General features: G+C 69.5%; 54 protein-coding genes and 1 tRNA gene (2 of these 55 cut by a window edge). 30 read left to right on the forward strand and 25 right to left on the reverse strand.

Annotated elements, in window-relative coordinates; all coding sequences use genetic code 11:
* From ACZ6YG_RS35500 to rpsF, 6 genes are all read right to left on the reverse strand, one after another.
* Positions 1-325, reverse strand: the start of a protein-coding gene (locus tag ACZ6YG_RS35500; protein WP_466020400.1) for an amino acid ABC transporter permease. 524 nt of this gene lie to the left of the window's left edge; 325 of the gene's 849 nt are visible here — the first part of the coding sequence; it begins with the start codon at positions 323-325; the stop codon falls past the left edge of the window.
* A complete protein-coding gene (locus ACZ6YG_RS35505; RefSeq protein ID WP_397196486.1) occupies positions 322-1,188 on the reverse strand; it encodes an ABC transporter substrate-binding protein in 867 nt (288 codons plus the stop codon). The genes ACZ6YG_RS35500 and ACZ6YG_RS35505 overlap by 4 nt, the downstream gene beginning before the upstream one ends.
* Positions 1,189-1,375: 187 nt before the next feature.
* On the reverse strand, positions 1,376-1,822 hold the full coding sequence (gene rplI / locus ACZ6YG_RS35510; RefSeq protein WP_148035962.1) for a 50S ribosomal protein L9: 447 nt from the start codon (positions 1,820-1,822) through the stop codon (positions 1,376-1,378).
* A gap of 14 nt (positions 1,823-1,836) precedes the next feature.
* The gene (gene rpsR, locus ACZ6YG_RS35515) at positions 1,837-2,073 is read right to left on the reverse strand and encodes a 30S ribosomal protein S18 (protein ID WP_020543048.1); all 237 of its coding nucleotides are present in this window, start codon (positions 2,071-2,073) and stop codon (positions 1,837-1,839) included.
* A gap of 66 nt (positions 2,074-2,139) precedes the next feature.
* Positions 2,140-2,700, reverse strand: a complete 561-nt coding sequence (locus ACZ6YG_RS35520; RefSeq protein WP_148035961.1) for a single-stranded DNA-binding protein — start codon at positions 2,698-2,700, stop codon at positions 2,140-2,142.
* Between the two features lie 93 nt (positions 2,701-2,793).
* Positions 2,794-3,084, reverse strand: a complete 291-nt coding sequence (rpsF, locus tag ACZ6YG_RS35525; protein ID WP_148035960.1) for a 30S ribosomal protein S6 — start codon at positions 3,082-3,084, stop codon at positions 2,794-2,796.
* A gap of 191 nt (positions 3,085-3,275) precedes the next feature.
* Here rpsF and ACZ6YG_RS35530 point away from each other — a divergent pair, with 191 nt between their 5' ends.
* Positions 3,276-3,587: a hypothetical protein gene (locus tag ACZ6YG_RS35530; protein WP_271279306.1), complete on the forward strand. Its 312-nt coding sequence runs from the start codon at positions 3,276-3,278 to the stop codon at positions 3,585-3,587.
* A gap of 44 nt (positions 3,588-3,631) precedes the next feature.
* Here the strand turns inward: ACZ6YG_RS35530 and ACZ6YG_RS35535 are convergent, their stop codons facing one another.
* A complete protein-coding gene (locus tag ACZ6YG_RS35535; RefSeq protein WP_148035958.1) occupies positions 3,632-3,811 on the reverse strand; it encodes a hypothetical protein in 180 nt (59 codons plus the stop codon).
* 72 nt (positions 3,812-3,883) lie between these two features.
* On the opposite strand from ACZ6YG_RS35535, the gene ACZ6YG_RS35540 reads away from it, so the two are divergent.
* Positions 3,884-4,627: a deoxyribonuclease IV gene (locus tag ACZ6YG_RS35540; RefSeq protein WP_219549791.1), complete on the forward strand. Its 744-nt coding sequence runs from the start codon at positions 3,884-3,886 to the stop codon at positions 4,625-4,627.
* A gap of 63 nt (positions 4,628-4,690) precedes the next feature.
* Here ACZ6YG_RS35540 and ACZ6YG_RS35545 read toward each other — a convergent pair whose 3' ends face one another.
* The 4 genes from ACZ6YG_RS35545 to ACZ6YG_RS35560 all read right to left on the reverse strand — a co-directional run bounded on the left by ACZ6YG_RS35545 (position 4,691) and on the right by ACZ6YG_RS35560 (position 10,277).
* On the reverse strand, positions 4,691-5,755 hold the full coding sequence (locus ACZ6YG_RS35545; protein WP_466020401.1) for a mannosyltransferase family protein: 1,065 nt from the start codon (positions 5,753-5,755) through the stop codon (positions 4,691-4,693).
* Positions 5,752-7,077, reverse strand: coding sequence for a glycosyltransferase family 87 protein (locus ACZ6YG_RS35550; protein ID WP_466020402.1), 1,326 nt, complete (start codon positions 7,075-7,077; stop codon positions 5,752-5,754). Before ACZ6YG_RS35550 ends, ACZ6YG_RS35545 begins: the two co-directional genes overlap by 4 nt.
* On the reverse strand, positions 7,074-9,737 hold the full coding sequence (locus ACZ6YG_RS35555) for a transglycosylase domain-containing protein (protein WP_466020403.1): 2,664 nt from the start codon (positions 9,735-9,737) through the stop codon (positions 7,074-7,076). Before ACZ6YG_RS35555 ends, ACZ6YG_RS35550 begins: the two co-directional genes overlap by 4 nt.
* Before the next feature lie 153 nt (positions 9,738-9,890).
* Complete coding sequence (locus ACZ6YG_RS35560) at positions 9,891-10,277, reverse strand: DUF5318 family protein (RefSeq protein WP_466020404.1); 387 nt, start codon at positions 10,275-10,277, stop codon at positions 9,891-9,893.
* Positions 10,278-10,410: 133 nt separating this feature from the next.
* Between ACZ6YG_RS35560 and ACZ6YG_RS35565 the strand changes: the two genes are divergently transcribed.
* Together ACZ6YG_RS35565 and ACZ6YG_RS35570 are read left to right on the forward strand one after the other, a co-directional pair.
* Positions 10,411-10,998 (forward strand): PadR family transcriptional regulator, encoded by a 588-nt coding sequence (locus tag ACZ6YG_RS35565; protein WP_148035953.1) that lies wholly within the window; start codon positions 10,411-10,413, stop codon positions 10,996-10,998.
* A 13-nt stretch (positions 10,999-11,011) separates the two neighbouring features.
* On the forward strand, positions 11,012-12,091 hold the full coding sequence (locus ACZ6YG_RS35570; protein WP_148035952.1) for an inositol-3-phosphate synthase: 1,080 nt from the start codon (positions 11,012-11,014) through the stop codon (positions 12,089-12,091).
* A 49-nt stretch (positions 12,092-12,140) separates the two neighbouring features.
* Here the strand turns inward: ACZ6YG_RS35570 and idi are convergent, their stop codons facing one another.
* Positions 12,141-12,737 (reverse strand): isopentenyl-diphosphate Delta-isomerase, encoded by a 597-nt coding sequence (gene idi, locus ACZ6YG_RS35575; RefSeq protein WP_148035951.1) that lies wholly within the window; start codon positions 12,735-12,737, stop codon positions 12,141-12,143.
* Between the two features lie 107 nt (positions 12,738-12,844).
* On the opposite strand from idi, the gene ACZ6YG_RS35580 reads away from it, so the two are divergent.
* Positions 12,845-14,131 (forward strand): MFS transporter, encoded by a 1,287-nt coding sequence (locus ACZ6YG_RS35580; protein WP_466020405.1) that lies wholly within the window; start codon positions 12,845-12,847, stop codon positions 14,129-14,131.
* Here ACZ6YG_RS35580 and ACZ6YG_RS35585 read toward each other — a convergent pair.
* Complete coding sequence (locus ACZ6YG_RS35585) at positions 14,121-15,524, reverse strand: CCA tRNA nucleotidyltransferase (protein WP_466020406.1); 1,404 nt, start codon at positions 15,522-15,524, stop codon at positions 14,121-14,123. The two genes, ACZ6YG_RS35580 and ACZ6YG_RS35585, sit on opposite strands and share 11 nt — an antisense overlap.
* A 146-nt stretch (positions 15,525-15,670) precedes the next feature.
* Here ACZ6YG_RS35585 and ACZ6YG_RS35590 point away from each other — a divergent pair, with 146 nt between their 5' ends.
* From ACZ6YG_RS35590 to trxA, 8 genes are all read left to right on the forward strand, one after another.
* Entirely contained in the window at positions 15,671-16,195 is a 525-nt protein-coding gene (locus ACZ6YG_RS35590; protein ID WP_148035948.1) for an aminoacyl-tRNA deacylase, read from the forward strand.
* Between the two features lie 47 nt (positions 16,196-16,242).
* Positions 16,243-18,390 (forward strand): DUF6049 family protein, encoded by a 2,148-nt coding sequence (locus ACZ6YG_RS35595; RefSeq protein WP_466020407.1) that lies wholly within the window; start codon positions 16,243-16,245, stop codon positions 18,388-18,390.
* On the forward strand, positions 18,387-19,994 hold the full coding sequence (gene murJ / locus ACZ6YG_RS35600; RefSeq protein WP_466020408.1) for a murein biosynthesis integral membrane protein MurJ: 1,608 nt from the start codon (positions 18,387-18,389) through the stop codon (positions 19,992-19,994). Before ACZ6YG_RS35595 ends, murJ begins: the two co-directional genes overlap by 4 nt.
* A gap of 167 nt (positions 19,995-20,161) precedes the next feature.
* Positions 20,162-21,676 carry a protein kinase family protein gene (locus ACZ6YG_RS35605; RefSeq protein WP_397196480.1) on the forward strand — a complete coding sequence of 505 codons (1,515 nt, stop codon included), beginning with the start codon at positions 20,162-20,164 and terminating at the stop codon, positions 21,674-21,676.
* A gap of 15 nt (positions 21,677-21,691) precedes the next feature.
* Positions 21,692-22,321, forward strand: a complete 630-nt coding sequence (gene sigM, locus ACZ6YG_RS35610) for an RNA polymerase sigma factor SigM (RefSeq protein WP_148035945.1) — start codon at positions 21,692-21,694, stop codon at positions 22,319-22,321.
* A complete protein-coding gene (locus tag ACZ6YG_RS35615) occupies positions 22,318-23,178 on the forward strand; it encodes an anti-sigma factor family protein (RefSeq protein ID WP_397196479.1) in 861 nt (286 codons plus the stop codon). The genes sigM and ACZ6YG_RS35615 overlap by 4 nt, the downstream gene beginning before the upstream one ends.
* 125 nt (positions 23,179-23,303) lie before the next feature.
* The gene (gene trxB, locus ACZ6YG_RS35620) at positions 23,304-24,236 is read left to right on the forward strand and encodes a thioredoxin-disulfide reductase (protein ID WP_148035943.1); all 933 of its coding nucleotides are present in this window, start codon (positions 23,304-23,306) and stop codon (positions 24,234-24,236) included.
* A 12-nt stretch (positions 24,237-24,248) separates the two neighbouring features.
* The gene (trxA, locus tag ACZ6YG_RS35625; protein WP_148035942.1) at positions 24,249-24,563 is read left to right on the forward strand and encodes a thioredoxin; all 315 of its coding nucleotides are present in this window, start codon (positions 24,249-24,251) and stop codon (positions 24,561-24,563) included.
* Positions 24,564-24,611: 48 nt separating this feature from the next.
* Here the strand turns inward: trxA and ACZ6YG_RS35630 are convergent, their stop codons facing one another.
* On the reverse strand, positions 24,612-24,899 hold the full coding sequence (locus ACZ6YG_RS35630; protein WP_148035941.1) for a DUF6300 family protein: 288 nt from the start codon (positions 24,897-24,899) through the stop codon (positions 24,612-24,614).
* Positions 24,896-28,420, reverse strand: a complete 3,525-nt coding sequence (dnaE, locus tag ACZ6YG_RS35635; protein WP_466020409.1) for a DNA polymerase III subunit alpha — start codon at positions 28,418-28,420, stop codon at positions 24,896-24,898. The genes ACZ6YG_RS35630 and dnaE overlap by 4 nt, the downstream gene beginning before the upstream one ends.
* A gap of 100 nt (positions 28,421-28,520) precedes the next feature.
* On the opposite strand from dnaE, the gene ACZ6YG_RS35640 reads away from it, so the two are divergent.
* A complete protein-coding gene (locus ACZ6YG_RS35640; RefSeq protein ID WP_466020410.1) occupies positions 28,521-29,471 on the forward strand; it encodes a LysR family transcriptional regulator in 951 nt (316 codons plus the stop codon).
* Between the two features lie 36 nt (positions 29,472-29,507).
* On the opposite strand, the gene ACZ6YG_RS35645 is transcribed toward ACZ6YG_RS35640, so the two are convergent.
* Entirely contained in the window at positions 29,508-30,125 is a 618-nt protein-coding gene (locus ACZ6YG_RS35645; protein WP_148035938.1) for a GNAT family N-acetyltransferase, read from the reverse strand.
* A 267-nt stretch (positions 30,126-30,392) separates the two neighbouring features.
* Here ACZ6YG_RS35645 and ACZ6YG_RS35650 point away from each other — a divergent pair, with 267 nt between their 5' ends.
* The 3 genes from ACZ6YG_RS35650 to ACZ6YG_RS35660 all read left to right on the forward strand — a co-directional run bounded on the left by ACZ6YG_RS35650 (position 30,393) and on the right by ACZ6YG_RS35660 (position 35,098).
* On the forward strand, positions 30,393-31,625 hold the full coding sequence (locus tag ACZ6YG_RS35650; RefSeq protein WP_246640482.1) for an aminotransferase-like domain-containing protein: 1,233 nt from the start codon (positions 30,393-30,395) through the stop codon (positions 31,623-31,625).
* Positions 31,626-31,765: 140 nt separating this feature from the next.
* Complete coding sequence (locus ACZ6YG_RS35655; RefSeq protein WP_148035936.1) at positions 31,766-32,737, forward strand: D-alanine--D-alanine ligase family protein; 972 nt, start codon at positions 31,766-31,768, stop codon at positions 32,735-32,737.
* Between the two features lie 1,317 nt (positions 32,738-34,054).
* The gene (locus tag ACZ6YG_RS35660; protein WP_466020411.1) at positions 34,055-35,098 is read left to right on the forward strand and encodes a threonine aldolase family protein; all 1,044 of its coding nucleotides are present in this window, start codon (positions 34,055-34,057) and stop codon (positions 35,096-35,098) included.
* A 324-nt stretch (positions 35,099-35,422) separates the two neighbouring features.
* Here ACZ6YG_RS35660 and ACZ6YG_RS35665 read toward each other — a convergent pair whose 3' ends face one another.
* From ACZ6YG_RS35665 to rpmH, 8 genes are all read right to left on the reverse strand, one after another.
* The gene (locus ACZ6YG_RS35665) at positions 35,423-36,388 is read right to left on the reverse strand and encodes a ParB/RepB/Spo0J family partition protein (protein ID WP_271276845.1); all 966 of its coding nucleotides are present in this window, start codon (positions 36,386-36,388) and stop codon (positions 35,423-35,425) included.
* Between the two features lie 291 nt (positions 36,389-36,679).
* Complete coding sequence (locus ACZ6YG_RS35670) at positions 36,680-37,612, reverse strand: ParA family protein (protein ID WP_271276846.1); 933 nt, start codon at positions 37,610-37,612, stop codon at positions 36,680-36,682.
* 136 nt (positions 37,613-37,748) lie between these two features.
* Positions 37,749-38,441, reverse strand: a complete 693-nt coding sequence (gene rsmG / locus ACZ6YG_RS35675) for a 16S rRNA (guanine(527)-N(7))-methyltransferase RsmG (RefSeq protein ID WP_397196473.1) — start codon at positions 38,439-38,441, stop codon at positions 37,749-37,751.
* A 250-nt stretch (positions 38,442-38,691) separates the two neighbouring features.
* Positions 38,692-39,180 carry a Jag family protein gene (locus tag ACZ6YG_RS35680; RefSeq protein ID WP_148035932.1) on the reverse strand — a complete coding sequence of 163 codons (489 nt, stop codon included), beginning with the start codon at positions 39,178-39,180 and terminating at the stop codon, positions 38,692-38,694.
* A 20-nt stretch (positions 39,181-39,200) separates the two neighbouring features.
* Positions 39,201-40,151 carry a membrane protein insertase YidC gene (yidC, locus tag ACZ6YG_RS35685; RefSeq protein WP_397196472.1) on the reverse strand — a complete coding sequence of 317 codons (951 nt, stop codon included), beginning with the start codon at positions 40,149-40,151 and terminating at the stop codon, positions 39,201-39,203.
* A 4-nt stretch (positions 40,152-40,155) separates the two neighbouring features.
* A complete protein-coding gene (yidD, locus tag ACZ6YG_RS35690) occupies positions 40,156-40,434 on the reverse strand; it encodes a membrane protein insertion efficiency factor YidD (protein WP_148035930.1) in 279 nt (92 codons plus the stop codon).
* Positions 40,431-40,796 carry a ribonuclease P protein component gene (gene rnpA / locus ACZ6YG_RS35695; RefSeq protein ID WP_148035929.1) on the reverse strand — a complete coding sequence of 122 codons (366 nt, stop codon included), beginning with the start codon at positions 40,794-40,796 and terminating at the stop codon, positions 40,431-40,433. Before rnpA ends, yidD begins: the two co-directional genes overlap by 4 nt.
* Positions 40,797-40,859: 63 nt before the next feature.
* Entirely contained in the window at positions 40,860-40,997 is a 138-nt protein-coding gene (gene rpmH / locus ACZ6YG_RS35700; protein WP_020547366.1) for a 50S ribosomal protein L34, read from the reverse strand.
* 448 nt (positions 40,998-41,445) lie between these two features.
* Between rpmH and dnaA the strand changes: the two genes are divergently transcribed.
* From dnaA to ACZ6YG_RS35745, 9 genes are all read left to right on the forward strand, one after another.
* Positions 41,446-43,041 (forward strand): chromosomal replication initiator protein DnaA, encoded by a 1,596-nt coding sequence (dnaA, locus tag ACZ6YG_RS35705; RefSeq protein ID WP_397196471.1) that lies wholly within the window; start codon positions 41,446-41,448, stop codon positions 43,039-43,041.
* Positions 43,042-43,563: 522 nt separating this feature from the next.
* A complete protein-coding gene (gene dnaN / locus ACZ6YG_RS35710) occupies positions 43,564-44,703 on the forward strand; it encodes a DNA polymerase III subunit beta (protein ID WP_148035927.1) in 1,140 nt (379 codons plus the stop codon).
* A gap of 49 nt (positions 44,704-44,752) precedes the next feature.
* Positions 44,753-45,703 carry a phosphogluconate dehydrogenase (NAD(+)-dependent, decarboxylating) gene (gene gnd / locus ACZ6YG_RS35715; protein ID WP_148035926.1) on the forward strand — a complete coding sequence of 317 codons (951 nt, stop codon included), beginning with the start codon at positions 44,753-44,755 and terminating at the stop codon, positions 45,701-45,703.
* Positions 45,704-45,765: 62 nt separating this feature from the next.
* On the forward strand, positions 45,766-46,998 hold the full coding sequence (recF, locus tag ACZ6YG_RS35720) for a DNA replication/repair protein RecF (protein WP_148035925.1): 1,233 nt from the start codon (positions 45,766-45,768) through the stop codon (positions 46,996-46,998).
* On the forward strand, positions 46,988-47,488 hold the full coding sequence (locus ACZ6YG_RS35725) for a DciA family protein (protein WP_261808987.1): 501 nt from the start codon (positions 46,988-46,990) through the stop codon (positions 47,486-47,488). The genes recF and ACZ6YG_RS35725 overlap by 11 nt, the downstream gene beginning before the upstream one ends.
* A 411-nt stretch (positions 47,489-47,899) precedes the next feature.
* The gene (gene gyrB, locus ACZ6YG_RS35730) at positions 47,900-49,822 is read left to right on the forward strand and encodes a DNA topoisomerase (ATP-hydrolyzing) subunit B (protein ID WP_396991010.1); all 1,923 of its coding nucleotides are present in this window, start codon (positions 47,900-47,902) and stop codon (positions 49,820-49,822) included.
* 36 nt (positions 49,823-49,858) lie between these two features.
* The gene (gene gyrA / locus ACZ6YG_RS35735; RefSeq protein ID WP_148035923.1) at positions 49,859-52,360 is read left to right on the forward strand and encodes a DNA gyrase subunit A; all 2,502 of its coding nucleotides are present in this window, start codon (positions 49,859-49,861) and stop codon (positions 52,358-52,360) included.
* Between the two features lie 3 nt (positions 52,361-52,363).
* A complete protein-coding gene (locus tag ACZ6YG_RS35740) occupies positions 52,364-53,068 on the forward strand; it encodes a DUF3566 domain-containing protein (RefSeq protein WP_148035922.1) in 705 nt (234 codons plus the stop codon).
* A 126-nt stretch (positions 53,069-53,194) separates the two neighbouring features.
* Positions 53,195-53,268 (forward strand) — tRNA-Ile (locus tag ACZ6YG_RS35745).
* 206 nt (positions 53,269-53,474) lie between these two features.
* Here ACZ6YG_RS35745 and ACZ6YG_RS35750 read toward each other — a convergent pair.
* Complete coding sequence (locus ACZ6YG_RS35750) at positions 53,475-53,870, reverse strand: RidA family protein (RefSeq protein ID WP_148037189.1); 396 nt, start codon at positions 53,868-53,870, stop codon at positions 53,475-53,477.
* A gap of 111 nt (positions 53,871-53,981) precedes the next feature.
* Here ACZ6YG_RS35750 and ACZ6YG_RS35755 point away from each other — a divergent pair, with 111 nt between their 5' ends.
* The 4 genes from ACZ6YG_RS35755 to ACZ6YG_RS35770 form a co-directional block, all read left to right on the forward strand.
* On the forward strand, positions 53,982-54,956 hold the full coding sequence (locus ACZ6YG_RS35755) for a helix-turn-helix transcriptional regulator (protein ID WP_466020412.1): 975 nt from the start codon (positions 53,982-53,984) through the stop codon (positions 54,954-54,956).
* A 185-nt stretch (positions 54,957-55,141) separates the two neighbouring features.
* Entirely contained in the window at positions 55,142-55,960 is an 819-nt protein-coding gene (locus ACZ6YG_RS35760; protein ID WP_466020413.1) for an ABC transporter ATP-binding protein, read from the forward strand.
* A complete protein-coding gene (locus ACZ6YG_RS35765; RefSeq protein ID WP_466020414.1) occupies positions 55,957-56,943 on the forward strand; it encodes an aliphatic sulfonate ABC transporter substrate-binding protein in 987 nt (328 codons plus the stop codon). The genes ACZ6YG_RS35760 and ACZ6YG_RS35765 overlap by 4 nt, the downstream gene beginning before the upstream one ends.
* Positions 56,940-57,042, forward strand: partial view of an ABC transporter permease gene (locus ACZ6YG_RS35770; protein ID WP_148035917.1) — the 5' end (the start) only. It continues 668 nt past the right edge of the window; 103 of the gene's 771 nt are visible here — the first part of the coding sequence; it begins with the start codon at positions 56,940-56,942; its stop codon lies off the right edge, out of view. The genes ACZ6YG_RS35765 and ACZ6YG_RS35770 overlap by 4 nt, the downstream gene beginning before the upstream one ends.

Consider the following 57,042-nt stretch of genomic DNA (forward strand, 5'->3'; position numbering starts at 1 on the left):
AGAGCGCGGGGTTCTTGGTGCCGCGGACCAGCGCCACGAGCAGGCCCACGACCAGGATCAACGGCTCGGCGATCAGGAAGATCTTGATGTTGATCAGGAAGCCCTCGGCCACCGCCGGCGCCGACCTGAGGAACATCTCCGGGTCGAAGAACGTCTCCTGCACCCGGGGCCACCCCGGCGAGTTGACGACCACCACGACGACCAGGGCGACGAACAGGATCGTGGAGATCGTCGCGACCGAGGCCGTGCAGCGGCCCTGTGACGCGAGAACCCGCTCGCGTTCGCGCTGGCGTTCGCTCTTGACCCAGACCGGGTCGGCGGTCACTTCAGCTCCGGCGCGCCCGCGGCCTCGCTCAGCCACTGCTGCTCGATCTTGTCCAGGTCACCGTTGGACTTGAGCTTGTCGACGGCCTTGTCGACGCAGGACTTGAGCCCGCTGCCCTTCTCCATGACCAGCCCGAACTCCTCCGGGGTCTCGCCGGTCGAGCCGAACTGGCCGACGATCTTGGAGCCCTCGACCTGCGCCGCCGTCACGTAGAAGGCCGTCGGCAGGTCGAGCACCAGAGCGTCGATCTGCCCGTTCTTCAGCGCGTTGATGGAGTCGATCTGCTCGTTGTAGACGTTCGGCTCCGCGGTGGGCTGGATCACGCTCTTGACCGCGTCCAGCGCGGTGGTGCCGACCTGCACGCCGATCTTGGCGTCCTTGAGCTCTGCCAGCGAGGCGGCGCCGGCGAACTTGCCGTCGCCCAGCGTCACCACGGACTGCTTGACCGTGTAGTAGCCGTTGCTGAAGTCGACGGCCTTGGCCCGGTCGGGCGTGATCGAGACCTGGTTGATGTCGAAGTCGAACCGCTTCTCGCCCGGGGCGAACGCGGTGTCGAACTTGACCGTCTCCCACTGCACCTCGTCGCGGTCGAAGCCCAGCTCCCCCGCGACCGCGTACGCGACGGCGCTCTCGAACCCCTGGCCGTTGGCCGGGTCGTCGTCCTTGAACCACGGCTCGAAGGCGGGCTTGTCGGTGCCGATGGTCAGCTTGCCCTGGTTGACGAGCGTGAGCTGGTCCTTGGTGCACGCCGTGGACGAGGTGGGAGAGGCCGCCGCCGTCGTCGCCGTTTCGTCGACGGGCGCGCAGGCGACGGTCGCGGCCGCCAGCGCACCGAGCGCGATCAGCATCGAAGGACGGGCCATGGGGAGCCTCCAGGGGGAACGCGAGAGGAAGAACGTGAGAATTCTACGCGGCCACGGCGGGGATCAGGTCCCCCACCTGCGCGTACGGGCCGCCAAGCGGCGCCCCGTGAGCACCGGCCCTGGCCGCGGCAAAAGGCAGGCCCCCTTCCCGCGGACGGGAAGGGGGCCGTGAGGCCGGGGCCTGGTGTCAGCCCGCGACGACCTCGACGTCGACGGACGCCGAGACCTCGGGGTGCAGCTTGACGGTGACCTTGTGGGCGCCGGTGCTCTTGATCGGGTTGACGATCTCGATGCGACGGCGGTCGAGGATCGGGCCGCCGGCGGCCTTCACGGCGTCGGCGATGTCGCCCGTGGTGACCGAGCCGAACAGCCGGCCGGACTCGCCGGCGCGGGTGGCCAGGCGCACGCGCAGGGCGCCGAGCTGGCCGGCGACCTCCTTGGCGGTGCCGAGGTCGCGGATCTCGCGGGCGTCGCGCGCCTTCCTGATGGACTCGATCTGGCGCTCGGCGCCACGGGTCCAGCGCATGGCGTAGCCGCGCGGGATGAGGTAGTTACGGCCGTAGCCGTCCTTGACCTCGACGATGTCACCGGGGGTGCCGAGGCCGGAGACCTCGTGGGTGAGGATGAGCTTCATGTCGACAGACCTCCTTAGCGCGCGGTGCTCGTGTAGGGCAGCAGAGCCACCTCACGGGCGTTCTTGATCGCGGTCGCCACGTCGCGCTGGTGCTGGGTGCAGTTGCCCGTCACCCGGCGCGCACGGATCTTGCCGCGGTCGGAGATGAACTTCCGCAGCAGCGCCGTGTCCTTGTAGTCGACGTAGGAGATCTTGTCGTGGCAGAACAGGCAAACCTTCTTCTTGGGCTTGCGCAGTGCCGGCTTGGCCATCGTGGTGCTCCTCTCAGAGCCCCGCTGTCAGAAGCGGGAATGGACTCGGACTGGATTTCTGGTGGGTTAGAAAGGCGGTTCGTCGCTGAAGTCGCCACCGCCGCCGAAGCCGCCGGAGGAGGACCCGCCGCCCTGCTGCTGGCCGCCGCCCTGGTAGCCGCCGCCACCGCCGAAGCCGCCGCCCTGGGGCGGGGCGGGCGTGGCGGACGCCCAGGGGTCGTCGGCCGGGCCGCCGCCGAAGCCGCCGCCGCCACCCTGCCGGGAGGTGCGGTTGACCTTGGCGGTGGCGTTGCGCAGGGACGGGCCGACCTCGTCGACCTCGACCTCGTAGACGGTGCGCTTCTCGCCTTCCTTGGTCTCGTAGGAGCGCTGCTTGAGCCGCCCCTGGACGATGACCCGCATCCCGCGCTGGAGGCTCTCGGCGGCGTTCTCCGCCGCCTGGCGCCACACGTTGCAGGTGAGGAAGAGGCTCTCGCCGTCCTTCCACTCGTTGGTCTGGCGGTCCATAAAGCGCGGAGTGGACGCGATGCGGAACCGGGCCACCGCTTGCCCCGTCGGGGTGAAGCGCAGCTCGGGGTCGTCGACGAGGTTGCCGACGAGGGTGATTACGGTGTCGCCTGCTGCCATGGCTTGCGCTCGCCTTCCTGCACGTCTTCGCTTGGGATTACGGCTCAGACTACGGTCGCGGCCCGACAAAAAGCCGGGCTACGAGCGGCTCCTTCAGTGGTTGTCCGGACGCAGGACCTTGGTGCGCAGAATGCCCTCGTTGAGGTTCATCTGCCGGTCGAGCTCCTTGACCGTGGCCGGCTCGGCGGACAGGTCGATGACGGCGTAGATGCCTTCGGACTTCTTGTCGATGTCGTAGGCGAGACGGCGACGGCCCCAGACGTCGACCTTCTCCACGGTGCCGCCGTCGTTGCGGACCACGGTGAGGAACTGGTCGAGGGACGGTGCCACGGTGCGCTCATCGAGCGAAGGGTCCAGAATGACCATTACTTCGTAACGACGCATGCGGGACTCCTACCTCCTCTGGACTGTTGCGGTCACGACGCTCTGCCGTGACAGGAGGACGCTGACGTCTGACCCGGACGCCCCCTTCGGCGCTCCGGGGTGACGGGTCTCCCATCACAACGCAGCCTGACCAGGTTACCAGCAGCCCGCTGATGGGAAAGCCTGTCAGAAAGCCAAGGAGGTGCTCCGCAGTGCCACACTTCCTCCAGCCCGCCCAGACCGAGCGGTTCCGGCTCACGCTCAACACCGACGGCCGCCGGCATCCGGTGGAGAACACCCTCGCCGTGGCCGCGGTGGTGTGCGGGCTCGTCGCCTTCGTATCCCTGTTCTTCCCTGGCGGGCACGTCGTCGCTTCCTGGGCGGGCACGCTCGGCCTCGGCATCGGCTTCTACTCGCAGTACGTCTCGGTGACCACGCCGCAGCGTTCGCTCAACATCGTCGGCATGGTGTCCGCGTTCGTCGGCGTCGCGCTCGGCATCGCGGGCGGCGGCTACCTTCCGTAAAGCGAACGGCCCGGGCCGGAGCCGGGGCCGTTCGGTGATATCGGTCATCCTCCGATGTGCAGGTCCACGCCGAGCAGGACCAGGAACCAGAGGAAGATGGCGAGCAGCGCCTCGGCGACGTCCCTCAGGACGGCCGGGGTGATGTAGTCGTACACCCACGCCACGTAGATGCCGATGATCACGTAGACGAGCAGGATCAACGACCGCCAGCGCCAGCGGGTCATATCGTCTCCTCGGGTAGGGGGTGCAAGCCGACTGCCCCGCCGCAGGTCAGTCAAACGGATAGGCTCCATGACATGGTGCGCATCGGAGCTCACGTCCACCAGGACGACATCACGGCCCACGCCGAGGCCGTCGGCGCCGAGGTCGTGCAGTTCTTCCTCGGCAACCCCCAGGGCTACAAGAAGCCCGTGCTGCCCGCCCAGCCGGTCGAGGGCGTCGACATCTACATCCACGCCCCCTATCTGGTCAACGTCGCCACGACCAACAACCGGATCAGGATCCCCAGCCGCAAGCTCCTCGCCCAGCACCTGGAGGCGGCGGCGAGCATCGGCGCCAAGGGCCTGATCGTGCACGGCGGCCACCTCGGCAAGGACGAGGACCCGCAGGTCGGCTTCGACAACTGGCGCAAGGTGTTCGAGCGCATGGAGTGCCCGATCCCGGTGCTGATCGAGAACACCGCGGGCGGCGACAACGCGATGGCCCGCAGGCTGGAGAGCATCGCCCGGCTGTGGGACGCGCTCGACGGCTTCGACGTCGGGTTCTGCCTCGACACGTGCCACGCGCACGCGGGCGGCGAGGAGCTGCTCGGGCTGGTCGACCGGGTCAAGGCGATCACCGGCCGGATCGACCTGGTCCACTGCAACGACTCGCGCGACGACTTCGGCTCGGGCGCCGACCGTCACGCCAACATCGGCAACGGGCGGATCGACCCGGAGCTGATCCTGGAGGTGTGCCGGATGGCCGGGGCCCCGGTCGTGGTGGAGACTCCGGCGGAGGGCCAGGCGGACGACATCGCGTTCCTGAGGAAGAATCTGTAGACGATGTACACAACCTGTGGATAACTTCCCTGGATTACCGATGCCGTCTAACGGGTATAGAGATCAGCCCGCCCAGGCGCCTTCCAGGAACCGGGCCGTGTTCAGCACCATCAGCGGCCCCGAGACCAGCGCGTACGCCACGATCACCCACCGTCTCCTGGTGGCGAGCAGGGCCAGCGCCACCCAGAGCGGAAACCACAGCAGCAGCGAGCGCGGCACCGACAGGTAGTACGCCGAGGTCATGAGCGCGGCCGCCTGCAGCCCCGTGTAGACGGCCTCGCTCCACCTGCGCAGCACCAGCAACCAGATCAGCCCGATCACCGCCACCACGGCGCCGGCGATCTCCATCCGGAAGGCCGGCGCCATGTCGCCGCCGCCCATCGCGTTGTTCCAGGTGACCGCCCAGGCGTCCCAGGGCCACACCATCTCGCGCCCCCAGCCGGCCTCCTGCGCGTGCTTCCACGCCAGCCAGTCGCCGGTACGGGTGTAGTGGTAGAAGGAGTAGCCGGCCAGCGGCAGGAACGGCACGGCCAGCCAGGGCGCGCGGCGCAGCGGGGCCCTGCTCAGGGCGAACTCCGCGATCAGCGCCGCGGCCAGGAACAGCCCGGTGATGCGTACGCACGAGGCGCCGGCGGCGAGGGCCGCGGCCGCCGGCCAGCGGCCCTGCCTGGCGGCCAGCCAGGCGGGGATCGCGAAGGCCAGGAACAACGACTCGCTGTAGCCGGCGCTCAGGAACACGGCGGCGGGGAAGAGCACCAGCCCCAGCACCGCCATCCAGCCCTGCGCGCCCTCGTGCTCGGCCAGCCTGGCCAGCGCCACCATGGCCACCGCCCCGGCGAAGAGCGAGACGATCAGCCCGGCCGCCGACCAGTCGGGCACCACCAGGTGCACCAGGCGCAGCGCCGCCGGCAGGCCGGGGAAGAAGGCGGGCAGCCCGCCGTCGGCCGGCCGGGCCGGGTCACCGTCGTAGCCGAAGCGCGCGATGGTGACGAACAGGTGCGCGTCCCACCGCTCCCACCGGCCGAGATACTCGTGCAGCGACACGCCCAGCAGCGTCGTCACGAGCAGGCCGATCCGCGAGCCGAACCAGATCAGCAGCGCGTCCCCGCCGGCCGAGCGGGTGATCATCGGAAGGCGAGGCTCCGCAGCGTGAACCGGTCAGGCGCCTCGTCGAACACCCCGCCGATCTGGTCGTCCACACCTCCCTGGCGCACCAGGTCCTTGTCCGGGCGCAGGATGTCGCGTACCACGAACGCCATCATGATCCCGATGGTGATGGCCCGTCCCCACACGGCGGTGAAGTACGTGTCGTCCCCGATGCCCAGGTCGGTCCGGGAGAGCGGCGCCTGGTTGAGCAGGTAGAGCCAGATCGCGAAGAAGTACCAGACCTCGGCCACCTGCCACAGCGCCAGCGGCTTCCAGTTCGGCCTGGCGAGCACCGCGAGCGGCACCAGCCACAGCACGAACTGCGGCGACCATACCTTGTTCGTCATCATGAACGCGGCCAGCGCCAGGAAGCAGATCTGCGCCAGCCGGGGCCGGCGCGGCGAGGTCAGCGTGAGCACCGCGATGCCCAGGCAGAGCAGCGCCAGCGACACCATGCCGAGCGTGCTGACGTCGGTCTCGCCAAGGATCGGCCAGCCCTTGTTGTGGAAGAACAGCCACGGCGATCCCCAGTCGACGCCACGCTCCTGGGAGAAGACGTAGAACCGGCGCCAGCCGTCCCAGGCGAAGACCATGAAGGGCAGGTTGACCGCGAGCCACACGCCGGCGGCGTAGCCCATGGTGACCAGGAACGGCCGCCATCGCCCCGTACGCCAGGTGAGCAGGAACAACGCCCCCACGAACATCAGCGGGTAGAACTTCGTGGCGATGGCCAGCCCCAGCAGCACGCCGGCCAGCACCTGCCGCTTGCGCGCCCAGGCCAGGAGCATGCCCATGGACAGCGCGCCGGCGACGAGGTCCCAGTTGATGTAGGCGGCCAGCACGACCGCGGGCGCGAGCGCGTACCAGACGGCGTCCCAGCGGCGGGTCGGCCCGGCGGCGGCGGCCATCAGCAGCACGCCGGCCACCAGGCAGAGGCCCATCAGCACGACCGTGATGTCGTAGAAGCGCACCGCCTGCGCCACGACGTCCTGCTCCAGCCACCGCACGATCCAGGCGATGACCTGCATCACCTCGCCGAGCACCACGGGGTACTCGACGTGCTTGTCGAACGGGACGTCGGCGAAGTAGGGGTTCTGGGTCGCGAGCTGCCGGTCGAAGTAGAGCGGGTAGATGTCGGTGTAGCAGAAGTTGGTGTACGTGGCGGTCTGGTCGTTCCAGCCGCCGTTGCGGCACGGCAGCCGCATCACGTACGCGAGCGTCGCCCCCAGGACCGCGAACAGCCCCAGGGGGAGATACGGCACGACCCGCGCCATGGACGGGCCGCGCCTCAGTATCGCCGTCACCGTTCTTCGCGCCTGCCCGGCGGGGAGTCCGGTGCGTTCCTGCTCCCGCCCATGAAGCCGTCGTCCACCGGGATCTCGTCGTCCTGGTTGGGGTCGACCGACACGTTGCCGTCGTCGTCGGAGCACGGCCCGATGACGCAGTCCTGCTCGGTGCCCTGCTGGTCGTTGTCGAACGGGTCGCCGGTGTCGAGCTCCAGCGAGTCCTCCGTGGGCGTCGGGGTCGGGGTCGGCTTGGGCACGAGGTCCTCGGTGACACCGGTGTCGGCCCGCTCGGGGAACGGCACGACCTTCTGGCCCTTGGTGGCCTCGGTCATGAACGTCTTCCAGATCGACGCGGGGTAGGTGGCGCCCTGGAACCCGGAGCCCAGCGGGATCTCGTACGGCCTGGAGTACGGGTTCTCCATGGTGTACTTCTTGCTCTTGCCGCGGGCCCAGGGGCAGTTGTCGTTCACCGGCTTGACGACCTTGCCGCTGTCGGTACGGCACTGCTGCCTGAACATGCCGACCGCGGTCGACACCTGCGGCGTGAACCCGACGAACCAGGCTTCCTTGTTCTCGTTGTTGGTGCCGGTCTTGCCGGCCACCGGGCGGTCGTAGAGCGCGGCGTTGCGGCCGGTGCCCTGCTTGACCACGGCCTCCAGCGCGATGACGGCGTCGGCGGCGGCCTCCGGCGAGATGACCTGGGCGTAGCTCTTCTTCTCGGTGAGCACGGTGTCGCCGTGCTTGTCCTTCACCTCGATGACGACGTGGTTGTCGTAGTGCCTGCCCTGGTTGGCGAAGATCGAGTAGCCGCCCGCCTGCTCCACCGCCGACACCGTGCCGCTGCCGATGGTGATCAGGTAGTGGTGCTGCTCCATGGCGGCCTCGAGCCGCTTCTTGCTGAGGCCCGACTTGCTCGCGATGTCGATGACCTTGTCAAGGCCGACCTTCTCCCCCATCTTGGCGTAGGCGGTGTTGACGGAGCTGGCCGTGGCGCTCACCACGTCGACGCCCGGGGCCTTGAACGCGTGGTCGTTGTCGATCGGGGTGGTGCCGGGCAGCTTGACCGGGCCCTTGGTGGGCACGTAGCTGCGCAGGCTGTAGCCGGCGTCCAGCCAGGCGGCCAGCACGTACGGCTTGAACGCCGACGCGGCCTGCTTCTGCGACTGGAAGGCGTCGATCCACTGGTCCTTGGCGTAGTCGGCGCCGCCGTAGAAGGCGAGGACCTGCCCGTTGCGCGGGTCGACGGCCGCCAGGGTGGTGTTGATCTCCGGGTCGAGGCTGCCGGTGTGCTTGTCCACCGCGGCCTTGGCGGCGCGCATGAGCTTGAGGTCGAGCGACGACTTGATCCTGTAGCCGCCCTTCTCGACGTCCTCCCTGGGGATGTCCAGCGACTCCAGCTCGTCCAGGACCACCTGGACCATGTAGCCCTTGATGCCGTTGAACGGGTTCTTCGGCTTGTACTTGGTCCGCTTGGGAGCCGTGGGCGACTTGGCCGGGAGTGCGCCGTACGCCTGCGGGTCGAGCTTGGCCATCTGCCCGAGCGCGTAGTCGTAGCGCTCCTCGGTCGGGGCGAGGTTGCCCGCCTTCTCCTCGCGGTCGAAGCGGTCCGGGTTCTGGATGCGGCCGGCGAGGTAGGCGCCCTGCTCGGGTGTGAGCTTCTCCACCTTCTTGCCGAAGAACGCCTCGGCTGCCGCGCCGATGCCGTGGGCGCCGCGGCCGAAGTAGATGGTGTTGAGGTACTGCTCCAGGATCTGCTCCTTGGAGATCTTGTCGCTCAGCTTGACCGCGACGAAGATCTCCTTGACCTTCCGCTGGATGGTGCGCTCCTGGGAGAGGCCGTCGTAGTAGGCGCGGGCCATCTGCTGGGTGATGGTGGACGCGCCCTGCACCTGCTGGCCGCTGACCGTGCTGTAAAGGGAGCGGACCATGCCGCTGAAGGAGATGCCGGAGTCATCCCGGAAGGTGTCGTTCTCGGCGGCGATGACCGCGTCCTGCACCGCGCGCGGCACCTGGTCGTAGGTGACCGGGATGCGCTTGGTGCCGAGCCTGGCCAGCTCCGTGCCGTGCCGGTCGACGATGATGCTCTCCTGGTCCTCCACACCGTCCTGGACCTGGTCCTGGGTGGGGACGGGAGTGTTGGCGTACGCGACCGCGATCATGCCGAAGACGCCCGCGGACAGCACCACGAAGCTGGCCACGACGAGCTTCCAGCTCGGCAGGAACTTGCGCCACTTGGGGCGGTCGCCGCCGCCCTTCGGCGGGCCGTCCGGCGGCTCCGACGGGCCGCCGGGCCCGCCGCCGCTCCTGCGCGCGCGCCTGGGCGCGTCGCTGACCATCGTCTCCTGGTTGCTGCGGGCCCGGGTCTCCTGCTCGGGAGCCCGGCGGCGGGAACCGGCCGCGCGCCTGCGACCGGGCTGGCCGGGAGCCCCCGGCTGCTGACCGGGCTGACCCGGCTGAGGGCCGGGCTGAGGGCTCGGCTGGCGGCTGGGCTGCTGACCGGGGACGCCGGGCACGCCCGGCTGGGCGGGCGGCGCCGAGCGCGGGTTGGCGCGGGTGGGCGGGTCGTTGTACGGCTGCGCGGCCATCGCGCCGGTCTGCTCGTACGCGGCCTCGGGACGACGGGCGGGCGGCCCGCCCCAGCTGGACTCGCCGGTTTGCGGCGGCGGCTCCTGGGGCACGGAACGAGTTGAGCCGGAGCGGCGGCGCCTCCCCGGGCGGGCCGTCCCTTCGTTGCTGCTGTAACTCACGCGTCCTCGCATCGTCGTCGGATAGCACGGCGGATTGGGGCGTGACTCCTCGCCGTCCTCGGTTCTGTCGTGCGGCCGTTTGCCCTAGCTCCGGCCGACGAGGCCCGGCGGCCCGTTCCCGAGGACGAACGAGACCGTCAGGTGATTCCAGGAACAACCTTGGCAGACCTCGACCACGTACACCCGGAACTCGTCGTAATCATGAGCCATCTCGGTCAGGTCTGAGGTCACCTTTGCCTGACCGGCATGGCGTCCGAGCGAGTCCCCGTACACATAGGTCACGTTGGTGACGTTCTCCCGCTCGCACATCGGGCAGAGGCGATCGGTCGGCTCGCCGAAGTGGCGGGCCGCCCGGAGGAGGTACGGCTGTGCGTCGCAGACGTCGCCGGGCGAAGTCCGCCCCGCGCGCACGGCGTGGACGACCGCCCGCTTGGCGAGCCCGTAGTCCACCACCCTTCGCTGTGACCACATGGGCGCCAGACTACGGCTTTTTTCCGATTGATCCCAACGACTTGGGGAAGTCGTCAATTGCTCGATATAGCGGCGCGACGTATCCTCTGGATGTATCGGCTCGATACATCGACGCGAGAGGAGGGCGGTTCCCATGGCCGGCGGGCAACGCAGGGTGCTGGAACTGGCCGTGCTCGGGTCGCTGCACGAGACGCCGCTTCACGGCTACGAGCTGCGCAAACGGCTCAACACGCTACTCGGCATGTTCCGCGCGTTCTCCTACGGGTCGCTGTATCCCTGCCTGCGCTCTCTGCTGGAGCAGGGGCTCATCGCGGAGGAGCAACCGGCCCAGGCCACGATCGTGGGCGGCCGATCGAAGATCGTCTACAAGCTCACGGCGGAGGGCAAGGAGCGACTGCAGGAGCTGCTCACCCAGGCCGGCCCGTCGGCCTGGGAGGACGAGAGCTTCGGCGTCCACTTCGCGTTCTTCCGCCACACCGAGGCCGAAGTCCGCCTGCGCATCCTCGAAGGCCGGCGCAGCCGGCTGGAGGAGCGCCTCGACAGCGTGCGCACCGCCCTGGCCCGCACCAGGGAGCGGCTCGACAGCTACACCCTCGAACTCCAGCGTCACGGGCTCGAGTCCGTCGAGCGCGAGGTGCGCTGGCTCAACGAGCTGATCGCCACGGAAAGACGGGCCTCAGAGCGGGGCCCGGCAACAGACACCACATCAAGTGATGAGTAAGGGAGCGAGTGCGATGGGTTCGGTTCGCGTGGCCATTGTCGGTGTCGGCAACTGCGCGGCGTCACTGGTCCAGGGCGTTCACTACTACAGGGACGCCGACCCGGCCGCGCGCGTGCCGGGCTTGATGCACGTGAAGTTCGGCGACTACCACGTGGGCGACGTCGAGTTCGTCGCGGCCTTCGACGTGGACGCCAAGAAGGTCGGTCGCGACCTGTCGGAGGCGATCGTCGCCAGCGAGAACAACACGATCAAGATCACTGATGTGCCTCCGACGGGGGTGATCGTCCAGCGCGGCCACACCTACGACGGCCTGGGCGAGTTCTACAGCGAGATCATCGAGGAGTCCGACGAGACTCCCGCCGACGTGGTCCAGGTGCTCCGCGACAACCGGGTCGACGTGCTCGTCTCCTATCTGCCCGTGGGCTCCGAGGACGCCGCCCGGTTCTACGCGCAGTGCGCCATCGAGGCGGGGGTGGGCTTCGTCAACGCGCTGCCCGTCTTCATCGCCTCCGACCCCGAGTGGGCGGAGAAGTTCACCGAGGCGGGCGTGCCGATCGTCGGCGACGACATCAAGTCGCAGGTCGGCGCCACCATCACGCACCGCGTCATGGCCAAGCTGTTCGAGGACCGCGGGGTCGAGCTGCTGCGCACCTACCAGCTCAACTTCGGCGGCAACATGGACTTCATGAACATGCTGGAGCGCAAGCGCCTCCAGTCGAAGAAGATCTCCAAGACGCAGTCGGTGACCTCGCAGATCCCGCACGAGATGGCCAAGGCCGACGTGCACATCGGGCCGTCCGACCACGTGCCGTGGCTCGACGACCGCAAGTGGGCCTACGTGCGACTCGAAGGCCGCTCGTTCGGCGACACGCCGCTCAACCTGGAGTACAAGCTCGAGGTCTGGGACTCTCCCAACTCGGCCGGCATCATCATCGACGCCGTGCGCGCGGCCAAGATCGCCCTCGACCGCGGCATCGGGGGCCCGATCCTGAGCGCTTCTTCGTACTTCATGAAGTCGCCGCCCGTGCAGTACTCCGACGACGAGGCCCGCGAGCAGGTGGAGAAGTTCATCCGCGGCGAGGTCGAGCGCTGACCCCGGTCTTCGCGGCGCCGCACGGCACGTGCGGCGCCGCGGCGCGTTTCTAGGGGGCGTACGGCTGGCGCGCGGCGGGCGGCAGCTCGTCCTCCGAGGCCGTCGGCCACTGGAGCGGGTCGGGGCCGAGCGCCGACAGCAGCGGCATCTGCTCGCGGCACCACGGCGAGATGGAGATCAGCTCGCTGAGCACGCCCTCGGCGAACTCGGGCCACGGCATCCACCTCGTCTCCCCCACCTCGTCGGGGTTGGGGCTGGCGGAGCCGTCGACCAGCACGCGGTAGACGGGGCACAGCTCGTGCTCGACGATGCCGTTGCCCATGACCGCGCGGTAGGAGAAGCCGGGCAGCACCAGGTCGGCCCGCTCGACGGACAGGCCCAGCTCGAAGGAGAGCCGGCGCAGGACCGCCTGGTCGAGCCGCTCGCCCGGCAGCGGGTGGCCGCAGCAGCTGTTGGTCCACACCCCCGGCCAGGTGAGCTTGTGGCCGGCGCGCCTGGTCAGCAGCACGCGGCCGTCGCGGTCGAAGGCGTAGCTGGAGAAGGCCAGGTGCAGCGGAGTCTCCCGGCCGTGCACGGACAGCTTGGGCGCGGTGCCGAGCGCGTGGCCGGAGCCGTCAACGAGTACCACGTGTTCCACAGTCGTCACGCTATGAAGCGTATGTGATCACGTGCTTCCCCTGAACCCGTTCGCCCACCTGATGCGCCAACCTCTTGTGTCCCCGCGCATCACAGGCTCAGGGCTAGGCTGACGGGGTGTCATTCGTCGCCGATCTGCGCGTGGTCCTCCGAGGCCGGGATTTCCGGCGGCTTTTCGGCACGAGACTGGTCTCCCAGTTCTCCGACGGGATCTTCCAGTTCGGCGTACTCGGGTTCGCCTTCTTCAACCCGGAGAGCCAGACCACCGCCCTGGGCGTCGCGGCCGGTCTGGCGGTGCTGCTGTTGCCTTACAGCGTGCTCGGGCCGTTCGTCGGGGTGTTCATCGACCGCTGGTCGCGGCGGCAGATCCTGATGATCGCGCCGATCGTGCGCGGCGCGCTGCTGCTCGGGGCGGCCGCCCTGGTGGCGGCCGACGTGCCCGACCCGGTCTTCTACATGGCGGCGCTCGCCGTGCTGGGCGTCAACCGGTTCTTCCTGGCGGCGCTGGGGGCCTCGCTGCCGCACGTGGTGCCGAGAGACCAGCTGATGGCCGCCAACGCGGTCACCCCGACCTCCGGGACCGTCGTCACCTTCGTCGGCGTGGGTGCCGGGTTCCTGCTGCGCGAGCTGTTCGGCATGGGCGACACGGGGGTGGCGTGGCTGCTGGCGACCTCCGGCGTGGTGTTCGGGCTCAGCGCGCTGATCGCGCGCACGATGGAGCGCTCGCTGCTCGGCCCCTCCCACGACCCGGACCGGCCGCAGACGCGCGAGGCGCTGCGCAACGTGGTGGCCGGGCTCGCCGACGGCGCCCGCCACCTGGTCGGACACCGGGTCGCCGCCGCCACGATGGGCGCGATGGCCGCGCACCGGTTCTTCTACGGCATGGCGACCGCGCTGGGGATCATCCTCTACCGCTACTACTTCACCGACGGCGATCCGGAGGCGGCGCTGAACGGGGTCAGCCTCGTGGTGGCCACCTCCGGCGTCGGCTACTTCCTCGCCGTGATCATCACCCCGTACGCGACCGAGTGGTTCACCATCACCCGGTGGGTGCCGATCGCGCTGACGTCCGCGGGGGTGCTCGCTGGCGTGCTCGTGGTGCCTTTCCAGGAGTGGGGGCTCCCGGTGGCCGGGTTCGTGCTCGGCCTGGCCGGGCAGAGCGTCAAGATCTGCGCCGACACGACCGTGCAGCGCGACCTCGACGACGTCTATCTCGGTCGCGCGTTCTCCGTCTACGACATGCTCTTCAACGGCATGTACGTGCTCGCGGCGGCCCTGTCGGCGGCCATCCTGCCGCCCGACGGCAAGTCGTACGCCGCCGTGGTGATCATCACGGCCGGCTACCTGGCGAGCGCGCTGGCCTACCGGATGATCACCCGGACGCGCGAGACGGTCAGCCCGTGACGACGTCGTTGGCCTCGGCCCAGTCGCGCAGCGCGGCCGTGGCCTCCTCCTTGCCCAGCACGCCTTTGTCGAGCCGCAGGTCGAGCAGGAACTTGTAGGCCTTGCCCACCACCGGCCCCGGGCCGACGCCGAGCACCCGCTGGATCTCGTTGCCGTCGAGCTCGGGGCGGATCTTGGCCAGCTCCTCCTCCTCGGCCAGCCGGGAGATGCGCTCCTCCAGCTGGTCGTAGGTGCGCGACAGGGCGGCCGCCTTGCGCTTGTTGCGCGTGGTGCAGTCGGCCCTGGTCAGCTTGTGGAGGCGGGTCAGCAGGTGGCCGGCGTCGCGCACGTAGCGGCGCACCGCGCTGTCGGTCCACTCGCCGGTGCCGTAGCCGTGGAAGCGCAGGTGGAGCTCCACCAGCCGCGACACGTCGGCGACGACGTCCTTGGGGAAGCGCAGCTCGGTCATCCGCTTCTTCGTCATCTGCGCGCCCACGACCTCGTGGTGGTGGAACGACACCCGGCCGCCGGGCTCGTGACGCCTGGTCTTGGGCTTGCCGATGTCGTGCAGGAGCGCGGCCCAGCGCAGGATGCGGTCGGGCTGGCCGTCGTCCTCCTGGGCGATCGCCTGGTCGAGCACGGTCAGGCTGTGCTCGTAGACGTCCTTGTGGCGGTGGTGCTCGTCGATCTCCAGGCGCAGCTTGGGCAGCTCGGGCAGCACGTGGGCGGCCAGGCCGGTGTCGACGAGCAGGCGCAGGCCGTCGCGCGGGTGGACGCCGCAGACCAGCTTGTCGAGCTCGTCGCGGATCCGCTCGGCCGAGACGATCTCGATGCGCCCGGCCATCTCCGTCATCGCGGTCACCGCCGCCTGGTCGACGGTGAAGCCGAGCTGCGAGGCGAACCTGGCGGCGCGGAGCATGCGCAGCGGGTCGTCGCCGAAGGAGCGCTCCGGCGGGCCGGGGGTGCGCAGCCGTTTGGCGGCCAGGTCGGGCAGGCCGCCGTAGGGGTCGACGAACTCGTTGGAGGGCAGCCGTATCGCCATCGCGTTGACGGCGAAGTCGCGGCGCTCCAGGTCGGCGTCCAGGGTGTCGCCGTACATGACCTCGGGTTTGCGCGACTTGGGGTCGTAGCTCTCGCTGCGGTAGGTCGTGATCTCGATCAGCCAGCCGCCTTTGCGCAACCCGACCGTGCCGAAGTCGATGCCGATCGTCCAGACGGAGTCGGCCCAGTCGCGCACGATGTCGAGCACCCGTTCGGGCCGCGCGTCGGTGGTCAGGTCGAGGTCCTTGCCGACACGGCCGAGCAAGAGGTCGCGCACGGGGCCGCCGACCAGGGCCAGCTCGTGGCCGTGCTCGGCGAACACGCGGCCGAGCTCGTCGGCCACGGGGGCGATCTTGCGGAACAGGTCACGCATGGCCCGCTGCTGCGTTTCGGTCAGATTTGAGTCGGACAAGCTGGGTAGGTCCTTCGATTCCGGAACATATCCCCCGAGCCACACCGGGTCCGGGTTACCTTCGGTCAGGGGACCGACGGCGCGATGGAACGAGGCAAGGAGGTCTCATGAAGGACGCCCTCGCGATCCACCGCTGGCTCCTCGCACACCAGGTCCACCATGAGATCGTACGCCTTCCGCGCCCCATCACTTGCGCGGACGAGCTTCCCGGGACGATCTCCGCCGCGCCCGAGAGGTGCGTGACGGTCACGGTGTTCGAGGTCGCTCCGAGGATAGGGCGCGAGTTCGTCGTCGCCGTCGTCCACCCTCTCGCCACTCCCCCGGGACCGGCCGCCGTCGGCGGCCTGCTCGGTGTCCGTACGGTACGCCTCGCGCGCGCGCACGTCGTCAACAGGGCCACGGACTACGCGGCCGGGCTGGTCGGCCCGCTGCTGCTGCCCGAAGAGCTGCCGCTGTTCATCGACGACCGCCTGAGCGCCGACACCGAGCCGGTCTTCTCCGCCACCGGCGAACGCCACGCGGTCCTCAGCATGCGCGCCCTCGACCTGCTCACACTCGTGTCGGGGAAGACCGTCGACCTCCGGGTGCCGCAGCCCCGGGGAAGCCTGGAGGCGGTCGCGCCGGGGCACTGAGCCCGTACCATTGCGGGCGTGTGTCGTAATCCAGCCAGGGCGCAGGCGTGATCCGGAAGGCCACGCTGCTCGCCGTGCTCTCGGCCGCGCTGCTCGTCCCCTCCACGGTGGCGGCGGCGCCGGGCGCGGCTGCCGCGAGCGCCGCCGCGCGGCAGGGCATCGACCTGACCCTCACCTCCGTCACGCCCGATTACGCCACCGAGCGGGCGACCGAGATCAAGATCACCGGCACGGTGCGCAACAGCGGCTCCGTCGCCACGCCGGGCCTGCGGGTCAGGGTGCGCTACTCCTCCCAGCGCTTCGCCGACCGGGCCGCGATGGCCGCCTACGCCGACGACACCACGACGGCCACCCAGCCGCCCAACGTCTCGACCCAGTCGAGCATGGTCATCTCCGAGCTGGCCGCCAGCGCCTCCCAGGACTTCGAGCTGACCATGACGCCCGCGCAGTTCGGGCTGACCTCGTTCGGCGCCTACCCGCTCGCCGTCGAGGTGGTGCAGTGGGACGCCGTGCAGCTCGCCTCCCAGCGCACCTTCCTCACGTACGCGCCCGCGACCGGCCAGCAGCAGCCGGTGCGCAACCGGCTGGCGCTCGTGCTGCCCGTGATCGACCAGCCGCGCCGGTCCGACGACGGCACGTTCGTCGACGACGAGCTGGGCGCCGAGCTCACCGGCAAGGGCCGGCTGGCCGACCTGGCGCGCATCGCCGAGATCGCGCCCTCCAGCGTGACCTGGGTCGTCGACCCGGCGCTCTTCGACGACGTCCAGGCCATGACCAAGCCGTTCCGGGTCAAGACCGGCGACGGCAAGCCCGAGGAGCGGCCCGCCGACGCCGCGGCCTCCCAGTGGCTCGTCGGGATGCGCGCGGCGCTGGCCGACAATCCCGTCATCGCCACCCCGTACGCCGACCCCGACGTGACCGCGCTGGCCCACCGGGGCCTCGACCGGCAGCCGGGGCGCGCGCTGGAGCTGGCCGCGAAGAAGGCCGCGCTCATCAAGAGCGACGTGTCGACCTCGACCTACTGGCCGGTCGGCGGCATGCTCGACGCCGACGCGCTCGACCTGCTCGCCGTCGGCGCGCCCGGCGCCACCCGGGTCGGCAAGGTCCTGCTCGACCCGGCCAGCCTGCCGACCCAGCAGGCCGCCTCCGCGGCGACCGTGCTCCCCGCCGTCACCCCCGACGCCGCCACCACGCTCGACACCGTCATGGGCCCCGTCACCGCGCTGGTGGCCGACGCCGAGCTGAGCCACGTGCTCGAACCCACCCCCGGCACCCGCGGCGCGATCCTGCTGAGCAGGCAGCGGTTCATCGCCGAGACCGCGATGATCTCCGTCGAGCCGGGCCAGACCCGCGCGCGCTCCCTCGTCATGGCCCCGTCCCGGCGCTGGAACCCCAGCCCGACGCTCGTCTCGACGCTGCTGAAGACCGCGGACAAGCTGCCGTGGCTGTCGCTCACCCCGCTCGACTCGATCAAGGTGCCCCGCGACCGGGTCCCGCGCGCCGGGCTGACCTACTCCGACCGCGACCGCAAGCAGGAGCTCAGCGGCAAGTACCTGGAGCCGGTCCGCGAGGTCGCCGCGCAGGCCCAGCTGGCCGCGGAGGTCACCGGCCAGCAGCAGTCGTCCTTCGACGCCGCGGTGCTCAGGCTCGCCTCCTCCGCCTGGCGCGGCGACACCAAGGCCGGGCGCGCCGTCACCGAGCAGGTGAGCGAGGCGGTCAAGGACCGCATCGGGAAGGTGTCGATCACCGGCGCCGGCCCCGACCAGCCGCGCACCCTCGCGGGCAGCGACGGCGAGGTCCCGATCAGCGTGAAGAACGAGCTGAGCACCCCCGTCTCGCTGTACGTCGACGTCAAGTCCGACGACCCGGGCCTGCTCGAAACCCATCTCCCGCAGCTGGAGCCGCTGCAGATCGACGGCGAGCAGAGCGGCACCGTCCAGATCCCCATGACCGTGACCTCCTCCGGCGGCGGCGACGCCTCGGTGACCGTCCAGCTGCGCACCGCCGACGGCCGGGCCTACGGCGAGCCGGTCAAACTGATCGTGCGCACCACCGGCTACACCGGCATCGCGCTGGTCATCGTGGGCGGCGCGCTGACCGTCATGCTGGCGGCGGTGGTCACCCGGATACTCCGGCGCAGGTCGCAGCGGCGGGTCGCACGGGCCGCCCGGACACGTGAGAGTGAGGCCATATGAGCCGCCTGCTGCGTGCCAGCGCCATCATGGCCGCCGGCACGATGGTTTCGCGCGTCACCGGGTTCGTCCGCACCATGGTGCTGGCCTACGCCATCGGCACGGCCGCGCTGGGCGACGCCTACAACGTCGCCTACGCCATCCCCTACAGCATCCTCGACCTGCTGCTGCTCGGCGTGCTCAGCAGCGTCGTGGTGCCGATGATCGTCAAGGCCCAGCAGCGCGACGCCGACGGCGGCCGCGCCTACGAGCAGCGGTTGCTGACGCTCGCCACCATCGCGCTCATCGTCGTGGCCGCGCTGGCGGTGCTGGCCGCCCCGATGATCATCGACCTCTACACCGACTGGGACCGCGGGGAGCGCAAGTTCGAGGTGGCGGTGCGGCTGGCCCAGTTCATCCTGCCGCAGCTCGCCTTCTTCGGCATCGGCGCGGTGGCCGGGGCGATCCTCAACACCCGTGACCGGTTCGCCGCCCCGATGTGGGCGCCGGTGGTCAACAACCTGGTCGTCATCTGCGTCATGGTCGCCTACGCGATCATCGTCTCCAACGGTTCCGACGTCGACGCCGTCACCAACGGCGAGCTGGCCCTGCTCGGCCTCGGCACCACGGCCGGCATCGTGGCCCAGGCGACGGTGCTGGTGATCGCGCTGAAGCGGGCCGGGTTCCGCTTCGTCGCCCGCTTCGACCTGCGCAACGCCCGCCTCGGCGAGATGGCCAAGATGGGCGTCTGGACCATCGGCTACGTGGTCGTCACGCAGCTCGGGTTCCTGCTCACCACCAACCTCGCCAGCGCGGCCGGCGACGTGGTCAGCGGTCACGGCGTCTCCCCGTACACCCTGGCCTTCCAGCTCTTCCAGCTTCCGTACGGGGTCGTCGGCGTCTCGGTGATCACCGCGATGCTGCCCAGGATGAGCCGGGCCGTGGCCGAAGGGCGCTTCGACCAGGTGCGGTCCGAGTTCGGCTCCAGCGTGCGGCTCATCGGGGCGGTGATGGTGCCGGTGTCGCTGCTGCTCATGGTGCTCGGGCCGGCGATCGCCGTGCCGCTCTACGGCCACGGCGCCAACACCGTCGCCAACGCCGTCTACATCGGCAACGTGCTGCAGGTCTACGGCCTCGCGCTGGTGCCGTTCGCGGTCTTCCAGCTGCTGTTGCGGGTCTTCTACAGCTTCGGCGACACCCGCACGCCCGTCTTCGTCGGCGCCGGCACCACCGCGGTCAACGCCGCGCTGATGGTGCTGCTCTACAACCTGTTGCCGGCCCGCTACGCGGTCATGGGGCTGGCCCTGGCCTACGCGATCGCCTACGCGCTCGGCGCGCTGCTGGCCTGGGTGCTGGCCTCCCGCCGGGTCGGCGGGCTGGGCGGCTGGCAGGTCTGCATGTCGATGACCAGGATGTATCTCGCCGCCCTGCCCACGGCGGTGCTGGCCCTGGCCACGGTGTGGAGCATGCAGGAGATCTTCGGGATGCCCGGCTTCCTCGACTCGGTGATCACTTTGGCCGTCGGCGGCGGGCTCGGGATGATCCTTTACCTGTGGGTCGCCCACCGCGCGCGCATTCCCGAGGTCAGCTCGGTCGTTGGGATGGTCGCCGGGCGGGTACGCCGCTAAAGAGCGCGGGGAGCAACCGGCTCGGGCACTAGCATGGTGCCGACACGCGCGAATGGAAGCAGGAGGGGCGTGGGCGGATCCATCCGGCATAGCGTGCCTGCGCAGGACACCGCCAGGCAGGCACGTCGAGCCGTGACCAGGGATGATCGGGCGAGCGAGGTGAGCCAGTGAGCACATCGGCGATCGAGCCCGGCACCCGCCTCTCCGACCGGTTCCGGCTGGAGGACCGGGTCAGCGAATCCGACGGCGCCACCTACTGGAAGGCCATCGACGAGATCCTCGCCCGCCCCGTCGCGGTGCTGACCTTCGCGCCCGACTTCCCGCGCGTGCAGGAGGTCGTCACCGCCGCCCGGGCCGCGAGCAGGCTCACCGACCCCCGACTCACCCAGGTGTTCGACGCCGCCCAGGACGCCGATCGCGCTTACGTCGTCAGCGAGTGGGTGACCGGCGACACCCTCGCCGACCTGCTCTCTTCCGGTCCCCTGGATCCCGAGCGGGCCGCAGGGCTGGTGGCCGAGGCCGCCGAGGCGCTCGCGCACGCCCACGAGGCCGGCCTCTACCACCTGTGCCTGCGCCCCGGCAACCTGGTGTGGACCACCGGAAACACGGTCAAGGTGCTGGGCGTGGCCGTCGACTCGGCGCTCTACGGACTGACCACCGACCAGCCCGGGCTCGACGACGCCGAGGGCCTCGGCCGCCTGTTGTACGCGGGGCTGACCGGCCACTGGCCCGGCGACGAGGAAGAGGGCACGCTCCCGGCCGCGCCGATGACCGACGGCCACTTCTGCACCCCCCGCCAGGTGACCGCCGGCGTGCCCGGTTATCTCGATACGGTCACGATCCGGGCCTGCCTTCCCGAGTCGCGCCGGGGGCAGGGCGCGCTGTCCAGCCCCGCCGAGATCGCCGAGGCGCTCGCCGACGTGGCCAGGCCGATGCCGATCTCGATCCCGTACGGATCCGCGCCGTCGGTGACGACGTCGGCCTCCCCCAGTGAGGGCCTCGACACCGACCGGCGCAGGCTCACGGCGCCGCAGCACCTCCAGCCGGCCGTCCAGACCGGCCCGCAGGGCGGCGGCAACGTGCTCAACCGGGCGCTGATGACCGCGGTCGTGCTGCTGGTGATCGTCGCGGTCGGCGTCGGCGCCTGGACGATCGGCCGGAGCCTCGGCAGCCCCGACGGCCAGGAGGCGCAGCCCACGCCGACCACCGCCACCACGTCGCCGCCCGCCCAGGCGCAGGCGGTCAAGGCCGAGAAGGCGACCGGGTTCGACCCGCTCGGCGACCAGGAGGAGAAGGCCGAGCTGGCGGCCCTGACCATCGACGGCAAGCCCAGCACGTTCTGGAAGACCGACAACTACAACAGCGCCGCGCTGGGCAATCTCAAGGACGGGGTGGGCCTGCTCCTCGACATGGGCAAGTCCATGCAGATCAGCGACGTGGTGGCTACGCTGGGCGAGGCCCCCGGCGCGACCGTCGAGCTCAAGGTCGGCGACCAGGCCGACCTGTCGTCGCTCAAGACCGTCGCCCGGGTGAAGGGCGCCTCTGGCAAGACGACCTTCAAGCCGGAGCAGACTGCCAGCGGGCAGTACGTTTTGATCTGGTTTACCCGTCTTCCGGCGGACGCGGGCAAGTTTCATGGCACCATCTATGAAGTAGTCGTGCACTCTCCAGGATCGGCATAACCAGGAATCCCTCTTGTGAACTCCCCACCCGAGACCCCCTCACCAGCGGATCGGCCTGCGGTCAGCGACGCCGATCTGCTGGCCGCGCACATCACCGGGGATCCTCACGCCTTCAGCGAGATCGTCAAGAGGCACCGCGACCGGATGTGGGCCGTCGCGCTGCGCACGCTCGGCGACCCCGACGAGGCCGCCGACGCCGTCCAGGACGCCTTCGTCTCCGCCTACCGCAAGGCCGGCTCGTTCCGCGGCGAGGCCGCCGTCACCACCTGGCTCCACCGCATCGTCGTCAACGCCTGCCTCGACAGGATGCGCCGCAAGTCCGTGCGCCCGGTGGCCGACGACGAGCTGATCGAGGCCGCCGAGCGCGACGCCCAGCTGCCCGACCAGACGGTCGAGCGTGAGGTGTCGATGGAGGTCTCGGCCGCGCTCAAACTGCTCCCCGCCGACCAGCGGGCCGCGCTCGTGCTGGTCGACATGATGGGCTACTCCGTCGAAGACGCAGCTCAGGTGCTGCAGGTGCCCAGCGGGACGGTGAAGAGCCGATGCGCCAGGGGCCGCGCGAAACTTGCCCCGATTCTTTCGCATCTGCGGAACCGATCTGACTTGAGTCGCGTCTCATCCGCGAAGGGAGACAGAACTTCGTGACGGGTGAAACGCACTACGATCTGGACGCCCTCGCCGATTTCGCCGAGGGCCTCCTAGACGCCGACACGGCCGGCCTGGTCCGCGACCACCTCGCGGTCTGCCCCCCATGCGGGGAGCTGCTGGCCGATCTAGCGGCGGTTCGAGAGGTGCTCGCGGCGACTCCCACGCCGGCCATGCCGATGGGTGTCGCACTGCGCATCGACAAGGCGCTGGCCGCCGAGGCGGAGTCCCAGCGCGGCGGAGTCGGCCTGGCGGATGCGCCGGACTGGGACAAGCTCATGCGCGACGCTCCATGGGAGCGGCAGGAGCCGGAGCCCGTGCGACTCGGGGTGGTCTCCGACGACGGCACGGTCGTCCCGGCCCGCACGCGCACCGCCCGGCGGCGCCGGTGGGCGATGCCCGCGGTGGCGGCGGCCGCCGCGGCCGCGGTGGTGGGCACCGCCGCGGTGTCGGCGAGCCTGCTCGCCTCCGGAGGAAGCGAGCCGACGGTCCAGCCACCACCGGTCGTGGCCCAGAGCCAGCCGGCCCGGGAGGAGATCAAGGCCCGGGCCTACGCGCTCACCGACAGCGGCCACAACTACAGCGACCAGGAGCTGGCCCAGGCGCTCGGCGACTTCCTCGCGCCCGCCCCGATCGTCGGCGGCGAGTCCGGCGGCAACCAGGTCGACCACTGCGTCGGCACGGTGTCCAGCCGGGCCAAGCTCGAGGTCTTCGCCGTCGACCAGGGCCAGTACAACGGCCAGGAAGCCATCATCATGGCGTCCTGGAAGAACAAGGAGACCAAGCGGCTGCGCATCGACGTCGTCGACCCGTTCAACTGCAAGAACCTGCGCAAGCCCGCTCTGGGCCGCTGGTAGTCCCTGACCTGTGAAGAGCCCGCCTCGGCGGGCTCTTTCGCGTGTGCGCCCGAGGGCCGGGAATGGCGACGGCTTAGGATCTGTTGAGGCCAAAGGCAACATCAGACTAGAGAGGCGTGGGAGCGTTGGACGACGTTCGTAACGTGATCATCATCGGATCCGGTCCCGCCGGATACACCGCGGCCGTCTACTCCGCACGCGCCGAACTCCAGCCTCTGGTCTTCGAAGGCTCCGTCACCGCCGGCGGCGCGCTCATGAACACCACCGACGTGGAGAACTTCCCCGGGTTCCCCGACGGCATCATGGGCCCCGACCTCATGGGCAACCTGCGCAAGCAGGCCGAGCGGTTCGGCGCCGAGCTGATCGCCGACGACGTGGTGGAGGTCGACCTCAAGGCCGATCCCAAGGTCGTCAAGACCTACGACCAGACCTACTACGCCAAGTCGGTCATCCTCGCGATGGGCTCCGGCTACCGCGAGCTCGGCCTGGAGAACGAGAAGCGGCTGTCCGGCCGCGGCGTCTCCTGGTGCGCGACCTGTGACGGCTTCTTCTTCCGCAACAAGGACATCGTGGTCGTGGGCGGCGGCGACACCGCCATGGAAGAGGCGACGTTCCTGACCCGCTTCGGCCGCATGGTGACCGTAGTGCACCGCCGCGACCAGCTGCGCGCCAGCAAGATCATGCAGGATCGGGCGTTCGCCAACGACAAGATCCGCTTCATCTGGGACACCGAGGTCGTCGACGTCCTCGGCGACACCAGGGTGGAGTCCGTCAAGCTGCGCAACGTCAAGACGGGCGAGGAGTGCGACCTGGCCACCGACGCGCTGTTCCTGGCGATCGGCCACGACCCGCGCACCGAGCTCGTCAAGGGCCAGGTTGACCTCGACGACGACGGCTACATCAAGGTCGCCCACCCGACCACCGCCACCAACATCGACGGCGTGTTCGCCGCGGGGGACGTCGTCGACCACATCTACCGCCAGGCGATCACCGCGGCGGGCACCGGCTGCTCGGCGTCCCTCGACTCCGAGCGCTGGCTCGCCAACAACGAGAAGTAAGGGAGCGCATCCGTGAAGGCAGTTACCGACGCCACGTTCGAGGCCGAGGTCCTCAAGAGCGAGAAGCCCGTTCTGGTCGACTTCTGGGCCGAGTGGTGCGGCCCGTGCCGTCAGGTCGCACCCATCCTCCAGGAGATCGCCAACGAGCACGGCGACAAGCTCGAGATCGTCAAGCTCAACATCGACGAGAACCCCGAGGTTCCCCGGCAGGCGGGTGTCCTCCAGATCCCGACGATGAACGTCTACAAGGGCGGCGAGCTCGTCAAGCAGATCATCGGCGCCAAGCCGAAGGCCATGCTGCTCCGCGAGCTCGACGGCATCATCTAGGTCCGTCCAGCCGAGAGCCCTCCGCCGCGTGGCGGAGGGCTCTCGCGTTCACAGCTCGCCTCGATACCAGGCCTCGGCCTCGGCTCTCAGCGCGTGCTCGTCCGGTTCCGGCGGCCGCGCTCCGGCGGCCTTCCCCAGCAGTGCCCGTACGAACCGGTCCGGATCGTACGGAGGAGTGAAGGACGCGACGAGAGGGTCGCCCGCGTCGCAGCGGGCGCACAGGAGCACCTCGCTGATGCCCCGGACCTCGTTCCCCGAGGCGTTCGTCCAGATGTGGGGCAGGCGCAGGACGGCGAGGACGTCGCCGGTGCGGCACCTCGGGCACGCCGGGGTCATGCGAACGCGCCGGCGCCGAGCAGCGCCTTGACGTCGCCGTAGAACGCCGGCTCGGCGGCGACCCGGAAGGGGCGGAGGTCCAGCAGCACGGCCCCGACCCGCACGTGCACGGGCGCCCTGCCGGGATGGGTGGTCAGGATGTGCTTGAACTCCCGGACGAGTCGCGGGTTCAGCTGGTTCTCCCTGATCGAGATCACCACGGGCGGCTCGGCGTCCGCCCGGGTGACGTCCAGGAGGGCGATCTCCTCGGCGTAGACGCTCGTCGTCTCGTCGCGCACGTTGACCCGTCCGCGTACGGAGATCACCCGGTCCTGGGCCAGCGCCTCCCCGTACAGGATGTAGGTCTTGGGGAAGACGAGGCACTCCACGGAGGCGTCGTGGTCCTCCAGGGTGACGATCGCCCACGGGCTGCCCTGCTTGGTGACCTTGCGCTGCAGGCCGGAGACGATGCCGCTGACCCGGGCCGCGGCGTCCTGCCGTCCGGAGGCCAGCAGGTCGGCGATCGTGGTGTCGCGGTTGGCGTCGAGGATGTGCTCGGCGCCGTCGAGCGGGTGGCTGGAGACGTACAGCCCGAGCATCTCGCGCTCGAAGGCCAGCAGCGTGGCCTGGTCCCACTCGCCTTCGGGGATCACGACGGAGAACCCCTCGCCCTGCTCGGTGTGCTCGCCGAAGAGCGAGTCCTGACCGCGCGCCTCGTTCCGCTTGACGTCGGCGACCAGGTCGACGGCCTGCTCGTGCACCGCGACCAGGGCCTTGCGGTGGTGACCCAGGCTGTCGAAGGCCCCCGCCTTGGCCAGTGACTCGATGACGCGCTTGTTGCAGACCACAGAGGGGACCTTGGCGAGGAAGTCGTTGAAGCAGGCGTAACGGCCCGCGGTCTCCCTGGTGGTGACGATGGCGTCCACGGCGCCGGCGCCGACGTTGCGGACGGCGCCCAGGCCGAAGCGGATGTCGGAGCCGACGGCGGCGAAGTCCAGCCGGCTGGCGTTGACGTCCGGGGGCAGCACCCTGATGCCCAGGCGACGGCAGTCGGCCAGATAGACGGCCATCTTGTCCTTGTCGTCGCCGACCGAGGTGAGCAGCGCCGCCAGATACTCCTGCGGGTGGTTGGCCTTGAGGTAGGCGGTCCAGTAGGAGACCAGGCCGTATCCGGCGGTGTGCGACTTGTTGAAGCCGTAGCCGCTGAACGGGACCAGCACGTCCCAGACCGCGCCGATCGCCTCGGCGGAGAAGCCGCGCTCGCGCATCCCGGCGGAGAAGCGGTCCCACTCGGCGTCCAGGACCTCCTTCTTCTTCTTGCCCATGGCCCGGCGCAGCATGTCGGCGGCGCCGAGGGAGTAGCCGGCCAGCTGCTGGGCGATGGCCATCACCTGTTCCTGGAAGACGACCAGGTGGTAGGTGTCGCCCAGGATGGGCTCCAGCGCCTGTTCCAGCTCCGGGTGGATGGGCTCGACGGGCTGCCTGCCGGTCTTGCGCAGCGCGTAGTTGGTGTGGGCGTTCATCTCCATCGGGCCGGGCCGGTAGAGCGCGTTCACCGCGGCGATGTCGGTGAACGTGGTGGGCCGCATCAGTCTCAGCAGGACCCGCATGCCGCCGCTGTCGAGCTGGAAGACCCCGAGCGTGTCGCCGCGCGCCAGCAGTTCGTACGTGGTCGGGTCGTCGAGCGGGATGTCCAGGATGTCGAGGTCGACGCCCTTGTTGGCGCGGACGCCCGCGATGGCGTCGCCGATGACGGTGAGGTTGCGCAGGCCGAGGAAGTCCATCTTCAGCAGGCCCATGTCCTCGGCCTGGGTGAACGGGAAGCCGGTGATGACCGGGCCGCCGGCCTTGGGTTTGACCAGCGGGAGCACGTCGATCAGCGGCTCGCTGGAGAGGATCACGCCCGCGGCGTGCACGCCGGTGCCCCGGGTCAGGCCCTCGATACCGGCCGCGGTGTCGATCACCCGCTTGACGTCGGGGTCCCGCTCGTACATCTGGCGCAGCTCGCTCGCCTCGCCGTGCCTGGGGTGGGCGGCGTCGTGGATGGCGGCCAGCGGGATCTCCTTGCCGCCGTCCGCCGCGGGGAACGCCTTGGTGATGCGGTCGCCCAGCGCGTAGGGCAGGCCGAGCACCCGGCAGGAGTCCTTGATGGCGGCCTTGGCCTTGATGGTGCTGAAGGTGACGATCTGGCAGACCCGGTCGTCGCCGTACCTGCGCGTGACGTAGTCGATCATCTCGTCCCGCCGCCGGTCGTCGAAGTCCAGGTCGACGTCGGGCATGGTGACGCGTTCGGGGTTGAGGAAGCGTTCGAAGATGAGCCGGTGCTCGATCGGGTCGAGCTGGGTGATGCCCGTGCAGTAGGCCACCATCGAGCCCGTGGCGGAGCCGCGGCCGGGGCCCAGGCCGATGCCGTTCTCGCGCGCGTACCGGCAGATGTCGGCGACGACCAGGAAGTACCCGGGGAACCCCATCGCGTCGATGACGGACAGCTCGTAGTCGATGCGGTCGAGCACGTCCCGGGGCGGATCGCCGCCGTAGCGGCGGCGGGCCCCGTCGAGCGTCTCCGCGCGCAGCCAGCTCGACTCGGTCTCGCCCTCGGGTACGGGGAAGCGCGGCGTCAGATCGCGGTGGGCGAACACCTCGTCGTAGTCGCCGACCCGCTCGGCGATCAGCAGCGTGTTGTCGCAGGCGCCGGGCACCTCGGCCTCCCAGAGCGCGCGCATCTGCGCGGGAGACTTGATGAAGTAGCCGCTGCCGGAGAACCGGAAGCGGTCGGCGTCGGCCAGGCGCTTGCCGGTGCCCACGCACAGGAGCGCGTCGTGGGCCCCGGCCTGGTCCTCCGTGACGTAGTGGGAGTCGTTGGTGGCCAGGGGCGGCAGTCCGAGCCGCTTGCCGAGGCGCAGGAGGTCGTCCCTGACCCGGCGCTCGATGGCCAGGCCGTGGTCCATCAGCTCCAGGAAGTAGTTGCCGGGGCCGAAGAGGTCGCGGTAGCGCGCGGCGGCCTCGACGGCCTGGTCGTACTGGCCGAGGCGGAGCCTGGTCTGCACCTGGCCGGAGGGGCAGCCGGTGGTGGCGATGATGCCGGGGGCGTGTTCGGCCAGCAGTTCATCATCCATACGCGGATATTTCTGGACATGACCCTCCAGCCAGGCCCGTGACTGGAGGCGGAACAGGTTACGCAGCCCCTGCGCGCCGGTCGCCCACATGGTCATGTGCGTGTAGAGGCCGCGCCCGGAGACGTCGCCGCCCTCGCCGGTCTCGTCGTCGGACCGGCGCAGGGCGAGGTTGTCGCTGTAGTACACCGGCTTCCGGTGGAGCCGCGACTCCGGGGCGACGTAGGCCTCGATGCCGATGACGGGCTTGACTCCGGCCTTGCGCGCCGTCCGGAAGAACTCGTACGCCCCGTGCACGTTGCCGTGGTCACTCATCGCCACGGCGGGCATCTCCTGGCGGGCGACCTCGTCCATCAGCAGGCCGACCTTGGCGGCGCCGTCGAGCATGCTGTACTCCGTATGCACATGCAGATGGACGAAGGACACCACGTCTCCCGGTTGTAGGCTCGCTCGCGAACCCGAGCATTCGACCCGAGAGGCGGCCCGGTTGTCCAACAATCGACACGCCGATCCCCCACATCCACCGGATGTGGACCTGGACCTCGGCACGGTCCGGGCCTTCGTCGCCGTCACCGAGGACCACTCCTTCAGCGAGGCCGCCACCCGGCTGGAGATCAGCCAGCAGGCCGTCTCCAAACGGATCGCCAAACTGGAGTCCGACCTCGGCGTGCGGTTGTTCTACCGCTCACGCAACGGGGCCGCCCTCACCGAGGACGGCCGGGCGTTCCTGCACTACGCGCGCAGCCTCGTCGGCCTCGCGGACCAGGCGCTCGGCGTGCTGCGCGGCCGTTTCCGCCCGCTCCGGGTCGACGTCCTGGACACCAGGCTGGCCTCGGTCGAGCTGGTCAGGGCGTTCCACAGTACGGCCGAGGACCTGCACATCGACGTCACCACCTCGAACGGCCTCAGGTCGGCCCGCGGCACGCTCGCCAGGGGATCCGTCGACGCCGCCTTCGTCCGCGTCAGCGGGACGCTGGAGGAGGACCTCCGGTACGTGCCGGCCTACTTCGACCCGGTGCACCTGCTGATCAGCCGCGACCACCCGCTGGCCGACCGGCGGGCGGTGGAGGTGTCACGGCTCGCGGGATCGACCGTGTGGATGCCCGGCAACGCCCCCGGCAGCGAGTGGGCCGAGTTCTACGGCCTCCTCGGCGCCGCGTTCGACCTTCGGATCGACGCGACGGGGCCGGACTTCGGCTGGGAGCACTTCGTGGCCGACATCGCCTCGGGCGAACGCCTCGGGTTCGTCGGCGAGGGCTGCCGCCTGCCCTGGCACGCCGGTGTCGTGCAGATCCCGGTGGTCGACCCCGTCCCCGTCTACCCGTGCTCGCTGCTCTACCACCGGCAGAACCACCACCCGGTGCTGGCCTCGCTCGTCGACTTCGTGTCCGAGAGGTTCCGGCCGCTCGACCCGCGGCGTCAGTGGGTGCCGGACGCCGATCGCGCCGCTCTGGCCGCTCTGGCCGCAGGAGGGCGCTGACGGGCCCGTACGAGGACGGGCGGGGGCAGACTGGGGTCAGACCGGGCGAAGGGCGCGTTCGGGGCTCATGGAGCCCAGGAGACGTTCCAGGGCGACCTCGACGTCCTCGCGCCACGAGACGGCGGTTTTCAGCTCCAGCCGTAGCCGCGGAAATCGCAAATGCGGACGAACAGTTTTAAAGCCTACGGAAAGCAAATATTCAGCAGGAACCACACAACTCGGCTCCTCCCATTTGAGGTCCCCGAATGCCTCGATCGCCTTGACCCCACGGCGCGTGAGGTCCTTCGCCACGCCCTGGATGAGCATCCGCCCCAGCCCGCCGCCGGAGAACTCCTGCACGATATGGGCCGTCATCAGCAGCACGGCGTCGGCGCTGACCGGGGACGTGGGAAAGGCCACAGAACGCGGGCTGTAGAGCGGAGGGCTGTAGAGCACGAACCCCGCAGGCACCCCGTCGACATAGACGATCTTCCCGCAGCTCCCCCATTCGAGGAGCGTGCCGGAGATCCAGGCCTCCTTCTCCAGCCCCGGGTCACCCGACTTCACCGCCCGCTCTCCGCTGACAGGGTCGAGCTCCCAGAAAACACACTGGCGGCAGCGCCTTGGAAGATCTTCCAGATTGTCCAGGGTGATATTGACCAGCCGACGCGACAACTACGGCCCCAATCGTAGACCCGGAAAAGCGCGGAAAACCGCGTCCCCACCTGGCATCGTAGCCCAGTGACGGTCTCGCCAGCGGGCACCACGGCCGTACCGCCCCGTCATGGGCGACATGTCCGGCTGGCGTAACCTGGAGTCTCGGATCGATATACACCTAGGAGGTGGGCCGTGACAGAAGAGCAGGATCACGGTCAGACGCCCGCGACCCAAGGGTCGCGCATCGACGCCTACGTCGACCGGTACGCCGCGCGAGCTACCGGGATGGTCGCCTCCGAGATCCGAGCTCTCTTCGCCGTCGCGTCGAGGCCCGAGGTGGTCTCGCTCGCGGGCGGCATGCCGTACGTCACGGCGCTTCCCCTCGACATGGTCGGCGAGCTGGTCTCGGATCTCGTGACCAGGCGCGGGCCCGTAGCGCTCCAGTACGGCTCCGGCCAGGGCGACCCGCATCTGCGCGAGCAGATCTGCGAGGTCATGGCGCTGGAAGGGATTCAGGCCGGCGGCAACGACGTGGTCGTCACCGTCGGCTCACAGCAGGCACTCGACCTGATCACCCGGATCTTCATCGATCCGGGTGATGTGGTCCTGGCGGAGGGCCCCTCGTACGTGGGCGCCCTCGGCACCTTTGCGGCATACCAGGCCAAAGTGGTGCATATCGCTATGGACGATCAGGGCATCCTGCCCGAATCCCTCGCCCAGACCATCTACGCCCTGGAAACGGCGGGAGCTCCGATCAAGTTCCTGTACACGATCCCGACCTTCCACAACCCCGGCGGCGTCACGCTCAACACCGCGCGGCGCCAGCAGGTGCTCGACATCTGCCAGCGCGCCGGGGTGCTCATCGTCGAGGACAACCCGTACGGGCTGCTCGGTTTCGACGGCGAGCCGATGCGCGCGCTGCGCGCGGACAACCCCGACGGGGTGGTCTACCTCGGGTCGTTCTCCAAGACGCTCGCCCCGGGCTTCCGCGTCGGCTGGGCGCTCGCCCCGCACGCCGTCCGCGACAAGCTCGTGCTCGCCATGGAGTCGGCCGTGCTGTCCCACTCGTCGTTCACCCAGCTGGCCGTCGGCCAGTACCTCGCCACGCAGCCGTGGCGCGAGCAGATCAAGACGTTCAAGGAGCTCTACCGCGAGCGCCGCGACGCCATGCTCGACGCCCTGGAGTCGCTGATGCCTCCGGAGGTCACCTGGACACGGCCCGCGGGCGGGTTCTTCGTCTGGGCGACGCTTCCCGAAGGGCTCGACTCGAAGGCGATCCTGCCCCGCGCGGTGGCCGAGCGGGTGGCGTTCGTTCCGGGCACCGGGTTCTTCTCCGACGGCAGCGGCGCCCGCCACATGCGGCTGTCGTTCTGCTATCCGGAGCCGCACCGCATCCGGGAGGGCGTCCGCCGTCTGGCGGGCGTCATCGAGCAGGAGATGCAGCTGCGCGACACGTTCGGCACCGGCTCCACCCGGGACCACCCCGGCGTGGACACGCCCGGCCCCGACCTGGCCTGACCACCTCACGAACGACCGGCGTCCGCGCGGACGCCGGTCGTTCGCCGTTCCACCCGGCCGGCGTGAACCACGCCCGTCGTACGCCACCGCCCCTTCTCCGCCGGTACGGTTGGACCTCGGGCGATCAGCGAGGAGAAGAGATGAGCGACCTGGGCCACGTGCTCGTGCTGGCCGGCGGCCTTTCCTACGAGCGTGAGGTCTCCCTGCGCTCCGGCCGCCGGGTGAGCGAGGTGCTCAGGGCGGCGGGCATCGACGTGGAGGCCCGCGACACGGACGCGTCGCTGGTGCCGTCGATCCTGGCCGACCCGCCCGACGCCGTGTTCGTGACGCTCCACGGCGGAGCCGGCGAAGACGGCGCGATCCGCTCGGTGCTGGAGCTCCTCAACGTGCCGTACGTGGGAGCCGACCCCGACGCGTGCCGGGTCGCCTTCGACAAGCCCACGGCCAAGGCCGTCGTCCGCTCGGTCGGCCTGCGCACGCCCGCCTCGATCACGCTGCCCAAGGAGACGTTCCACGACCTCGGCGCGACGGCCGTGCTCGGCCGCATCGTCGACCAGCTCGGCCTTCCCCTGTTCGTCAAGCCCGCCCGCGGCGGCTCCGCCCTGGGCGCCTCCATCGTCCGCACCGCCGAGGAGCTCCCGGCCGCGATGGTCGGCTGCTTCGCCTACGGCGATACCGCGCTGATCGAGCGGTACGTCGAGGGCATCGAGGTCGCGGTCTCGGTCGTCGACCTGGGCGAGGGTCCCGTCGCCCTCCCGGCCGTGGAGATCGTCCCCGACGAGGGCGTGTACGACTACGCCGCCCGCTACACGGCCGGCCACACGGAGTTCTTCGCCCCCGCCCGCCTGTCCCCCGCCGCGGCGGCGGCCTGCGCCGAAACCGCCGTAACGGCCCACACGGCGCTCGGCCTGCGCGACATCTCCCGCACCGACCTCATCGTCGACGCCACCGACACCCCCCACTTCCTGGAGGTGAACGTCGCACCCGGCATGACGGAGACCTCCCTCCTGCCGATGGCGGCGGAAGCGGCCGGCCAGGACCTCGGCGACCTCTGCCGCGCCCTCCTCCAGAACGCCGCCTCCCGCCCCCGCCCCAACCTCTCCACCCTCTGACTTCCCTCCCCAGGACGCGCTTCCCCCCTGAGGTCGGGAGGACTGTCTCCACCGGCCACGCGAGGTTCTCAGCCGAACTCGGACTCGTCCTGGGGGGTGCAGGAGCGCATCCCGCCGAGGTCGAGAGCAGCGCCTCCTGTCAGCCCAGCCACGTCGGAATCCATGGAGCCCTCCCGCAGGGGACTCGCCGTCCGCCGAAGCTGGGAGCCGCCCCGAGAAGCGTCGGAGCGTCCCATCGCACACGACCGCTGAAGTCGAGAGCAGCGCCCTCCGCCAAGGTCTGTGGGAGCGCCTCCCGCCGGACGCGCCACACGCCGAGGTCGCCACACCGACGTCCATGGGACGATCCCGTCCGATGCGCAACACGCCGAGGTCGAAAGCAGCGCCTCCCGCTGTTCTCCCACGCAGCCTCAGCAAGCATCTCCCCTCTCGGGAGTCGCCACTCACCGAAGCCGGTCCTTGCCTCCCGTCGAGAGGCGTAGGAGCGCCTCCTGCGAGGCTCGCGCTCGCCGAGGTCGAGAACAACTCCTGCCATGCCCCGGCCATGCCGGGTTTCATGGAGTCGCCACCCGCCGATGCGGGCCTCGCCCCGAGGAGCGTCGGAGCGCGTCCCGCCGCACTCGCCAAGGTTCAAGGAAGGACCTCCCACGGAACTCGCCGCCCTCTCCGAGAGCCGGGGGCAGCGCCCTCCGCCGAAGTCCGTAGGAATGCCTCCCGCCAGACGCACCACCCGCCAAGGCCGGGAGCAACTCCTAGCGTCGACCCCGCCGCACAGGGGCCGTGGGGCTCTCCCGCCCGATGCGCCGCGCCGAGCTGGGACGCCCCCGCTGAAGGGCGTGGTGGCGCCTCGTCATGCGCGCCCAACCACCGGGATTGAGGCGCAGCGCCTCCTACTGGACTCGTCCTCTCCAAGAGCGGGAGCAGCGTCCTCTGCCGAGTCTGTGGGAATGCCTCCCCGTCGTAAGCACCACCGCCTTCTACTGGACTCGCCCTCGCCGAGGTCCAGGTACAGCGCCTGCCACCGACCCGACCGTGGTGGCTCTCCTGCCTGAGACTCGCCTCCTATCGAAGCCGGAACTCGCGTCGAGGGCGTGGGAGTGTGTCCCTTCTGATTTGCTGTCCGCCGAGGTGCTGGGGTCACGCCTGTGGGAATCGCCGGTTGCCGTGGTCCGGGGTAGCGCGTTGGGCGGCTTTCTGGATGTCGCTCAGGTCGCCGGTCGTCGGCGTGCTCGTTCCTGGATGCGGGTGCGGCCATCCTCGATCGGATGCGACGGATCTCGTGCGAAGGGGCGTCTCTTTCGTAAGTAGCCTTGGCGTGTGATCGAGCCGACCTACCCGAAGAGCTTCGCCAGCGACAACCACGCCGGCGTCCATCCAGCCATCCTCGAAGCCATGGCCGCCGCCAATCAGGGCGACGCACCCGCATACGGCGGCGACACCTGGACGGGGGCGTTCGAGCAGCGCGTCAAGGACGTGTTCGGCTCTCATGCCGAGGGTTTCGCCGTGCTCAACGGCGCGGGCGCGAACATGGTCGGCCTGGCCCTCATGCTCGGCCGCTATGACGCGATCATCTGCCCCGACACCGCCCACATCGCCACCCACGAGACCGGCGCCACGGAACGCATCCTCGGCGTGAAGCTCATGACCGTCCCGACTCCGGACGGCAAGCTGCGCCCTGGTGACATCACCTCCCGGCTGTCCGTGCTGGGCGACCACCACCAGCCCCAGCCGCGCGTCGTCTCCATCTCCCAGGTCACCGAACTCGGCACCTGCTACTCCCCCGACGAGATCGCCGCCCTGGCCGAGACCGCCCACGCCGCCGGCATGCGCCTGCACGTCGACGGCGCCCGGCTGGCCAACGCGGCGGCCCATCGCGGGTACGGCCTCGACGCGATCACCACGGCGGTGGGCGTGGACGTCTTCAGCTTCGGCGGCACCAAGAACGGCGCGCTGGCCGCCGAAGCGGTCGTCGTCCTGGATCCGTCCCTCGCCGACTCCGTCCCGTTCCTGCGCCGCCAGTCGCTCCAGCTCGCTTCGAAGATGCGCTTCATCTCGGCTCAGCTCAGCGCGCTTCTCACCGACGACCTGTGGCGGCAGAACGCGGCCCACGCCAACGCCATGGCCCTCCGCCTGGCGAACGGCCTCGCCGACGTCCCCGGTGTCGCCCTGGAGTATCCCGTCGAGTCCAACGCCGTCTTCGCGCGGCTCCCCATCCAGGTCGCCACCGCGCTCAAGCGCCGCTATCTCTTCCACTTCTGGGACGAGACGGCAGGCGTCGTCCGCTGGATGACCGCCTTCGACACGACACCGGAACATGTCGACGACTTCCTCGACGACATCCGCAAGGCAGCCACCGCCTAACGCCCCACCCGTGTTTCACGTGAAACACGTCCCAAGCGCCCTCGCAGGGCGGGGAGAGTCACGAGCCATGGGCAACGACGCTCACCGCCGCCACGAGACAGGCAGTCTCGCAGCGCCAGAAACACCAAGCCCTACGTTTCACGTGAAACACGCCCCCGAGCCCTCCCCGGATGGAGAACCACGAGCCATAGGCAAGGACCTTCACCACGACACGAGGAGCGAAGTCCCACAGCGCCGCCAACAAGAAGCCCCGTGTTTCACGTGAAACACGGGGCGTGGGCAGTCGGCGGACGTTTCACGTGAAACCGAGGACTTGAACCGGAACTACTCCCCGGCCTCTCGCATGGCACGGGCCGCCTCAGGCGCCATCGTGCCGATGATGCGCTCAAGGTCGTCGATCGTGGCGAACTCCACCACGATGCGCCCCTTCCGGCGCCCGAGGTCGACCTTCACCTTGGTTTCGAAGTGATCAGAGAGCCGGTCCGCGAGATGGGAGAGGCCCGGGGCGGTGGGCTTGCCGGCCTGGCGTTCACGGACGGGCTTGGCCGGAGCGGCCTGGGCGCTACCAAGGGCGACGATCTCCTCCACCGCGCGCACCGAGAGCAACTCGGCGCTGATGCGCTTGGCGAGCAGGATCATCTCCTCCGGCGTGGACAGGCCGAGCAGAGCGCGCCCGTGACCGGCCGTGATGGAGCCGGCCGCGACCTTGAGCTGAACTTCCGGCGGGAGGTTGAGCAGGCGGAGGGTGTTGGTGATGTGTGAGCGGGAACGACCGACCTTCTGGGCGAGCTGGTCGTGGGTTGCATCGAAGTCGTCGAGGAGTTGCTGGTAGGCGGCGGCCTCTTCCAGCGGGTTGAGCTGCTCCCGCTGGAGGTTCTCGATCAGGGCGTCGCGGAGGAGGTCGGTGTCACGGGTGTTGCGGACGATCGCCGGAATCTCCTGCAGGCCCGCCATCTTGCAGGCCCGCAGCCGCCGCTCCCCCATGATGAGCTCGTACTGTCCGCCACCGACCGGGCGCACCACCACGGGCTGCAGGAGACCGACCTCGCGGATCGACGCCTCCAGCTCCAGAAGGCGTTCGTCGTCGAACACCTCACGCGGCTGACGCGGGTTCGGCACGATCGCGGAGACGGCGACTTCCTTGAAGTACGCCCCGGCGACGGGTTTCGGCCCGGCCTCCGGCGCCGCCGAACCGTTGGCAGGGGGCACCGTCCCCGCGCCGTCGACAATGGGACCGGTCGGAATGAGCGCCCCCAGCCCCTTGCCCAATCCCCGCCGCTGCTGGCTCACTGCGTCTCCTCATCCACCCGAACCGATTCCGGTCACTCCAGCAGAGGTTACCGTTGCCTGCCCCGGCCAGGGCCGCCTCTACACACCGTCCCACCGGATTTACACCACCATGCCCTGAACACACCCGATGCCAGAACCCCCGAGAGGGGGCACAGCGGGCATGCACGACTCAATCAGCTCAGGCGGCCGACCCTCATCAGGTGCTCGGCGGCTGCTGAGCCTCTGGCCACTGCCGTTGAGCCGCTGGTCGCTGCCGTCGAAAGGGCACCGTCCCGTCATGACCCAGAGAGATCACACCAACGCGCGGTGGGCGATCTCCCGAGCGGCGTCCATGTAGGCCATCGCACCACTGGAGCCCGGATCGTACGTCATCACCGACTGCCCGTAGCTGGGCGCCTCCGAGAGGCGGACGCTACGCGGGATCAGCGTGTTGAGCACCGTGTCCCCGAAGTGCGCCCGGACCTCCTCCGCCACCTGTGAAGCCAGCCGGGTGCGGCCGTCGTACATGGTGAGGACGATCGTGGACAGGCGGAGCGTCGGGTTGAGGTGGACCTTGATGAGGTCGACGTTCCTGAGGAGCTGCCCGAGACCTTCCAGCGCGTAGTACTCGCACTGGATCGGGATCATCACCTCGTCCGCCGCGACCAGGGCGTTGACCGTGAGCAGGCCGAGCGACGGCGGGCAGTCGATGATGATGTAGTCGAAGTCCATGGAGTCGTACGCGGCCAGCGCCCGGCGCAGCCGCGCCTCCCGAGCCACCAGGGAGACGAGCTCGATCTCCGCGCCGGCCAGGTCGATGGTGGCGGGGGCGCAGTAGAGGTTGGGCATGTCGGGGACCTGCTTGACGATGTCCGCCATCGGCAGGTCGTCGACCAGCACCTGATAGACATCCGGCACGTCACCACGGTGCTCGGTGGCCAGCGCGGTGGACGCGTTGCCCTGGGGGTCCAGGTCGACCACCAGCACGCGCTCGCCCTTCATCGACAGCGCGGCCGCGATGTTCACCGAGGTCGTGGTCTTGCCGACGCCACCCTTCTGGTTCGCCACCGCGATCACCCGGGTCTTCGCCGGCTTGGGCCAGGCGTCACTGTCGCCCAGGGGGAGATCACCCGCCTGGGCGGGCAACTGTGCGGCCGGTGTTTCACGTGAAACCACTGAGTTGAGCGCCTCTCGTACCAACGGCGAATCACCTGGGTTCAGGGGGGTCTGGGTCACGATGGCCATCCTTTCAACCCGTGGCGTATCGGTGACGGGGATTCGCTGTCGGGACACGCCCGTTTCGGGCCAGCCAACCCCGGTGGGATTCTCGGACAGAGGCCTGTCCGGCCAGCCCAGACCGCATTGCGCGACTGGCATGCCGTCACCTCCTTCGTCGCCGCCTTTTCTGCTCCGGCGCGCGACCCGCTACGACTCGCACCAGTGTTGCAGGCGGCTCGACCTTACCGTGCCCCACGGTCACAAGCTCGGCCGTGAGGGCGCCGACGGCCTTGAGTCGTGGCTCCGCCTCGGTAAGCTCCTCGGCGGCCCGCTCCCCCTTCATGGCGATGAGCTCGCCGCCCTCGCGGAGCAGCGGCATCGCCCAGGTGAGCAGCCGGTCGAGCGGCGCGACGGCGCGGGCGCTCGCGACGTCGAACTCCCGCTTGCCCTTCAGCTCCTCGGCGCGGCCGCGCAGCACCTCGACGTTGTCGAGCTTGAGCGCCTCGACGCACTCCTCCAGGAACACGGTACGGCGGAGCAGCGGCTCCAGCAGGGTGACCGTGAGATCCGGCCGGACGATCGCCAGCACCAGCCCGGGCAGGCCCGCGCCGGAGCCGATGTCGACCAGGCGGGCGTCATGAGGCACGGCCTCCGCGACGACGGCGCAGTTGAGCAGGTGACGGTCCCAGATCCGCGGCACCTCGCGCGGGCCGAGCAGCCCTCGCACCACCCCGGGGCCGGCGAGCAGTCCGGCGAACTCCTGGGCACGATCCCAGGCGTCGCCGGTGAACACGTCCCGCGCGATGTCCGGCGGAGGCGGCAGCTCGTCGCTCACTGCTTGGTGACCCTTTCTCATGGGTGACGGTTTCTAGGCTGGGCAGGCGATCTCACCGAAGACTATCGGCCCTGCCTGAACGGAACCCCAGAGCGCGCCGCGCCGACTTTTCCACAATGCGGAAGCGCAGCTGGAGAGGGGGTCTGTGGATAAGGCTGTGGATAGAACGGATGCTCGCTCGTACCCCTGAAAGCTCCTGGGAGAGGCCCGGAAACGCGAGCGGCCGCCGGCGCCCGAAGGCGGGCCGGCGGCCGGGATGCCAGAGGAGTGGTCAGGCGGGCATGACCACGACGTAGCGGTTGGGCTCCTCGCCCTCGGACTCGCTGCGGAGGCCGGCGGCCGCCACCGCGTCGTGGACGATCTTGCGTTCGAAGGGGGTCATCGGCTCCAGAGCCCTGGGCTCACCGTGATCCTTGACCTGGTCGGCGACCTCGGTGCCGAGCTTGGTGAGCTCCGCGCGGCGGCGCTCGCGGTAGCCGGCGACGTCGAGCATGAGGCGCGACCGCTCCCCCGTCTGCCTGTGGACGGCCAGCCGGGTGAGCTCCTGCAGCGCTTCCAGCACCTCGCCGTCGGGGCCGACCAGCTCGTTGCTCTTGATGCCGACGACGGAGACCATCGCGCGGTCTCCCTCGACGTCCATGTCGATGTCGCCGTCGATGTCGGCGATGTCGAGAAGGCCTTCGACGTAGTCGGCCGCGATCTCGCCTTCCTGCTCCAGCGCGTTGAGATCAGGAGCTTTCTCCTGCTCGGCCTCGGTCATGACCGGCCTCTCCTTCGTAATCACGACTTCTTGCTGCCGGTGCGCTTGCTGCGGCTCTGGCGGCTGGGCTGGTTCCTGACGATCTTAGGCTCAGGAGGCGGGGCGGGGGCCTCTTCTTCCGGAGTCGTCCCGCGCAGCCGCTGGGACAGGCTCGGCTTGGGCTTGACCGGGATCACGTTGCCCTTGGCGTCGAACTGCGGCATCGGGTTGCGGCTGTAGAACCAGTGCTGCTGGCCGAGCGTCCACACGTTGGTGGTGACCCAGTAGAGGATCAGGCCGAGCGGGAAGTTCAGGCTGAAGAACGCGAACAGCGGCGAGATCCACATGAGGATCTTCTGCTGCTGGGCCATCGGGTTGTCGGGCATCTGCGCCATGGACCGCGTGACGCTCTGCCGGACGGTGAGGAACGTGGTCAGCGAGCTCAGCGCGACGAAGATCGCCATCACGACCCGCGTCTGCACGGGGCTCGCGTCCAGGGCGATCATGTCCGCTTCGGGCATGAAGAAGTAGGCCGGCAGCGGGGCGCCGAAGATGTGCGCCTTGCCGGCGCTGTCGACCAGCTCCTGGGTCATGCCGAACTTCGGCTCGCCGCTGGCCATCGCCTGCAGCACGGTGAACATGCCGATGAAGATCGGGAACTGCGCCAGAACGGGAAGGCACCCGCCCAGCGGGTTCGCGCCCGCGCCCTGGTACAGCGCCATGACCTCTTGGTTCATGCGCTGTTTGTCGTTCTTGTAGCGCTTGCGGATGTCCGCCACCTTGGGGGCGAGCTCCTGCATCTTCTTCGACGAGCGCATCTGCTTGAGGAAGAGCGGGAAGATGCAGATCCGCATCAGCACGGTCAACGTGATGATGGTCAACGCCCACGTCAGGCCACTGTCCGGGTTGAGGAAGGTGGCGTATCCCGTATGGATCCAGGTGATGACGAAGGCTACGGCTTCATAGAGCCAGCTCAGCCAGGACAGCTCCACTGAGCTATCTCCCTTGCAATTCGTGAGACCGAACCGGGCGTGGGGGCACCGGGTCTATACCTCCGGGGTGGAATGGGTGGCACCGCCCGATGCGCCGGACAGTCAACCATGTGCCGCGCAGGGCTCCGTGTACGGACATCGCCTCAAGCCCGTACGCGCTGCACGATGGGTAGAAGCGGCAGCGTGGACCGAGCAGGGGGCTGATGAACGCCCGATAGAACCGGATGGGGACGATCAGCACGCGAGCGGCGAGGCTCGGCGTCCCTTGCGGCTGCTCCGTCATCTCTGCTGCCCATCCATCGCGGACTCGTGCCGCCTGAGCAATCGGTCCAGGGTGGAGTCGAGCTCGGCGGCGAGGTGCTCGTATCGCGCTGACGCGGCCGGGGGGTTGGCGCGTACCACAAGCAGGCTACCTCTCGGAAGCCGGTCGAGACGCTCGCGCATCAGGTGTCGGAGCCGCCGCTTGACCTTGTTGCGCACCACCGCGCCTCCGACGGCCCGGCTCACCACGAAACCCACCAGAGGCGTCTCTTCCCCAGAAACGGCGAGATGTATCACCAAAGTAGGGCGACCGGCGCGATTTCCGCGCTTGATCGCCTTCTGGAAGTCGTCGCCCCGCCGCATGCGGGATGGCCGGGAAAGCATGGGAATACGCCTATCGCCCGCCGGCACAAGTCACCGGCGGGCGGAAAGTCGGGCGCGGGTCGATCAGGCCGACAGCTTCTCGCGGCCCTTGCGGCGGCGAGAGGCGAGGATGGCACGACCGGCCCGGGTGCGCATCCGCAGCCGGAAGCCGTGGGTCTTCGCGCGGCGACGGTTGTTCGGCTGGAAAGTACGCTTGCTCACGAGTGGGCTCCAGGCTTGAGGGTGCGCACGAGGCGCTGAACACACATGGCTGGCCTGTCATTAAGGCGAGGGCACGCGAAATAGCCGACGCGTGACAAGCCGACCGTCGTACGTTACGGGTCAGGAGCGCCCCAGGTCAAACCGGAACCGTCATCCACGGATCCACAGGCGACTTTTCCACCGGCCCGCCGACGTCCACATGTTGTGCACTCAGGTACCACTAGGCTGTGGACAACGCCTTGAACACAGCTGTGCACATAGATACTGTCGGCCCTTCCAGACCCACTAGCAGGGCTGTGCACAACTTGTGGATCTCCTGTGGAGACCCTGGGGGTTCCCACCCGGGCTCGACGCTGTGGACGGCAGGGCTGATCGCGAGGCGGTGGCCCTCTGGGTGTGGATAACACTCGCGGGGGGGGCCGCGATAGGAAGGAGGGGGAAACGCCCGATGACCAACGTCGACCTCGGCGCGGTATGGGCCAGGGCTCTGGGCAACTTTCTCAACGAGAACGTGCCCATACAGCAGCGCACCTGGCTCGGGATGGTGCGCCCCATCGCTCTCGCGGACGACACGATCGTGCTCGGCGTCCCCAACGACTTCCTGAAGGACCTCATCGAGGGCAAGCTGCGCCCGCTCGTGGCTCACGCGCTGTCCCAGGAGCTGGGCCGCGCCATGCGGCTGGCCGTGATGATCGACACCACCGCCCCCGAGCCGCCCAAGCAGGATCTTCATCCCCAGCCTGGGGGTAATGGTTATCCCCAGGGGCAGGACCCCCAGCCGCGTTTTCCACAGGGTGCGCCACCCCAGCATTTCCAGGTTTCCGAGCCCCCGCAGTTCTATTCTCCACAGCCGGAATCCGGCCAGCCGTCCACCGAATATCCACAGCCTTCGTTCTCTTTCGACCCGGGCACGTTCGACCAGCCTCCGTCGTACACACCGCCTGTGGAGAAGGCGCCGGAACCGGCGCCGAACCGGTGGGAAGCCAAGAGCAGCAAGCCCAGCGAGCCGGCCCGGCTCAACCAGAAATACACCTTCGAGACCTTCGTCATCGGCGCCAGCAACCGCTTCGCGCACGCCGCGGCCGTGGCCGTCGCCGAATCGCCGGCCAAGGCGTACAACCCGCTGTTCATCTACGGCGACTCGGGGCTGGGGAAAACTCACCTGCTCCACGCGATCGGGCATTACGCGCAGAGCCTGTACGACGGCGCCCGGGTGCGTTACGTGAGCTCCGAGGAGTTCACCAACGACTTCATCAACAGCATCCGCGACCACAAGGCCGACGGTTTCCGGGGCCGCTACCGCGCGATCGACATCCTGCTCGTGGACGACATCCAGTTCCTGGAGGGCAAGGAGCAGACGCAGGAGGAGTTCTTCCACACCTTCAACACGCTCCACAACGCCAACAAGCAGATCGTGATCTCCAGTGACCGGGCGCCGAAGCAGCTGATCACGCTGGAAGACCGGCTGCGCAACCGGTTCGAGTGGGGCCTGATCACCGACGTGCAGCCGCCCGAGCTGGAGACGCGGATCGCGATCCTCAGGAAGAAGGCCATACAGGAGGGCCTGGCGGCGCCGCCGGAGGTGCTGGAGTACATCGCCAGCCGGATCTCCACCAACATCCGCGAGCTGGAGGGGGCGCTGATCAGGGTCACCGCGTTCGCCAGCCTCAACCGGCAGGGTGTGGATCTCCAGCTGGCCGAGGTGGTGCTGAAGGACCTGATCACCTCGGAGTCGGGGCCGGAGATCACCATCGCCACGATCATGGCGAAGACGTCCGAATACTTCGGCATCAGCATCGACGACCTGTGCGGCAGCTCGCGCAGCAGGGCTCTGGTGAACGCGCGGCAGATCGCGATGTATCTGGCGAGGGAGCTGACGGAGCTGTCGCTGCCGAAGATCGGGCAGCAGTTCGGCGGCCGCGACCACACGACCGTGATGCACGCCGAACGCAAGATCCGCTCGCTCATCGCGGAGCGCCGCTCGATGTACAACCAGGTCAACGAGCTGACAATGCGCATCAAACAGACGTCGCGCGGGTCCTAGCCGTCATGCACACCCTGTGGAAAACGCTGTGGATCAGGGGAAACGCGCCAAGCCGCCGTTCGTACGCCCCGCTATGCCCGGAAATTTCCTGCACAGAGGCTGGGGATAACAGTGGGGACATCCTGAGGAGAACCTGGGGACTACCGGTGGATGACTTGGGGACGGCCTGTGAACAGTCTCCGAGGGCGGAACGGAAGACCCGTTTACCCCGTGGACAACCGGTGGAAACCCGGTGGATGACCGGTGGACGAAGGCACCAATATCTGGGGACGGCCTGTGGGCGACGCGGCTTCATCCCCAGCCGCCGAAGTTACCCCCAGGCGTCACCCACACCCGCAGTGGATGAAAATCGGGCCGTCGAGCTGCGGAGACGCGGGTTTTCCACAGTATCCACCGCCCCTAGTGTGATGACTCCACTTATCTCTTAAGAAGAAACTCAAGACCCATAGAGGGGTTCTCGCTGTTCGCGTCTGCCGGAGGCGAGACACTTGGAATCAACGACGAAGCAGGAGGCTGATCACCGTGATGTTCCGAATCGAGCGAGACGTCCTCGCTGAGGCGGTGGCATGGACGGCACGCAGTCTCCCGGCACGGCCGTCCGTGCCCGTCCTCGCAGGCATGCGCCTGGAGGTCACCGAGGAGCAGCAGTTGAAGCTGTCCGGCTTCGACTACGAGGTCTCGGCGGAGGTGACGCTCGAACTGCACACCGGCGAGCCCGGTATGGTCCTGGTCTCCGGCAAGCTGCTGGCCGAGATCACCCGCTCGCTTCCCGCACAGCCTGTGGACTTCGTGGTGGAGGGCGCCAAGGCGGTCGTCACGTGCGGCAGCGCCCGGTTCACCCTCCTCACCATGCCTGTGGAGGACTACCCGACGCTCCCCGCCATGCCGCCCGCGGCCGGCCGGGTGGGCAGCGACGTCTTCGCCTCCGCCGTCAGCCAGGTGGCCGTCGCCGCCGGACGTGACGACACGCTGCCGATGCTGACCGGCGTGCGCATGGAGATCGAGGGCGACACCGTCACCCTCGCCGCGACCGACCGCTACCGTCTGGCCGTGCGCGAGCTGAAGTGGCAGCCGGGCCAGCCCGACTTCTCCGCCATCGCGATGATCCCCGGCAAGACCCTGGCCGACACGGCCAAGGCCCTGGGCGCCACCGGCGCCGAGGTGGAGATCGCGCTCAGCTCCGCCGGCGGCACCGGCGAGGGCATGATCGGCTTCTCCAGCGCGGGCCGGCGCACCACCACGCGCCTGCTCGACCCCGAGTTCCCCAAGTACCGCTCACTGCTGCCCACCGAGTTCTCCGCGCGCGCCGACCTGTCCACAGGCCCGTTCGTCGAAGCGGTCAAGCGCGTCGCCCTGGTCGCCGAGCGCAACACCCCGGTGCGGCTGGCCTTCAGGAGCGGCGAGGTCGTGCTGGAGGCGGGCAGCGGCGACGAGGCCCAGGCCGTCGAGGCCCTGCCCGTCGAGTACGAGGGCGAGGAGATGAACATCGCCTTCAACCACCAGTTCCTGCTCGAAGGGCTGGGCGCGATCGACTCCGACGTGGCCCGCCTGCAGATGACCACCTCGACCAAGCCCGCCATCCTCACCGGTGGAAAGCCTGTGGACGAGGGCGGCACTCCCGATTACCGCTACCTGATCATGCCGATTCGCCTGTCTAGCTGAATAATCGGTCGGAGATGGTGGAATCCGGACGAGGGGGTAGTGGGGCAACATGCAGATCGGCATGGTTGGACTCGGCAAGATGGGCGGCAACATGGCCGAGCGGTTGCGCCGCGGCGGTCACGACGTGGTCGGTTTCGACCGCGACCCCTCCCTCAGCGACGTGGCGAGCCTGAAGGAGCTGGTCAGTCGGCTGCAGACCCCCCGCACGGTCTGGGTGATGGTGCCGGCGGGCGCGCCCACCCAGCAGACGATCGACGACCTCGGCGAGCTGCTGTCAGCGGGCGACGTGGTCGTCGACGGCGGCAACTCCCACTATGTGGACGACCAGAAGCACGCCGCCGAGCTGGCCGGCAAGGGCGTCGGCTTCGTCGACTGCGGCGTGAGCGGCGGCGTCTGGGGTCTCGACAACGGCTACGCCCTCATGTGCGGCGGCGACCGGCCGCACGTCGAGCGCCTCATGCCGATCTTCGAGACGCTCAAGCCCGAGGGCGAGGACGGTTTCGTGCACGCCGGCGACGTGGGCGCCGGCCACTTCGCGAAGATGGTCCACAACGGCATCGAGTACGGCATGATGCAGTCCTTCGCCGAAGGCTGGGAGCTGCTCGAGGCCTCCGACGTGGTCAAGGACGTGCGGGGCTGCTTCAGCAGCTGGCGCACCGGCACCGTGATCCGCTCCTGGCTGCTCGACCTCATGGTGCGGGCGCTCGACGACGACGAGCACCTGGAGGGCCTGCGCGGCTACGCGCAGGACTCCGGGGAGGGCCGGTGGACCGTGCAGGCCGCCGTCGACCACGAGGTGCCGCTGCCCGTGATCACCGCCGCGCTGTTCGCCAGGTTCGGCTCGCGGCAGGACGACCCTCCGGCGATGAAGGTGGTGGCCGCGCTGCGCAACCAGTTCGGCGGCCACGCGACCACCTCGGCCGAGGGCTCGACGGCCAAGGGCGCCGACGCGCCGGGCGCGGACGTGCCCCCGCTGCCCCGCGACGGCGAGCGGGAGTGAGTTTTCCACAGGCTGTGAGCCGGTGACCGCAGAGGTCGGCGCGGCCGACTAACCTTCGTGGGGTGCATGTCGCCCACCTGTCGCTGACCGATTTCCGGTCCTACACGTCCGTGGAGCTCGGCCTGGAGCCGGGCGTCACGGCCTTCGTGGGGCCCAACGGCCAGGGCAAGACCAACCTCGTCGAGGCGCTGGGCTACGTGGCGACCCATTCCAGCCACCGGGTGGCGAGCGACGCGCCGCTGGTGCGCCACGGCGCCTCGCGGGCAGTCGTCCGCTGCGCCGTCCACAGGGACGACCGGCGCGCCCTCGTGGAGCTGGAGATCAACCCCGGCAGGGCCAACCGCGCCCGGCTCAACCGCTCCCCCGTGTCCCGCGCGCGCGACGTCGTCGGGCTGCTGCGCACGGTCCTGTTCGCCCCCGAGGACCTCGCCATGGTCAAGGGCGACCCGTCCGAGCGCCGCCGCTTCCTCGACGACCTGCTGGTCTCCAGGACTCCGCGGTTCGCCGGCGTACGCGCCGACTACGACCGGGTGCTGAAGCAGCGCGGCGCGCTCCTGCGTACGGCCGCGCAGGCCCGCAGAGGCGCCAGGAGCGGACGGAAGGCCGAGAGTGAGGCCGGGTTCGCGGCGGCGGGCGCCGGCGACGTCCTGGGCACGCTGGAGGTGTGGGACGCCCATCTCGCGCGCCACGGCGCCGAGCTGTTGCGCGCCCGCCTCGAGCTGATCGAGTCGCTGCGCCCGCTGGTCGCCGGGGCCTACGCCGCGCTGGCCCCCACCAGCGCCCCCGCGACGCTGGCCTATCGCAGCACGTTGTCCACAGGCGACGACGCCTCTGAGGACGAAATCCCCGGTGAGAGGGGATCTTCCGATGCGCCGACGTTATCCACAGACCTGGGGAAAACTCTTGAGGAGCGGCTCAAGGAGCGGCTGCTGGAGGTCCGTCCCGCCGAGCTCGAACGCGGCGTGACGCTCGTCGGCCCCCACCGCGACGACCTGGTTCTCGGCCTCGGCGAGCTGCCCGCCAGGGGTTACGCCAGCCATGGCGAGTCCTGGTCGTTCGCGCTGGCCCTGCGGCTGGCCGCCTACGACCTGCTGCGGGCCGACGGCGGCGACCCGGTGCTGATCCTCGACGACGTGTTCGCGGAGCTCGACGCGCAGCGCAGGCGCCGTCTCGCCGAGATCGTCGCCCCTGCCGAGCAGGTCCTCATCACGGCGGCTGTGGACGACGACGTGCCGCCCGAGCTGTCCGGAGCCAGATTCGAGGTCGCTGAAGGGAGCGTGCGACGTGTCCGCTGACCACGACGCCACGGCCAGGGGCGCCGCCCTGGCCAGGGAGAAGCTCGCCCAGGCCAAGGCCGACGCGGCCAAGCGGGGCCAGCTGCCGCGCAGCGAGCCCCGGCGCAGGGCGGCCGGCCCGCGCCGGGACGCCGGCGACCCGCTGCTGTTCGGCCGGGCCATCGCCGACCTGCTGGCGGCCCGGGGCTGGGAGCAGTCCGCGGCCGTGGGCGGCGTGTTCGGCCGGTGGGCCGACATCGTCGGTCCCGACCTGGCCGCCCACACCAAGCCCGAGTCGTTCGAAGACGGCGAGGTGCTGGTGGCGGCCGACTCGACGGCGTGGGCGACGCAGGTCAGGCTGCTGGCGCGCACCCTCGTACGCCGCCTCAACGAGGAGCTCGGCGACAACACCGTGACGAAGGTGAAGGTCAGAGGCCCGATGAACGCCCCACGCCCCACGGGCGGATTGCGGGTGACCGGAAGCCGGGGCCCGGGCGACACCTACGGATAGCCGGTCCGCCGGCCGTCCACAGCAGGTCTTTCGTGCCGCCGCGGCCGGCTGCGTTCCAGCAGCGGGCGCTCGCGTGGCTCTGGGCAGGCTGTTGGGCGATCAGAGGGCTCCCAGACGCGCTGACCCCCCGATCGGGAGGGGGGATGCTGATCCGGGGGGAAAACGAGCCAGAGAGCATCACAGGCGCGTTCAATGCCACCTTCGGGCTCCGGACCCGGTAGAATGAAAGCGGATTCCGGACACGTCCGCTTGCGTGTCACCCCGGCAGGCAAGCCGACTCCCCTGGGTGACCGCGCATCGGGGCACTCACGACGGTGACGGGCACGGCAGGGGCAGCTTTTTCGCATTCGAGCGTCCCCGCCGCGTGTCCGCGGCAGGAGGATTACGCAGTTGTCCTACGACGCTAGCTCAATCACCGTACTCGAGGGGCTTGAGGCCGTACGCAAGCGCCCGGGTATGTATATCGGCTCGACCGGCGAGCGCGGCCTGCACCACCTCGTCCAGGAGATCGTCGACAACGCGGTCGACGAGGCGCTCGCGGGCTACGCCGACCGGATCGAGGTCACGCTGCTCGCCGACAACGGCGTGCGCGTGGTCGACAACGGCCGGGGCATCCCCACCGGCATACACCCCGTCGAGAAGCGCTCCGCGGTCGAGGTCGTGCTGACGACCCTGCACGCCGGCGGCAAGTTCGACAGCCAGGCCTACGCCGTCTCCGGCGGCCTCCACGGCGTCGGCTCGGCCGTCGTCAACGCGCTGTCCACGGCCATGGACGTCGAGATCAAGCAGAACGGCCACTACTGGCGCATCTCCTTCGACCACTCCAAGCCGACCGCTCCGCTGGCCAAGGGCGAGGAGACCGACGAGACCGGCACCAGCGTGACGTTCTGGCCCGACGCCAACGTCTTCGAGACCACGACATGGAACTTCGAGACGCTCTCGCGCCGGTTCCAGGAGATGGCCTTCCTCAACAAGGGCCTCGCCATCGTCTTCACCGACGAGCGCCCCGACCACGTCAACGGCGAGCCGCACCGGGTCGAATACCTGTACGAGGGCGGCCTGGCCGACTTCGTCAAGCACCTCAACGACAAGAAGGAGCCGGCCCACGCGTCGATCATCTCCTTCGAGACCGAGGGCGACGGCATAGCGGTCGAGATCGCGATGCAGTGGAACAACTCCTACGCGGAGTCCGTCTACACCTTCGCCAACACGATCAACACCGCCGAAGGCGGAACCCACGAGGAGGGCTTCCGCGCCGCGCTGACGACCATCGTCAACCGCTACGCGCGCGAGCAGAAGTTCCTCAAGGAGGGCAAGGACGACAACCTGTCCGGCGAGGACGTCCGCGAGGGCCTCACCGCGATCATCTCGGTCAAGCTCTCCGACCCGCAGTTCGAGGGCCAGACCAAGACCAAGCTGGGCAACACCGAGGCCAAGTCGTTTGTCCAGAAGGCCTGCAACGACCACCTGCGCGACTGGTTCGAGCGCAACCCGGGCGAGGCCAAGGACATCATCAACAAGTGCCTGCAGGCCTCACGCGCCCGCATGGCCGCCCGCCAGGCCCGCGACCTGACGCGCCGCAAGTCCCTGCTGGAGTCCGGCAGCGGGCTGCCCGGCAAGCTGGCCGACTGCCAGTGGAACGACCCGGAGAAGTGCGAGCTGTTCATCGTCGAGGGCGACTCGGCCGGCGGCTCGGCCAAGGGCGGCCGCGACTCGCGCTTCCAGGCGATCCTCCCCATCCGCGGCAAGATCCTCAACGTGGAGAAGGCGCGGATCGACAAGGTCCTGAAGAACAACGAGGTCCAGGCGCTCATCACCGCACTCGGCACCGGCGTCCACGACGACTTCGACATCGCCAAGCTGCGCTACCACAAGGTCATCCTGATGGCCGACGCCGACGTCGACGGCCAGCACATCAACACCCTGCTGCTGACGCTGCTGTTCAGGTTCATGCGGCCGCTCATCGAGGCCGGTCACGTCTACCTGTCCTGCCCGCCGCTCTACAAGATCAAGTGGGACCGCAAGGGCGAGGACGCCTCCTACGCCTACTCCGACTCCGAGCGCGACGCCGTCATCCAGGCGGGCATCGAGGCCGGCAAGCCCGACCCCCGCCCGCGCGACAACGTCCAGCGGTTCAAGGGTCTGGGCGAGATGAACGCCGCCCAGCTCTGGGAGACCACGATGAACCCGGAGACCCGGCTGCTGCGCCTGGTCACCCTTGACGACGCCGCCCAGGCCGACGACCTGTTCAGCGTGCTCATGGGCGAGGACGTGGAGGCGCGCCGCGACTTCATCATCCGCAACGCGCGCGATGTCCGCTTCCTCGACGTCTGAGCGGCCTAGCCGCATCTCGATAAAGGACCACAACCTGTGACGGAAGTGAACACCACTCCCCCAGCTGACCGCATCGAACCGGTGGACATCCAGTCCGAGATGCAGCGCAGCTACATGGACTACGCGATGTCCGTCATCGTGTCCAGGGCGCTGCCGGACGTGCGCGACGGACTCAAGCCGGTGCACCGCCGGGTGCTGTACGCGATGTACGACGGCGGCTACCGCCCCGACCGCGGCTACTTCAAGTGCGCCCGCGTCGTCGGTGACGTGATGGGCACCTACCACCCCCACGGCGACACCTCGATCTACGACGCGCTCGTCCGCCTCGCGCAGCACTGGTCGCTGCGCTACCCGCTGGTCGACGGGCAGGGCAACTTCGGCTCGCCGGGCAACGACCCGGCGGCGGCGATGCGCTACACCGAGTGCAAGCTCGCGCCCATCGCCATGGAGATGCTGCGCGACATCGACAAGGAGACCGTCGACTTCCGGCCCAACTACGACGGCAAGTCGCAGGAGCCCGACGTCCTCCCCGCGCGGTTCCCGCAGCTGCTGGTCAACGGCTCGGGCGGCATCGCGGTCGGCATGGCCACCAACATCCCGCCGCACAACCTGCGCGAGGTCGCCGCCGCGGTCAAATGGTGCCTGGAAAACCCCGAGGCCGACGACGAGGAGCTGCTCGAAGCAGCGATCAAGCTGGTCAAGGGGCCCGACTTCCCCACCCGCGCGCTGATCGTCGGCCGCCGCGGCATCGAGGACGCCTACCGCACCGGCCGCGGCTCGATCACCATGCGGGCCGTGGTCGAGGTCGAGGAAGACGGCAAGGGCCGCCAGGCGCTCGTCGTCACCGAGCTGCCCTACCAGGTCAACCCCGACAACCTCGCCCTCAAGATCGCCGAGCTGGTCCGCGAGGGCAGGCTGACCGGCATCGCCGACGTCCGCGACGAGAGCTCCTCCCGCGTCGGGCAGCGGCTGGTGATCGTGCTCAAGCGCGACGCGGTCGCGAAGGTCGTGCTCAACAACCTCTACAAGCACACCCAGCTGCAGGACACCTTCGGCGCCAACATGCTGGCGCTGGTCGACGGCGTGCCGCGCACGCTCCGCCTCGACCAGTTCGTCCGCCACTACGTGGCGCACCAGATCGAGGTCATCGTCCGCCGTACGCGCTACCTGCTGCGCAAGGCGGAGGAGCGCGCCCACATCCTGCGCGCGCTGCTCAAGGCGCTCGACCGGCTCGACGAGGTCATCGCGCTCATCCGGGCGTCGGAGTCCGCCTCCCACGCCCAGCAGGGCCTGATGTCGCTGCTGGAGATCGACGAGATCCAGGCGCAGGCCATCCTCGACATGCAGCTGCGCAAGCTCGCCGCCCTGGAGCGCCAGGCGATCCAGGACGAGTACGACCACCTCATGACACAGATCGCCGAGTACAACGCGATCCTGGCCAGCGAGGCCCGTCAGCGGGAGATCATCGGCGAGGAGCTGGGCGAGGTCGTCTCGCGTTACGGCGACGAGCGCCGCACCGAGATCATCGCGCACGACGGCGACATGTCCATCGAGGACCTCATCGCCGAAGAGGACGTCGTCGTCACCATCACCCGCGGCGGCTACGCCAAGCGGACCAGGACCGACCTCTACCGCGCGCAGAAGCGCGGCGGCAAGGGCGTGCGCGGCGCGCAGCTGCGCCAGGACGACATCGTCGACCACTTCTTCGTCACGACGACCCACCACTGGCTGCTGTTCTTCACCAACAAGGGCCGCGTCTACCGGGTCAAGGCGTACGAACTGCCCGACGCGGGGCGCGACGCCCGCGGCATGCACCTGGCCAACCTCCTGGCCATGCAGCCGGACGAGACGGTCATGGAGGTCCTCTACCTGCGCGACTACGAGGTGGCCCCCTACCTCGTGCTCGCCACCCGCAGTGGCCTGGTGAAGAAGACCCGCCTGTCCGAGTACGACTCCCCCAGGTCCGGCGGCCTGATCGCGATCAACCTGCGCGACGACGACGAGGTCATCGGCGCCCGCCTGATCTCCGAGGAGGACGATCTGCTGCTCGTCTCCAGGGGCGCGCAGTCGATCCGGTTCACCGCCTCCGACGAGGCGCTGCGCCCGATGGGCCGCGCCACCAGCGGCGTCATCGGCATGCGTTTCCTCGAAGGTGACGAACTTCTGGCCATGAACCGGATCTCCGACGGGCAGGATGTGCTTATCGCCACAAAGGCTGGGTACGCGAAGCGGACACCCGTTGAGCAGTACCCGGTGCAAGGACGTGGCGGAAAGGGCGTGCTGACTGCAAAAATCGTGAGCTCTCGTGGCAAGCTGGTCGGAGCCGTCATGGTCAACCCGGAGGACGAGGTCTTCGCGATCACGTCCGCAGGCGGGGTGATCCGGACGAGTGCCGGTGAGATCAAGCAGTCCGGCCGGCAGACCATGGGAGTCCGATTGATGAACCTCGCCGAAGGCGACAGCGTGGTGGCCCTCGCCCGGAACGCCGAGTCGATGGAGACTTCGGTGGAGAGTGAAGCAGACGGGGGAGGAGAGTAATAGATGAGCGCCCAGGGTGGCGCCGCCAGGACCCAGGCGGCTCGGGACAACGGCCAGCAGCAGCCTGGCAAGGCCCCTGACAAGGAGCCTCGCCAGGCACAGGAGGAGGAAGGCAACCCGACGAAGCCGGCACTCAAGCCGGACGGACAGCAGCCCCGACCCCAGTCGGGCCCCGCCCCGTCAGCTCCCCCGCGGGCCCCGGCCCCGTCGGAGCGCGACGGCAACGACACCGCGCGCTCGCGCCCGTCACTCGCGACCGAGGCTCCCCCGCCGGCCGTCGAGCTCCCCGGCAAGAAGAAGAAGTCGTCCGGCGGCGGAGGCTCGCGCCTCCCCCGCAAGGCCCACCTGGTGCTGCGCCGCATCGAGCCGTGGTCGGCCATGAAGTTCAGCTTCGTGGTGTCCCTGGTCTGCTTCGTGGTGCTCTTCGTCGCGGTCGCCGTCCTGTACGGGGTGCTGTCGGCCCTGGGCGTGTTCGACTCGATCGTCGACCTGGTCAACCAGCTCAGCCAGGGCGAGCAGGGTGAGGGGTCGCTCCAGATCGACATCGCCTCCTGGTTCGAGCCGGTGCGCATCCTGGGCTACACGGCTCTCATCGGCGCCGTGAACGTCGTTCTCATCACCGCGCTCGCCACCCTCGGCGCGGTCATCTACAACGTCTCCAGCGACCTCGTGGGCGGCGTCGAGGTGACCTTCAGCGAGGCCGAGTAATCCCGTCCCACGCACGCTCGCGCCGCCCCCGCGGCGGCGCGAGCAGCGTGCGGGAGGCGGTAAGCTTTTCCTCAGCCGAACCGGTTCGCCTCCGCGCGGCGGATGCGATACGGTTCCATGTGTTGCGGGGCTATAGCTCAGACGGTTAGAGCGCTTCCCTGATAAGGAAGAGGTCCCAGGTTCAAGTCCTGGTAGCCCCACCCAGCTAGAAGGCCCGTCGGGATGATCCGGACGGGCCTTTGACGGTAATAGGCACAGCAACGGCCCTCACCTCACTCCCCGAAGAGCTGCCGCGAGATCAGACGGGAAGATCGGGCCGACCTTGCGCATGCGTGGTTACCGCGGGTTCTGTGAAGAAGACGATGCCCGCCGCCTCCGGCAGTCCGCCGGAGGCGGCGGGGGCGCTTCACGCTACGGCGGTTCCTTCAAGTTCGACCATCAGGGTGGGGATCGCCAGACGTGTCACCCCGAGCATCGTGGTGGACGGCGCCACCCCGGCGGCGCCCAACCGTGAGGCCAGCACGCCGTAGTGCTCGAAGAGGCGGTCGACGTCGGTGGTGTAGACGTTGAGCCTCACAAGGTTCGCCAGGGACATGCCGGCCTCGCCGAGCACGGCCTCCAGGTTGTCGAGGCTCAGCGCCAGCTGCGCCGCCATGTCATCGGCGTGCTGCGGCTTGCCCTCGCCGCTCATCGCGGTCTGTCCTGAGCAGTACAGGGTCCGGGTGTGTCCGGAGACGACCTCGCCCTGGTTGTAGCCCAGCTCCGTCGACCACGCCCACGGGTTGACCGCCGTTCGTTCCATTGCCACATCAGCTCCGTTCGAATGGGTTGCCACCGTCTTTCCGGTCGCGTCGATGAGCCTCGCAAACAAACCACGACATCCACTGTCATGTATTCCGGTAGCGTTCTTCGTATGCGTGCCGACCGGCTGGTCTCGCTGGTGCTGCTGCTGCGGCAGCACGGCAGGCTGTCCGCGACCGCGCTGGCGCGTGAGCTGGAGGTGTCCACGCGGACCGTGCTGCGCGACATCGAGGCGCTGTCCGCGGCCGGCGTCCCGGTGTACGCCGAACGCGGCCGGCACGGCGGGTTCGCGTTGTTGCCCGGTTTCCGGACCGAGCTCACCGGGCTGAACCCCGACGAGGCCCTCGCCCTGCTGGTCGCCGGGTCGCGGCGCGGCGCGCAGGCGTTCGGGCTCGGGTCGGCGCTCGCCTCGGCGATGCTCAAGGTGGTCGACGCGCTGCCCGAAAGCTATCGGGACACCGCGGCCGGCGCGGCCGAGCGGTTGCTCATCGACCCGGAGACCGACCTCCTCTCACGCCGGCTGGTCGCCGAGGAGGTGCCCGACGCCGTCGCGGCCGAGGTCCTGCGCGCGGTGTTCGCCGGGCACAAGCTGCGCATCCACTACGAGGCCGCGGACCAGGCGCCGGAGTGGCGCACGGTGGACCCGATCGGCCTGGTCACCGTACGAGATCGGGGCTACCTGCTGGCCACGAGGTCCGGCGCGGACCGCACCTACCGCCTGTCCCGGATCCTGGCCGCCCAGGAACTCGCCGAACCCGCACAGCGACCGGACCGGGTCGATCTGGACCTGGCCTGGCAGGAACGCAGCACGCGGTTCCGGGCCGGCGGCGACCAGGTCACCGTGGTGGTACGGCTGGACCCGGAACGTCGTGAGGACCTGGTGGGCACCGCGCTGGCCGTCCTCGCCGAGGAAACCGACCCGGGCGGCCGGCTGCGGCTGGAGGTGACCTTCCAGGACCGGAGACACGCCGAATGGGCGCTGTGGCAGCTCAGCACGAACGCTGAAGCCCTGGCCCCGCAGTGGTTGCGCGACTCCCTGCGCGCCCGCGCCACCGCGGTCGCCACCCGCTACGGCATGTCATCCTGAGCCTTCCGCGGGCCGCCGACGAAAGTCCCACCCAGGCGTGCCTTCGACAGAGGGGCCGCGGCGGAGGACCAGGGCATGATCCCCGGGGACCCTTGGCGCACAAATACCAGTAATCCCTATTGCTTATACCGGAATAATAGGTAATCGTGGGAGGGCACCGAGGACCGAGAGCATGGGAGAGGCGTATGACGACCGGCCAGGCCACGTTCCCCGCCAGGGCGGTGGCCGCGGCGGGAGTCGGGTTGCGCGGGGTAGGCCACACCTACGGCAACGGCCACACCGTGCTGCGCGACCTGGAGCTCGACATCCTCCCCGGCGAGATCGCGGCCATCCTGGGGCCTTCGGGCTGCGGCAAGTCCACCCTGCTCCGCCTCGTGGCCGGGCTGGAGGCGCCCTCGGACGGCGAGATCACGGTCGACGGACGTCCGGTCCGCGGGGTCGACGCCCGATGCGCGGTGGTCTTCCAGGAGCCCCGGCTGCTGCCCTGGCGCGACCTGGCCGGCAACGTCGCCCTCGGCCTGCCCAAAGGCGTCGGCAGGGAGAGCGGCGCGCGCATCGTACGGCACTGGCTCGACGTCGTCGGCCTCGACGGCTTCCACCAGCACCGGCCCCGCCAGGTGTCCGGCGGCATGGCCCAGCGCGCGGCCCTCGCCAGGGCGCTGGCCAGGGAGCCCGGCGTGCTGCTGCTCGACGAGCCGTTCGCCGCGCTGGACGCCCTCACCCGGCTGCGCATGCAGGACCTCCTGGCCGACGTGCAGCGCGGCGCCGGAACCACCGTCCTGCTCGTCACCCACGACGTGGACGAGGCGTTGCACCTGGCCGACCGGGTGGTCCTGCTCGGCGCCGAACCGGAGCGGCCGGGCGCCACGATCGCGACCGTGCTCGACGTCCCCCACCGCCGGCCCCGCGACCGCGCCCACCCCGAACTCGCCGCCCTCCGCGCCGACCTGCTGGAGCGGCTCGGCGTGCCCCGCCCCACCCCCGCCGAGGAGCCCACTCCGTGATCCACCGCCGTTCCCTGCTCACCGCCGCCCTGCTCGTCCCCCTGGTCACCGCCTGCGTGCCAGGTGAGAGCGGCACCGCCACGCCCGCCTCGGGCCGGCTCCGGCTCGACTACGCCTACTACAACCCGCTCAGTCTGGTCATCCGGCAGCAGCGCTGGCTGGAGGACGCGCTCCCGGGCACCGAGGTGACCTGGGTGTTGTCGGCCGGCAGCAACAAGGCCAACGAGAACCTGCGCGGCGAGACCATCGACCTCGGCTCCACCGCGGGCGCCGCCGCCCTCCAGGCCCGCGCCAACGGCACCCGGATCAAGACCGTCGGGATCTACACCCGCCCTGAGTGGGCGGCGCTCGTCGTGGCCAAGGACTCCCCGATCACCGAGGTGAGCGGGCTCAAGGGCAGGAAGGTCGCCGCCACCAAGGGCACCGACCCGTACTTCTTCCTGCTCCAGGCCCTGGAGGAGGCAGGGTTGGACGGCGCCGACGTCGAGGTCGTCAACCTCCAGCACGCCGACGGCAAGACCGCGCTGGAGCGCGGCGACGTGGACGCGTGGTCGGGCCTGGACCCGCTGATGGCGCAGAGCCAGGTGGACTCGGGCACGAAGCTGATCTACCGGAACGCGTCCTTCAACTCCTACGGCTTCCTCAACGCCCGCGAGGAGTTCCTCACCGAGCATCCGGACCTCGCCCAGAAGGTGCTCGACGCGTACGAGAGAGCCCGCGCGTGGATCGTCGAGCACCCCGACGACGCGGTCCAGTTGCTGGCCACGGAGGCCAAGCTCGCCCCCGAGGTCGCCCGCGTGGTGCTCAAGGAGCGGACCGAGGTCGAGATCAGCCCGGTCCCGGGTCCCGACCAGCGCGCGGTGCTGGAACGCATCCTGCCGACGCTGGTACGGGAGAGCCAGGTGCGCTCCGAGCAGGAGGCGAAGACGGCGCTCGACTCCCTGTTCGCTCCCGAGTTCGCCGAGAAGGCCGGGGCCTCGTGACGACACCCGGCCGGTGGGTGCGCCCGTGGAGCTTCGCCGCGGGCCTGGTGGTGCCGCTGGCGGCGCTCGCCGCCTGGCAGGTCGCCACCGGCGCCGGCT

The organism is Nonomuraea sp. NPDC054003 (genome assembly GCF_055585125.1).

Excerpts from the sequence above, each read along its gene's own strand:
- ACZ6YG_RS35565 (WP_148035953.1), top strand. The coding sequence starts at position 10,411 with ATGGCCGGCGGGCAACGCAGGGTGCTGGAACTGGCCGTGCTCGGGTCG.
- ACZ6YG_RS35670 (WP_271276846.1), bottom strand. The coding sequence starts at position 37,612 with ATGGCCATCGTGACCCAGACCCCCCTGAACCCAGGTGATTCGCCGTTG.
- ACZ6YG_RS35650 (WP_246640482.1), top strand. The coding sequence starts at position 30,393 with ATGGTCGCCTCCGAGATCCGAGCTCTCTTCGCCGTCGCGTCGAGGCCC.
- ACZ6YG_RS35760 (WP_466020413.1), top strand. The coding sequence starts at position 55,142 with ATGACGACCGGCCAGGCCACGTTCCCCGCCAGGGCGGTGGCCGCGGCG.
- ACZ6YG_RS35630 (WP_148035941.1), bottom strand. The coding sequence starts at position 24,899 with ATGACCCCGGCGTGCCCGAGGTGCCGCACCGGCGACGTCCTCGCCGTC.
- ACZ6YG_RS35655 (WP_148035936.1), top strand. The coding sequence starts at position 31,766 with ATGAGCGACCTGGGCCACGTGCTCGTGCTGGCCGGCGGCCTTTCCTAC.
- rsmG (WP_397196473.1), bottom strand. The coding sequence starts at position 38,441 with ATGAGAAAGGGTCACCAAGCAGTGAGCGACGAGCTGCCGCCTCCGCCG.
- dnaA (WP_397196471.1), top strand. The coding sequence starts at position 41,446 with ATGACCAACGTCGACCTCGGCGCGGTATGGGCCAGGGCTCTGGGCAAC.
- rnpA (WP_148035929.1), bottom strand. The coding sequence starts at position 40,796 with ATGCTTTCCCGGCCATCCCGCATGCGGCGGGGCGACGACTTCCAGAAG.
- ACZ6YG_RS35585 (WP_466020406.1), bottom strand. The coding sequence starts at position 15,524 with ATGCGTGACCTGTTCCGCAAGATCGCCCCCGTGGCCGACGAGCTCGGC.
- ACZ6YG_RS35570 (WP_148035952.1), top strand. The coding sequence starts at position 11,012 with ATGGGTTCGGTTCGCGTGGCCATTGTCGGTGTCGGCAACTGCGCGGCG.
- ACZ6YG_RS35540 (WP_219549791.1), top strand. The coding sequence starts at position 3,884 with ATGGTGCGCATCGGAGCTCACGTCCACCAGGACGACATCACGGCCCAC.
- ACZ6YG_RS35535 (WP_148035958.1), bottom strand. The coding sequence starts at position 3,811 with ATGACCCGCTGGCGCTGGCGGTCGTTGATCCTGCTCGTCTACGTGATC.
- murJ (WP_466020408.1), top strand. The coding sequence starts at position 18,387 with ATGAGCCGCCTGCTGCGTGCCAGCGCCATCATGGCCGCCGGCACGATG.
- ACZ6YG_RS35750 (WP_148037189.1), bottom strand. The coding sequence starts at position 53,870 with ATGGAACGAACGGCGGTCAACCCGTGGGCGTGGTCGACGGAGCTGGGC.
- ACZ6YG_RS35560 (WP_466020404.1), bottom strand. The coding sequence starts at position 10,277 with ATGTGGTCACAGCGAAGGGTGGTGGACTACGGGCTCGCCAAGCGGGCG.
- ACZ6YG_RS35520 (WP_148035961.1), bottom strand. The coding sequence starts at position 2,700 with ATGGCAGCAGGCGACACCGTAATCACCCTCGTCGGCAACCTCGTCGAC.
- rpsR (WP_020543048.1), bottom strand. The coding sequence starts at position 2,073 with ATGGCCAAGCCGGCACTGCGCAAGCCCAAGAAGAAGGTTTGCCTGTTC.
- ACZ6YG_RS35505 (WP_397196486.1), bottom strand. The coding sequence starts at position 1,188 with ATGGCCCGTCCTTCGATGCTGATCGCGCTCGGTGCGCTGGCGGCCGCG.
- ACZ6YG_RS35740 (WP_148035922.1), top strand. The coding sequence starts at position 52,364 with ATGAGCGCCCAGGGTGGCGCCGCCAGGACCCAGGCGGCTCGGGACAAC.
- ACZ6YG_RS35680 (WP_148035932.1), bottom strand. The coding sequence starts at position 39,180 with ATGACCGAGGCCGAGCAGGAGAAAGCTCCTGATCTCAACGCGCTGGAG.
- ACZ6YG_RS35590 (WP_148035948.1), top strand. The coding sequence starts at position 15,671 with ATGAAGGACGCCCTCGCGATCCACCGCTGGCTCCTCGCACACCAGGTC.
- ACZ6YG_RS35755 (WP_466020412.1), top strand. The coding sequence starts at position 53,982 with ATGCGTGCCGACCGGCTGGTCTCGCTGGTGCTGCTGCTGCGGCAGCAC.
- ACZ6YG_RS35545 (WP_466020401.1), bottom strand. The coding sequence starts at position 5,755 with ATGATCACCCGCTCGGCCGGCGGGGACGCGCTGCTGATCTGGTTCGGC.
- rpsF (WP_148035960.1), bottom strand. The coding sequence starts at position 3,084 with ATGCGTCGTTACGAAGTAATGGTCATTCTGGACCCTTCGCTCGATGAG.
- rplI (WP_148035962.1), bottom strand. The coding sequence starts at position 1,822 with ATGAAGCTCATCCTCACCCACGAGGTCTCCGGCCTCGGCACCCCCGGT.
- gnd (WP_148035926.1), top strand. The coding sequence starts at position 44,753 with ATGCAGATCGGCATGGTTGGACTCGGCAAGATGGGCGGCAACATGGCC.
- yidD (WP_148035930.1), bottom strand. The coding sequence starts at position 40,434 with ATGACGGAGCAGCCGCAAGGGACGCCGAGCCTCGCCGCTCGCGTGCTG.